Origin of the sequence: Brotonthovivens ammoniilytica (assembly GCF_025566885.1) — a bacterium.
In the GTDB taxonomy this organism is placed as follows: Bacteria; Bacillota; Clostridia; order Lachnospirales; family Lachnospiraceae; genus Brotonthovivens; species Brotonthovivens ammoniilytica.
In genome coordinates this window covers 519,043-576,713 of the sequence record NZ_JAOQJQ010000002.1, presented here as the reverse complement: position 1 = coordinate 576,713, position 57,671 = coordinate 519,043, and the positions used below count along the sequence as shown (strand labels likewise).

Here is a 57,671-nt window from a genome sequence, read left to right as displayed (position 1 = left end):
TTCCCTAAGAAAATCTCCGGCAAAAATATGGAGCTCATACGCAAAGACGGATAAGTCTGTATCACGGATCAAATGAATCTGCGGTAGTGGTTCCTGATTCAATCAAATTCCTCCTTTCATGTGAAGCAGCTCTTTGACCTGCTCATTTTCCGCAAACGGCTGGCTATCTGTCCCCGCCATTTAATCAATCCCTCCCATCTGCCGGTAGCTGCCCGCCGGCAATCTTGCCGACAATCTCCGGACCGGTTTCATAAATCTGCATGAGGCGTTTTGCTGTGCCGCAAGGCTGTGCAGCTCCGCTGGTCCAAAGACGCACTGTGGATGGGGCAACATTCATCAAAAGCGCAAAGCCCTTTTCGTTCATGTCCAGCTTTTTCATCAGCGATTTAACCATATCGGGGCCGTAGTCTGGACACCGGGAAGCCTCGGCAATCATCTGCAAAGCGGTATTTTCAATTTTTTTCATTTTCAAATCCTCCTGTTATTTGTTTTCCAGCCTTATGCCGGGGCAAAGCTGATCTGGTTGTGTTTCATCCTTTTGGCAAAGTCCGGCATCGAATAATTTACCCCGTCAATTTCTGCATGGGTGTCATCCAGACGATGACAAACAGCAAAGTGCCTGTCCCCGTTTCCATAGAACAGGCAGAGTAAACCATTGTCGGGAATGGAAAACAGCGCTTTTCCGGCGCTGTCTGTAAAGCAGATATGTTGAGATCCATTCATGTTGAAATCCTCCCTAAATTGAAACAGCCGCCTCTTTTGGGCGGCGTTGGTGCTGGCTGGTTTGCAGTTGTTCCCGAACCAGCAGCAATTTCTCATTGTAATCTTTTCCCATCCGGGGAGGGTTGACACTTACCCGGATATGACGGAAACGTTTATCCTCGTGAAGCATGGTCTTGATTTTCCGGGCATTGACAAATCCGGCAAGGTCGTGGTCCATATAAAGGGTAACACGCCGTATCTCCGGGTGGCGTTCCAGGAAAGAAGTCAGCGCCACATGGGAAGTACCGCCCAAAGACAAGCGATAACCATTCCATTTCCATCCCTCCAGCTCTTGAAGTGTCGCATGGGAAAGCGCATCAATAGGAGCTTCAAAGACTGCCACATGCCGGCTGCCCGGACTTTGCGGGGGATAACAAAAGTTATATCCTTTGTCGCTGCCATAGACATCCTTTTTGAGATTGCCGCTGATACTGCGCATACAGGCAAACTTCGCTTTCCCGGAATCATCTTTCCCAACAAACACACAAACCGGTTCTCCATGATACCGGGCTTCGTAAAAAATCCCGGCTTGTAAACACTGGCGAATGACTTCTGAGCTGATCCCCCGTTTCTGCAAATAGAAGACCGCAGCGGTCGCGCAACGTCTGGCCCAGGGGAGAGCGAATGTTTTCTTTTCCGGCTCTTTTGATACCTGTATTTCTGCCGTACTTCGGTAAGCCGGTTCCTGTGGGATTTCGCCACCTACCAGAGCATGAACCGCATCCACAAGACCATATCCCCGAATCTGGATCAGGTAGTCCAGCGCATTGATACTCCGTCCGCGGCTGTTCCAGTACCAGTACCTTTTCCCGGTCACATATACCAGACTGTCATGCTCCTTATGCCGGAAATTAGGTCCATCCTGTTTCAGCACGCCGGGTTCATGGAATTGCAGGTAAGTAAACAAGTCAGCTTCCCGCGCTGCCTGAATCTGTTCTTTGGTTACGCCGGGCATAGTACCGGCACAGTGTTTCTTTTCATTGTGCTTTGCCTCCTTCCTGTGATGAAATGAAAAAAGACACCCAAAGGTGCCTAACAGCCGTACAGGTCGTGATTGACCTCGGCACGGTAATAGCTGTCCATTGTAGCCGGGGCATTATACAGCGCCGCCAGCAGATACGCTTTGATGTTTCCGACCTTCGTTGTGTTCTTGTCGATACAGTCAAAGACATACTCTAAGTGGCCGGAATTGATCTTCAGGAACCGGCTCTTGACGATTTCCCTCGGAAAATCATCTCCGGCAATGCGAATGTAAGGGCGTTTCGACAAAATCACTTCAAGCATAAGTTCAAGGGCTTCATCCAAACGTTCCCTGCCATACCGTAAGACCAGTAAGTCATATTCAATATTTTCTTTGATGATTTCACGATAGGCTTCTATCAGCTCTATCCGATCCATCCCATCCGTGCGGTTTGCCGCTTCCGGCTCTGCCGGATAGATTGATGGATAAGTTATTGATTTATCTTTTTTTGATTTTTTTGTTTTTAATGGATTAGTATTTAATTGTGCCGGATTTTCCTGTTCAGGTTCCGCCTGTTTAGGTTTTGCCTGTTCTGGTTTTACCTGTCTTGGATTTTCCCGTTTAGGTGAAAGCCCTGTGTTTTCGGTACTTACAGGCTGCTCATGGATCGTATATTCAATGTCTCCCAACTGCCCGTTATCATAGCGGAGGCGCTGTCTGGTGAGATAACCATGCCGCTCCAGTTCCTTCAGGGCAGTAGTGATAGAATCCACACCATCCTTGCAGATATGGGCGAGTCCCTTTGTGGTATAATCCCAATCTTCCGGCAGCGACAACATAAGTGATAAAAGCCCCTTTGCCTTTAAGGACAACTCCGTATTGCGCAGATGGTGATTGCTCATTATCGTAAAGTCCTTTGTTTTCTCTACACGGAATACTGCCATTGTACCGCCTCCTTTCTTCGACTATTCCGTTACAAGGCATGATCCCTGCGGTCATAATGGAGATGACCGTCAGAGACCTTCGCATGGTTTTTCAGTTTCACTTCGCCCCGTTCCTGGCTCTCTAAAAATTTCTGATAGCCGGCATCTGTAAGGAACAAGCGCATCTTATCGCCTTTGTCGCCAACAGGGGAATCGTAAGACAATACATCAAAGACGATCATGTGCTTTACTTCTGGATCAAAGCGTTCAAGTGCCATGATGTCATGCCCCTTCAATTTTTCTGCCCCTGATTGTTGTCTGGCCTCGGCGATCTTTTCTCCAATCGTCCGGGCTGGATAGGGCAGACGGTAATTCTTCTGAATATCTTTTACCAAGTCCATGCACTCTGCATTTGACAGAACACGAAGTTTTGCCATAAGACCTTCTGCCGCCTCCCGCTGTTCGGAATTATTTGAATACCGCACGGTCATATAAAGTTCATTCAGGATCTTTGTCTGATAATCGCCCTCCACTTGAAAGAGCAGCTTTTTTTCCATTTCGTTTAATTCCATGTGGATCTCCTTTCTCTCGAAAATGAGTATGAAAAAAGGGCGTCCACCTATAAAAGTGAAACGCCCACGGCAACCAGCGGTCAGACATAAAGCCGGACCGCTGGCACTATTAAATTTTGTCGTTAATAAAACAGCCTCCTTTTTTCTTTATAGTTTTCGTCAATTTTCAACTTGGAAAAGGAATTGAATAAAAGACGACAAACGCTCAAACCCCTTGAAAATAAAGGCTTTTTCTGTTTGTCGTTATTATACCGTAACGGCATTCCCACGTATCACTGTTGATTGATATGGGGTTTACTCCCCACCTGATAGCGGAAAGAATTGGGGATACCGTCCAAATGGTAAATAACACATATGGACATCTATATCCAAATAAACATGGAGAAGTAGCAGAAAAGTTAAATCAGTTAATAGTATCAAAATAGTATCAAAAAAGGGTTCCCCATTTCGGGAACCCTTAATTTTACGTAATATTTAATTACTCGATAATTGTAGCAACACGGCCTGAACCTACTGTACGTCCGCCTTCACGAATAGCGAATGTAAGACCCTGCTCCATAGCGATTGGGTGGATCAGTTCGATTGTCATTTCTACGTTATCACCAGGCATACACATTTCTACACCATCTGGTAAGTTGCAGACACCTGTTACGTCTGTTGTTCTGAAGTAGAACTGTGGACGGTAGTTGTTGAAGAATGGAGTATGACGGCCACCTTCATCTTTTGTCAGAACGTAAACCTGAGCTGTGAATTTTGTATGGCATGTTACTGTACCTGGTTTAATAAGAACCTGACCTCTTTCGATGTCTTCTCTTTTAATACCACGAAGTAATGCACCGATGTTATCACCAGCCTGGCCTTCGTCTAACAGTTTACGGAACATTTCGATACCTGTAACTGTTGTTTTCTGGATATCTTCTTTAATACCAACGATTTCAACTTCGTCATTGATATGGATAACACCACGCTCTACTCTACCTGTAGCAACTGTACCACGTCCTGTAATTGTGAATACGTCCTCTACTGGCATAAGGAATGGCTGATCTGTAGCACGCTGAGGATCTGGAATATAGGAATCTACTGTAGCCATTAATTCCATAATCTTGTCTCCCCATTCTCCGTTTGGATCTTCCAGAGCTTTTAAAGCAGATCCTTTGATGATTGGGCAGTCTGTGAAATCATACTCTTCCAGAACTTCTGTGATTTCCATTTCTACTAATTCAAGTAATTCTTCGTCATCTACCATATCACATTTGTTCATGAATACAACAATGTAAGGTACACCTACCTGACGGGAAAGTAAGATATGCTCTTTTGTCTGAGCCATAACACCATCTGTAGCAGCTACTACAAGGATAGCGCCGTCCATCTGAGCAGCACCTGTGATCATGTTTTTAACATAGTCAGCATGTCCTGGGCAGTCAACGTGTGCATAGTGACGATTTTCTGTTTCATACTCAACGTGAGCTGTAGAAATTGTGATACCACGTTCTCTTTCTTCTGGAGCTTTATCGATATTTTCGAAATCTACTACTGCGTTACCTTCAACTCTAGCTGCTAATACTTTTGTGATAGCTGCTGTTAAAGTTGTTTTACCATGATCTACGTGTCCGATTGTACCAATATTACAATGCGGTTTCGTTCTTGTAAATTTTTCTTTAGCCATTTGAATTTCCTCCTTCAACATAGGCCTTTAAGGCACATATTATTCAATCTTTTTTCGATTTTTTCTTCTTTACTCGGCTATTTCGATTATATTAAAGATACGCCGAATTTTCAAGATTTATTTGCTTTTTGCTGAAATAATTTTTTCCTGTACAGACTTCGGTACCGGCTCATATTTCTCAAAGAACATTGAATAGTTACCACGTCCCTGTGTTTTTGAACGCAGGTCTGTAGAATAACCAAACATTTCAGCAAGCGGAACATAACCTCTGACAATTTTACCACCGCCAAGATCGTCCATACCTTCAATACGGCCGCGGCGTGAGTTAATATCACCGATTACATCGCCCATATATTCTTCAGGCATAGTAACTTCCACTTTCATGATCGGCTCAAGCAGTACTGGATCTGCTTTCTTCATAGCTTCTTTAAAAGCCATAGAACCGGCAATGTGGAATGCCATTTCAGATGAATCGACTTCGTGGTAAGAACCATCGTATACATTTGCTTTTACACCAAGAACTGGGAATCCTGCAAGGATACCTGCTTTTGCTGCTTCTTCAATACCTTCGCCAACGGCAGGGATATATTCTTTTGGAATAGAACCGCCCACAACAGAAGATTCAAATTTGAAGGTTTCTTCTGCATTTGCATCCATTGGCTCAAATTTAACTTTACAGTGACCGTACTGTCCACGACCACCAGACTGTTTTGCATATTTGTATTCCTGATCAACAGGTTTTGTAAAGGTTTCTTTATATGCAACCTGCGGAGCACCAACGTTAGCTTCTACTTTGAATTCACGAAGCAGACGGTCAACGATGATTTCCAGATGGAGCTCACCCATACCTGCGATAATGGTCTGGCCTGTTTCATGATTAGTATGCGCACGGAAAGTAGGATCTTCTTCTGCAAGTTTTGCAAGAGCTTCACCCATCTTACCCTGTCCTGCTTTTGTTTTTGGCTCAATTGCCAGCTCAATAACCGGTTCTGGGAATTCCATGGATTCCAGGATTACCGGGTGCTGCTCATCACAGATGGTATCACCTGTTGCAGTCATTTTGAAACCTACAGCAGCTGCAATATCACCGGAGTAAACTTTATCAAGCTCTGCTCTCTTGTTTGCATGCATCTGTAAAATACGTCCAACACGTTCTTTCTTTCCCTTTGTAGAATTCAGTACATAAGAACCGGAGTTCATTGTTCCTGAATATACACGGAAGAATGCAAGCTTTCCAACGAATGGATCAGCCATGATCTTAAATGCCAGTGCTGAAAATGGTTCGTCATCAGAAGAATGTCTCTCCACTTCATTTCCATCCATATCAGTACCTTTGATAGACGGGATATCAATTGGAGAAGGCATAAACTCAATAATAGCATCCAATAATTTCTGAACACCTTTATTTCTGTATGCAGTACCACAGCATACAGGAACTGCTGTACATTCACAGGTAGCTTTTCTTAAAGCTGCCTTTAATGCATCTGTATCTGGTTCTTCGCCTTCTAAATATTCCATCATCAGATCATCATCAAGCTCACAGATTTTTTCTACAAGCTCTGTACGATACAGCTCTGCATCATCTTTCATATCTTCCGGAATATCCTCGATAGAAATATCATCGCCTTTATCATCATTGTAAATATAAGCTTTCATTTCGAAAAGATCAACAATTCCTTTGAAATCCTCTTCTTTACCGATTGGAAGCTGAATGCAGATTGCATTTTTACCTAATCTTGTTTTAATCTGATCTACTGCACCGTAGAAATTTGCACCAAGAATATCCATTTTGTTAATAAATGCCATTCTCGGAACATTATAGGTATCAGCCTGACGCCATACATTTTCGGACTGTGGTTCAACACCGCCCTTAGCACAGAATACACCAACAGCACCATCTAATACACGAAGGGAACGTTCTACTTCTACTGTGAAGTCAACGTGTCCTGGGGTATCAATGATATTGATACGGTGTTCTAATGCACCTGGTTTTGGCTTGCAGTTTTCCTGCAGTGTCCAGTGACAGGTTGTGGCAGCTGATGTGATGGTAATACCTCTTTCCTGTTCCTGCTCCATCCAGTCCATAGTTGCAGTACCTTCATGAGTATCACCAATTTTATAGTTAACACCAGTATAATAAAGGATACGCTCTGTTGTGGTAGTTTTACCAGCATCAATATGAGCCATAATACCAATATTTCTGGTTCTCTCCAATGGGTATTCTCTTTCAGCCAAGGTAACTTCCTCCTATTAGAATCTGTAATGAGCGAAAGCTTTGTTTGCTTCTGCCATTTTGTGCATATCTTCTTTACGCTTTACAGATGCGCCTGTGTTATTTGCTGCATCCATAATTTCATTTGCCAATCTTTCTTCCATTGTTTTTTCTCCTCTTTTTCTGGAGAACATTGTTAACCAACGGAGTCCTAAAGCCTGACGTCTGTCCGGTCTTACTTCGATTGGAACCTGGTATGTTGCACCACCGATACGTCTTGCCTTTACCTCAAGTACTGGCATTACGTTGTTCATTGCTTCTTCGAATACTTCGATAGCTGGTTTGTCAGTTTTCGCTGCAACACGTTCAAAAGCTCCGTATACAATTTTCTGAGCAATACCTTTCTTACCGTCTAACATAATGTTATTGATAAGCTTTGTTACCACTTTATTGTTGTATAACGGATCTGCTAATACATCTCTTTTCTGATTATGTCCTTTACGTGGCACGTTACTTCCCTCCTTAATCATCCTATTTTTATTTTTCGATTAATTCAACGGTACTCACATGTGTCTCTCTAATGTGTTCGTGCAGGAACATCGATTTATCTCAACAAGTGAATCAATGAATTCCAACACTAACCATACATAGCTCTGTTTGTGATACTATTGGTTTTAAAAACAGATATTATTTACCTGCTTTCGGTCTCTTAGCGCCGTATTTGGAACGAGCCTGACGTCTATTAGCAACGCCTGCTGTATCCAGTGTACCTCTGATGATGTGGTATCTTGTACCTGGTAAATCTTTTACCCTGCCGCCACGGATCAGAACAACACTATGCTCCTGTAAGTTATGGCCTTCACCTGGAATGTAGCTTGTTACTTCGATTCCGTTTGAAAGACGAACTCTGGCAATTTTTCTAAGAGCTGAGTTAGGTTTTTTAGGAGTTGCAGTTTTTACTGCTGTGCAGACACCACGTTTCTGTGGAGCAGACTGATCAGTAGGTCTTTTCTGTAAAGAGTTATAACCTTTCTGAAGAGCTGGTGCTGTAGATTTTTTTACAGCTGTCTGACGTCCTTTTCTTACTAACTGATTAAATGTTGGCATTCTTTTCACCTCCTGCTTTATTTGTAAAAAATGTGCATTCTCATGCACACTAATCCAGTATATTCGAGTGTATCCCGGATGTCAAGCATGTTTTTCTAGATTTTTTCCAGGTTTTACAGAATTTATACAATGAGTGTATTACTTCTATAATAAATACTATAAATTCTAAAGAGACCCCTTTCCGAAATTTTCTTCTTCCACAACCGCTCTTACTAATTAAGCTTATCTCCCCTTAATATCATATTGCACAAATTGTATTCCAGATTTATGGGCAATCCGGCTGCTGTTCTATATAAAAAGTGAAATACCCTGACAGTGTATCGGCATCTGTTTAAGATACGTAACTGTCAGGGTATTTTATCTCACATCACTAATTATTTTCCAGTATAATTTCGTCTAACATTCCGCTTTCCTGCATTTCCGGAATCTCACTGAAATCCTCAAATTCTTCTTCAAACATAATATCATCTGTTTCACTGATATCTGAATCCAGTGTGATAGACCGATATCTCTTAAGCCCTGTTCCGGCCGGAATCAATTTACCGATAATTACATTTTCTTTTAATCCAATCAGAGGATCAACTTTGCCTTTAATTGCTGCATCTGTCAGTACTTTTGTTGTTTCCTGGAAGGAAGCGGCAGACATAAAGGAGTTGGTTGCCAGTGATGCTTTTGTAATACCAAGCAGAACCTGTTTTCCTTCAGAAGGCTCTTTTCCTTCTTCTAGAAGTTTCTCGTTTGCGTCTTCATAATCAAGAACATCCACCAATGTTCCCGGAAGGAATTCAGAATCACCGTTATTTTCAATGCGGATTTTCTTAAGCATCTGACGTACGATTACTTCAACGTGCTTATCATTGATTTCTACACCCTGAAGACGGTATACACGCTGTACCTCCTGAATCATATAATCCTGTACAGCACGAATGCCTTTAATCTTCAGAATATCATGAGGATTTACGCTACCTTCTGTCAGCTCATCGCCTGCTTCCAGAACAGCTCCATCCACAATTTTGATTCTGGAGCCATACGGGATCAGATATGCCTTTGTTTCCCCGGTTTCCTGATTTGTAACAATGATTTCGCGTTTCTTCTTGGTATCCTTAATAGCTGCCACGCCTGCAAACTCAGTAATAATCGCAAGACCTTTCGGTTTTCTTGCCTCAAATAACTCTTCCACACGGGGAAGACCCTGTGTAATATCGTCGCCGGCAACACCACCGGTATGGAATGTACGCATGGTCAGCTGTGTACCAGGCTCACCGATAGACTGAGCGGCAATAATACCAACTGCCTCTCCAACCTGTACGGCCTGGCCCGTAGCCATATTGGCTCCATAACATTTTGCACAGATACCAATGTGTGAACGGCAGGTAAGAATCGTACGGATTTTCACTTTATCCAGCGGTTCTCCGTTTTCATCTACACCTTTACTCATAACAAGGGCCGCACGTTTTGGTGTAATCATATGGTTTGCTTTTACTAATATATTGCCTTCAGCATCACAGATATCTTCACATGCCACACGGCCTGTAATTCTTTCCTGAAGACTTTCAATCTCTTCTTTTCCATCCATGAATGCTTTCACATACATACCAGGAATCTCTCTGTCTGTACCTTCACAGCAATCTGTTTCACGAATTACAAGTTCCTGTGAAACGTCTACCAGACGTCTTGTCAGATAACCGGAATCGGCTGTACGAAGAGCTGTATCAGACAGACCTTTACGTGCACCATGAGCAGACATAAAGTATTCCAAAACGTCAAGACCCTCACGGAAGTTTGACTTAATTGGCAGCTCAATGGTTCTACCTGTTGTATCAGCCATCAGACCACGCATACCGGCCAGCTGTTTGATCTGTTTGTCAGAACCACGGGCTCCGGAATCAGCCATCATAAAGATATTATTGTATTTGTCCAGTCCTGAAAGCAGCTCATGTGTCAGCTCATCATCGGTTTCTTTCCAGGTCTCAATAACTTCTTTATAACGCTCTTCTTCTGTAATCAGGCCTCGTTTGTAATTCTTTGTAATCAGATCCACAGTATCCTGTGCAGATTTAATCAGTTCCGGCTTTTTCTCCGGCACAGTCATATCAGAAATAGATACTGTCATAGCTGCTCTGGTTGAATATTTATAACCCATTGCCTTAATATCATCCAGTACTTCGGCAGTCTTTGTTGCACCATGAATATTGATAACTTTTTCAAGAATCTGTTTTAAGCCTTTTTTGCCCACGTGGAAATCAACTTCCAAAACTAGTTCATTTCCGGGAACTGTTCTGTCTACAAATCCCAGATCCTGAGGCAGAATTTCATTAAAGATAAACCTGCCCAGTGTGGATTCTACAGTATCTGTCATTACAGTTCCATCCGGCATTGTCTTTGTAACACGCACATGGATTCTGGAGTGCAGAGTCAGCGCTTTGTTTTCATAAGCCAGGATTGCTTCATTTACATTCTTAAAGTAATTGCCTTCTCCTACAGAGCCTGGTCTTTCCTGTGTCAGATAGTAGATACCAAGTACCATATCCTGAGAAGGAACAGCTACCGGACCACCGTCTGAAGGTTTTAACAAGTTGTTTGGTGAAAGCAGCATAAACCGGCATTCTGCCTGTGCTTCCACTGATAACGGAAGATGGACAGCCATCTGATCACCGTCGAAATCGGCATTATAAGCAGTACATACTAACGGATGCAGCTTGATCGCTTTACCTTCTACCAGAATCGGTTCAAATGCCTGAATACCCAGTCTGTGCAGTGTGGGGGCGCGGTTTAACATAACCGGATGCTCTTTAATTACGCCTTCCAGCACATCCCATACTTCCGGCTGAAGTCTTTCTACCATTTTTTTCGCACTTTTAATATTGTGTGCGGTTCCATTTGCCACCAGTTCTTTCATAACAAATGGTTTAAATAATTCTATGGCCATCTCTTTTGGGAGACCGCACTGATAAATCTTTAATTCCGGACCTACCACGATAACGGAACGTCCTGAATAATCAACTCGTTTTCCAAGCAGGTTCTGACGGAAACGTCCTGACTTACCTTTCAGCATATCAGAAAGGGATTTTAATGCACGATTTCCAGGACCTGTAACAGGTCTTCCCCGGCGTCCATTATCAATGAGCGCATCTACTGCTTCCTGGAGCATACGCTTCTCATTACGAACAATAATATCCGGCGCCCCCAGTTCCAGAAGTCTTCTCAAACGATTATTTCTGTTAATAATTCTCCGGTACAGGTCATTGAGATCTGAGGTTGCAAAACGTCCGCCGTCCAGCTGAACCATAGGACGAAGATCCGGAGGAATAACCGGAATTACAGTCATAATCATCCATTCCGGTTTATTCTGTGATTCCCGGAATGCTTCTACAACTTCCAGACGTTTAATAATTCTTGCACGTTTCTGTCCTGTTGCTCCTTTTAAGCCTGCTTTTAATTCTGCCGCATCTTTTTCCAGATCAATGGCCCGCAGCAGCTCCATGATTGCTTCGGCTCCCATTCCCACACGGAAATCGCTGCCGAATTTTTCTCTTGCTTCCTGATACTCAGCTTCTGACAACACCTGTTTATACTGTAAATCAGAGTTTCCTTTATCCAATACGATATAAGAAGCAAAATACAGAACTTTTTCCAGGGTACGGGGAGACAGATCAAGAATTAAGCCCATACGGCTTGGGATCCCCTTAAAGTACCAGATATGGGATACAGGAGCTGCCAGCTCAATATGTCCCATACGTTCTCTACGTACGTTTGATTTTGTAATTTCAACACCGCATCGATCGCAGACTACGCCTTTATAACGGATTTTTTTATACTTTCCACAATGGCATTCCCAGTCTTTGCTGGGCCCGAAAATACGCTCGCAGAATAATCCGTCTTTTTCTGGTTTCAAGGTTCTATAGTTAATGGTTTCCGGTTTTTTAACTTCGCCCCGGGACCAGTCTCTGATTTTTTCCGGTGAAGCCAGACCAATACGAATCGCGTCAAATGCAATCGGCTGGTAGCTTTCTTTATTCATTGTTTCTGGCATTTAGAACACTCCCTCCTTCTATTCTTCTTCGTCAAGAACTTCTTCCTGGAAATCTTCTGCAAGATCGCTCTCTTCTTCCTCATCTACACTGACAAGTTCTTCGTTTTCATTAAACTCCTGCTTACTAAAGCCCATAGCCCCGAAAGACTCATTCTCTTCATAATTAAAGCTGCGGTCTCCTGCTATAATTGCATTAATATCGGTATTGCCATATTCGCTTGTCTCCAGAAGTTTTACCTCTTCCCCTGCTTCGTCCTGTACAATCACATCCAGACCCAGAGACTGAAGCTCTTTTAAAAGTACTTTAAAGGATTCAGGGATTCCCGGTTCCGGAATATTGTCACCTTTAATAATCGCCTCATACGTTTTTACACGGCCTACAACGTCATCAGATTTTACTGTCAGGATTTCCTGAAGTGTATAGGATGCGCCATATGCTTCCAGAGCCCATACTTCCATTTCTCCGAAACGCTGTCCGCCGAACTGTGCTTTACCGCCCAGAGGCTGCTGTGTAACCAGAGAGTACGGACCTGTAGAACGTGCATGAATCTTATCATCTACCAGGTGGTGCAGTTTCAGATAGTGCATGTGGCCAATGGTTACCGGACTGTCAAAAAATTCACCGGTACGGCCGTCCCGCAGTCTTACCTTTCCATCTCTAGAAAGCGGAACACCTTTCCATAACTCTCTGTGATCTCTGTTTTCATATAAGTAATCCAGAACTTCCGGCAGAAGCTCTGCTCCATGTTTTGCTTTGAACTCATCCCAGCTAAGGTTTACATAATCATTAGCCAGATCCAGAGTATCCATAATATCTATTTCATTAGCGCCATCAAATACCGGTGTAGCAATATTGAATCCCAGCGCTTTTGCTGCCAGACTTAAGTGAATTTCAAGCACCTGACCGATATTCATACGGGAAGGTACACCCAAAGGATTCAGTACAATATCCAGAGGACGTCCGTTTGGAAGGAACGGCATATCTTCTACCGGAAGTACACGGGAAACGACACCCTTGTTACCGTGACGTCCGGCCATTTTATCACCAACAGAGATTTTTCTCTTCTGGGCAATATAAATGCGGACAGCCTGATTTACTCCCGGTGATAACTCATCGCCATTTTCTCTTGTAAATACTTTTGCATCTACAACAATACCATATTCACCGTGAGGTACTTTTAAGGAAGTATCCCTTACCTCTCTTGCCTTTTCTCCAAAGATTGCCCGCAGCAGTCTCTCCTCAGCCGTCAGTTCTGTTTCTCCTTTGGGAGTAACTTTACCTACCAGAATATCACCGGCACGAACCTCGGCTCCGATACGGATAATACCTCTCTCGTCCAGATCTTTTAATGCATCATCACCGACACCCGGAACATCTCTTGTAATTTCTTCGGGCCCCAGCTTTGTATCACGGGCTTCTGCTTCATATTCCTCAATATGCACAGAAGTATAAACGTCATCCTGAACAAGTCTCTCACTTAACAATACAGCATCTTCATAGTTATAGCCTTCCCATGTCATAAATCCGATGAGAGGATTTTTACCAAGAGCCAGTTCGCCATTGGATGTAGACGGACCATCTGCGATGACCTGACCGGCCTCCACATGCTCGCCCTTGAATACAATCGGTCTTTGATTGTAGCAGTTAGACTGATTGCTTCTGGAGAATTTAGTCAGCTTAATAACTTCTCTTGTTCCATCATCGTCATATTTAATTGTAATCTCGTTTGAAATAGAACGTTCAATGGTTCCTGCCCGCTTTGCCACAACGCAGACACCAGAGTCAACAGCTGTTTTCGGTTCCATACCGGTTCCAACTACAGGAGCTTCTGTTGTTAAAAGCGGAACCGCCTGACGCTGCATGTTGGCGCCCATCAGCGCACGGTTAGCATCATCATTTTCCAGGAACGGAATCAGGGCAGTAGCCACAGAAAATACCATTTTCGGAGATACATCCATATAGTCAAACAATGTTCTGTCGTATTCCTGAGTCTCTTCTCTGTAACGGCCTGAAACGGACTTACGTACAAAATATCCATCCTCATCCAACTTTTCATTGGCCTGTGCCACATGGAAATTGTCCTCTTCATCCGCAGTCATATACACTACTTCGTCTGTAACACGCGGATTCTTTGGATCTGACTTGTCAATCACGCGATATGGCGCTTCCACAAATCCATATTCGTTAATTCTTGCATAAGAAGCCAGTGAATTGATCAGACCGATGTTCGGACCTTCCGGAGTTTCTACCGGACACATTCTTCCATAATGTGAATAATGGATATCACGCACCTCGAATCCCGCACGGTCTCTAGAAAGACCTCCCGGTCCCAGTGCAGACAGACGTCTCTTATGTGTCAGTTCGCCCAGAGGGTTATTCTGATCCATAAACTGAGACAGCTGGGAAGAACCAAAAAATTCCTTCACTGCGGCTGTAACAGGTTTAATATTGATGAGATTCTGCGCTGTAATATTTTCCAGATCCTGTGTTGTCATTCTCTCACGAACGACTCTCTCCAGTCTGGATAAACCAATACGATACTGATTCTGAAGCAGCTCACCAACAGCACGGATACGTCTGTTGCCCAGATGATCAATATCGTCATCATTGCCCAGACCATATTCCAGATGCATATTATAATTGATAGATGCCAGAATATCTTCCTTTGTAATATGTTTTGGAATCAAATCTGCAATATTTTTGCGCACTGCTTCTTTGATATCTTCTAAATTATCATTTTCATTTAAAATCTGCTCAAGCACCGGATAATAAACCAATTCTGTAACGCCCAGTTCTTTTGGATCTGCGTCCACATAATCGGCAATATTTACCATCATGCTGGAGAGCACTTTTACATTTCTTTCCTCTGCCTGAATCCACACAAAAGGAACAGCTGCATTCTGGATACGGTCAGCAAGGTTTCTGTCTACTTTTGCTCCTGCTTCTGCCAGAATTTCACCTGTTGTCGGATCAACCACATCTTCAGCCAGAACCTGTCCACTGATACGGTTTTTCAGCAGTAATTTTTTGTTAAATTTATATCTTCCGACTTTCGCCAGATCATAACGTCTCGGGTCAAAGAACATAGCCATAATCAGGCTTTCTGCGCTCTCTACAGAGAGAGGCTCACCCGGACGGATTTTCTTGTAGAGTTCCAGCAGACCTTCCTGATAATTTGTCGCAACATCTTTCCCAAAACTTGCAATAATTTTAGGTTCTTCACCAAATAAATCTATAATTTCCTGATTTGTACCAATACCAAGAGCACGGATTAAAACAGTAATTGGTACCTTTCTTGTACGGTCAACACGTACATAAAAAACGTCATTGGAATCTGTCTCATATTCCAGCCATGCTCCACGGTTTGGAATAACGGTACAGGAATATAATTCTTTACCTACTTTATCGTGTGCAATTCCATAGTAAATGCCAGGAGAACGCACCAGCTGGCTGACAATTACACGCTCAGCTCCGTTAATTACGAATGTTCCGGTTTCTGTCATCAGTGGTAAATCACCCATGAAAATTTCATGTTCGTTAATTTCATCCGCTTCTTTGTTGTAGAGTCTGACTCTGACTTTTAAAGGAGCTGCATATGTCGCATCTCTTTCTTTACATTCTGGAATTGTGTACTTAACATCATCTTCACATAATGTGAAATCAGTAAATTCCAGACTTAAGTGACCGCTGTAGTCAGCAATCGGGGAGATATCATCAAACACCTCACGAAGCCCTTCTTCAAGAAACCATTTGTAGGAATCTTTCTGAACTTCAATCAGGTTTGGCATTTCCAATACCTCTTTCTGTCTCGAATAACTCATACGTAAGCTTTTTCCAGTTTTTACCGGACGTATCCTGTTTTTCTCCATTGACGCTTCACCTCTCGTTTTTATTTGAATTTTAACAATTAAGCAATATAGGGTGTGATAATAACATAGGGCAACAACATCTTGTGCTATCATCCCGTGCAGAACACACATAAACCGAGCCCTTTCACTCCCTGAGCAAAATCGTAACTGCCTACTTAAAAAAGGGCGCAAGAAAGCCCATGACACCACAATAGTGCATTTACCATAATACCATACCCAAATATCAAAGTCAAGGAATTTTTTCCAATTCTTACCGATATGTGCTCACACTCGAAAATCCTGCCCGGATTTCCTCGTGCACGGGCTTCGCTTTTTCTCCTTTATTAACATTGGGCCTGGATAACCTCAAAAACACTTCGTATTTTCTCGGTTACTGGCTTTCGCCAGTTTCACTGAGACGTGCTCACACTCGAAAATCCTGCTCGGATTTCCTCGTGCACGGGCTTCGCCCTATATCGAAATAAAGAAACACCCCCGAGATTAGAAAGAACTTTCCATCTCGGGGGTGTTTCTTTATTTCGCTGCACGTCTCATTTAATACGTGACTATTTTAAGGTTACTTTTGCGCCTTCTGCTTCTAATTTAGCTTTGATATCATCAGCTTCTGCTTTTTCTGCTGCTTCTTTTACTACTTTAGGAGCTCCGTCTACTACTTCTTTAGCTTCTTTTAATCCTAAGCCTGTTACTTCACGAACAACTTTGATAACTTTAACTTTGTTTGGACCTACTTCTGTAAGTTCTACATCAAACTCAGTTTTTTCTTCAGCTGCTGCTGCGTCTCCGCCTGCTGCTGCTACTACAACACCTGCTGCTGCAGATACACCAAATTCTTCTTCACATGCTTTTACTAAATCGTTTAATTCTAATACTGTTAACTCTTTGATAGCTTCAATAAATTCTTCAGTTGTTAATTTTGCCATTATAATTTACCTCCAATTTAAGATTATTTTTGTATTATTTTTATTTACGCCGCGAATCTTATGCTTCTGCAGGAGCTTCGCCGCCCTGCTCTGCGATCTGATTGATAACGCGAGCAAAGTTTGTAATAGGAGACTGAATGCTTCCAAGGAATTTGGAAAGCAGTTCTTCTCTGGATGGAATTGCAGAAATAGATTTCATTCCTTCTGCATCATAGAAATCTCCTTCCACAACACCAGCTTTGATTTCAAGTGCTGCTGCTGTTTTAGCAAATTTCGCCAGGATTCTTGCAGGAGCTGTTGCATCTGTTTTAGAAATAGCGATTGCGCTTGGTCCTTCAAGTACCGGAGCAAGGCTTTCGCAGTCAGTTCCTTTGAATGCAAGGTTCATTAAAGTATTTTTATATACTTTATAAGTAATTCCAGCTTCTCTTAACTCTTTACGTAACTGTGTATCTTCAGCAACTGTCAGTCCACGGTAGTCTACAACTACTACTGACTGAGCGCCTTCAATGTGTTCAGCAATTTCCTGTACGATAGGTTGTTTCAGTTCTACTTTTGCCACGAATCGTGCACCTCCTTTTAATATTTTTTCCTCAGACAAAAGGGGTATCTTCGATTTATGTTATATCGAAAAAAACCTCTCTGTTGGAAGACAGAGAGGTTTATAGTCTTTACACATATGCAGCACATACACTGCATGTTTGTAAATTCCCTGGGCAGGTACATACTGTTTATGCCTTTTGGCACCTGCTGTCTTCGGCAATTGCTTTGCTATTATAGCATTGTATTATATTGATGTCAATATCAATTCCGTCCCAATTCTCTGACACGGTTTACCAGCTAAAAATTAAACCAGCTTTGCTACGTTTAATTTTACACCAGGTCCCATTGTAGAAGCTAATGTTACGCTTCTTAAATACTGACCTTTCAAAGAACTTGGTCTTGCTTTGATAATGGCATCCATAAGGGTCTGGAAGTTGTCCGCTAATTGTTCTTCTGTGAAGGAAGCTTTTCCAATTGGCACATGGATAATGTTTGTTTTGTCCAGTCTGTACTCAATTTTACCAGCTTTGATATCATTGATAGCTTTTGTAACATCCATTGTTACTGTACCAGCTTTTGGGTTTGGCATTAAACCTTTTGGTCCAAGTACACGTCCCAAACGACCAACAACACCCATCATATCTGGTGTAGCAACTACAACATCAAAATCTAACCAGCCTTCATTCTGGATTTTTGGCAGTAACTCTTCACCGCCTACATAATCAGCGCCTGCAGCCTGAGCTTCGTCAAGTTTTACACCTTTTGCGAAAACTAAAACTTTTACAGTTTTTCCTGTTCCGTGAGGAAGTACAACCGCACCACGGATCTGCTGCTCTGCATGACGTCCGTCACATCCTGTTCTTATGTGAGCTTCAATGGTCTCGTCAAATTTTGCTGTAGCATTGGATTTTACAATGCCGATAGCATCAGCTGTATCATACTGAACTGTTCTGTCGATCTTTTTAGCAGCTTCGACGTATTTTTTTCCTCTTTTCATTAATTAATACCTCCTGTGGTAATATCGGGAGAGGTCCCTCCCACTACTACGTTACATATAATTCGGTAGATCTTTTATTCTGCGATAGTTACTCTTCTACTGTTACACCCATGCTTCTTGCAGTACCAGCGATCATGCTCATAGCTGCTTCAAGAGAAGCTGCATTTAAATCCGGCATTTTCAGCTCTGCAATTTCTTTTACTTTTTCTTTGGAAATTGTTGCCACCTTTGTTTTATTAGGTGTAGCTGAACCAGATTTGATATTGCATGCTTTTTTAATCAGTACTGGAGCTGGTGGTGTTTTTGTAACGAAGCTGAAGCTTCTGTCTGAATATACTGTAATAACTACAGGGATAATTAAGTCTCCCTGGTCAGCTGTTTTTGCATTGAACTGTTTTGTAAATTCTACAATGTTAACGCCGTGCTGTCCAAGTGCAGGTCCAACTGGAGGAGCTGGTGTAGCCTTTCCAGCAGGAATCTGCAATTTTATATATCCTTCTACTTTTTTTGCCATTTTAGATTGCCTCCTTTATAGTTTTTTCACTTCTGCGAAACCTATTTCAACCGGGGTTTCGCGCCCGAACAGATCTACATTAATTGTAAGAATCTGTTTGCTGTGGTTCATGGTCTGGATTACTCCAACGGTGTCCTTCCAAACACCGGCAATCACAAGAACACTGTCACCTTCTGTGAAGTCAACCACAACTTCTTCTGTTTTGATTCCCAATGGTCTCATTTCAGCTTCAGTGAGCGGTACCGGCTTGGATCCCGGACCTACAAATCCGGTAACTCCTCTGGTATTTCTGACTACGTACCAGGTATCATCATTCATAATCATGTTGATCAGTACATAACCCGGAAACATTTTTTTCTGAACCTGCTTTTTAGCACCATTCTTCAATTCAACCACATCCTGCATAGGAACTCTTACCTCAAGAATTTCGTTTTCAAGATGTCTGTTTTCAATTGTCTTTTCAATGTTCGCCTTAACCTTATTCTCGTAACCCGAGTAGGTATGAACTACATACCAGTTTGCCTCTGCCATACAATCACCTCCACTTTCCTTATAAGTTAATCAGGAAATCCACACCGTGCTGAATACCGAAATCCAGAACGGCAATTATAATACCCAGGATAATGCAGACAATAATAACCGCTATAGTCTGTTTGCCAAGTGATTTTTTATCCGGCCAAACTACTTTACCAAATTCAGCCTTCAGACCGCCAAACCAGCTTGTCTTTGGAGTTTTTTCTTGATTTTTTTCTCCCATTTTCTCACTTCCTTTGCGTATTCCGGATTATTTGGTTTCTTTGTGTAATGTATGTTTTCTGCAAAACTTACAATACTTGTTAACTTCCATTCTGTCCGGATGAGCTTTCTTATCCTTGGTCAGGTTGTAATTACGCTGTTTGCACTCTGTACAAGCTAATGTGATTTTAACGCGCACAACTTCCACCTCCGTTTAATTCTTTGTTTTTAGGCATAAAAAAAAGACCTACTTCCATCGCTAGTCTAATATAGCACACCAGTCAAGGTGCGTCAACACTTTTTTATTGCCATACGTCTAAGCATATATCATTTTCACAGTTTAAAAATATTCACTATACTATCACTATATAATGGTAGAAATCAAGTTTTTTTTAGTATATACTTTCTTAATGAATAAAATTGTGATTCTGCAGGGGACATATGTGCCCTGAAATACCACTTATAGACTTATTATTAAGAAAGGGCTAAGATATTATGACACAAAAAACGGAACTGGAAAAACAAAGGGCCGGAGAAGAATTTTTTAACGGTGATCCTGAGCTTGGTGCCGTAAAGAGCCGTGCCAGAGCATTATGTGACCGCTATAATCAGACTACTGAGGAAGAAAAGGGGCTAAGACTAAAGCTTTTAAAGGATATTTTTGGCAGCTGCAGTGATGACATCTTTATTAAACCTCCCTTTCACTGTGACTATGGATACAATATTCATGCAGGCAAAAACTTCTTTGCTAATTTTGATGTAGTAATACTAGATGCTGCAAAAGTAACTATTGGAGATAATTGTCTAATTGGACCTCAGACAGGACTGTATACCGCAGTTCATCCTATGGAATCCAAAAGGCGTGCCGCCAATTATATGCATGGAGAGCCAATCACCATTGGCGATAATGTATGGTTTGGAGGACACTGCACAGTTCTTCCCGGAGTAACCATTGGTAATAACGCCGTAATCGGCGCCGGTTCTGTGGTGACAAAGGATGTGCCTGACAATGCCGTCGTGGCCGGAAATCCCGCCCGCATTTTAAAATACACCACCTGATTTTGTCCAAAGCAGTTTCTTCTATATAAAAATAGCAAAAGTAAAAACAGATGCAAAAAATAATACAGCGGAACATGAATTCCAAACCAAAGTTCATGTTCCGCTGTTTTTATTTTCTGCCTTCTGTCACCCTTGCAAAATCATATTTCACAATTGTTTTCTGACCAGTCTTTATAAAAATTGGAGATATACATATCGGTCAGCGGCTTCGTATATGAAAACGTATCTGCAATCACATGATAAGGAACGGTAATTGCATCTGCACCAGCCAGAGCATAATCAATCATCTCCTGTGGCTTTTCAATAGATGCTGCCAAAACCTTTGTCTCATAACCGGATGCCTGAATTACTTCACACATTTCTGCCAGAGAATCAGTCCCACGAAATCCGATAATATCATTCTGTCCGGTATATGGAGCAACATAATCGGCCCCGGCCACCGCACACAAATATGCCTCTGCCGCTGTCAGCACAGCTGTTACACATACCCTGATTCCCTCTGCTGTCAGAATTTTTACGGCTGCCAATCCCCGCTGAGTACATGGAATCTTAACAACCATATGAGGTCCCGCCTCATGAATCTGGCGCGCCTCCTCAACCATCTCTTCTGTCCCTGCCGCTATTACCTGGGCAAAAATCTCAATATCGGGAAATTCTCCTGCAAGTTTTTTCAACGTCTCCGTCAATGACTTCCCCGCTTTGGAAGCAATTGTGGGATTTGTAGTAATTCCTTCCAAAATTCCCATCTCATCCATTTTTTTCAGCTCGTTTAAATCAGCTGTGTCCGCATAAAGTTTCATAAAATACCCCCTTGTATTTTATCAAATATTTATTGGTTACAACTTTATTATATAGCGCTTAATATTTATTGTCCACGACTTTCATATACAGATTTTATTTTTCATAAATTCTGTCTTTTTACAAAAATACCGCCAAAAATTCTCCACAGCAGTTGTATCAATTCTGTTTTACGGCATCCTGGCGGAGGTCCTCTATAGTAACCTTGGACTGGTGAGGAATTGTCTTCCAGCTGACCTTTTTAAATACCGCAATATACTTTGTATACCGTCCGATAATATCAAAGGTAGGCCATGTAAGACAAAACAATATTTTTTTCCTAAGCGGAATCCGAATCATTCGTTTATGCTCAATAATAAACAGGTAAACTGCAGTCAGAATATTTTCCAGATAATCTGCAATTCTGAAAAACAACCTCCTAAATAAGGTCAGCAAAAAGCCTGCCCAAAGAGCGCTCCAGCCCGAATCCACCTGCAGAATCGGATTTACAAATGTACGCACGATTTTCCCAAGCCAGGTACCTGTTGTGACAAGAGGCAGGCTGTCAATTCCCTGAATATAACAGGCACATCCGTAAATGAAGAAAGAAATTAACAGCCATCTTACGATATTTATTATTTCAAAGGGCGTCAGCTGCATTAATGTATCAAAGGATGCAAAACGATGCCTAATAGATTCAAGTATTGCCAGAAGTACTTCCTTCACCGTCCATTTTTCCGGTTTCCGCTTCGTTTCACGCTTCCACTTTGTCTTTACTAGAAGCTTTCCAAAAAAAATGTTTAAAAAAAGATAAGGTCCGGTCTCAACAAAAGCTTCCAGATGTCCTCTTGACCAGCGCAGTCTCTGCCTGAGGGCAATTTTTAACGAAACCGGCTGCTCATCATAAAATACCGCCGCATCATTATATGTAATCTGATACCCCTGGGCAACTGCATCGGCTGTCAGTGCACGGTCTTCTGTGAGCGAGGTATATTTCCATCCGTCCCGCACAATTTCGCTGGTAAACAAAAACCCTGTCCCCTGTATATTCGTGGCCAGTCTGAGAACCGATCTGGGCCGGTGATTATTACGAATGGAACGCAGCCAGTGGAGCGCATAAGTGGATGCAATCCAGTTTTCACTGAAATTCTTCGTATTTCTATAAGAAGTAATCAAATCACAGCCTGCGTCAAAGGAATCATTCATTCTGGAAATGTAATCCTCCTTCAGCAAATTGTCCGAATCAAAAATAAAATATCCCTCAAATGACATTCTTCCATAGTCTTCCTCAATCCGGTCTAAGAGAAACTGCAGGGCATACCCCTTTGTTTTGTGCTCTTCATCGAAACGTTCATAACAAACTGCCCCGCATTTACGAGCGATTTCTGCCGTCTTATCCGTACAGTTGTCCGCCACAACAAATATTGTTACCAAACTCATATCATAATCCTGCTTATGAATGCTGTCTAATAAATTGGCAATTACCGACTCCTCATTTCTGGCCGGTATCAAAATAGCATATTTATGGTTCCGCTTGGCAGGCTTAAACTTTCTTGTAACAAAAATCCCCATATATTTATAAAACTTTTTATAAAACAGCATGATTGTAAAAACCGTTCCAATCATAGCATAAATTGATTTATAGGTTGGATATGAGTTTCCAACAAAAGTAATAAACTGTTCAAACATTGAAATCATAATATTATTTTTCTTCCGTTCTATAAATTGATCTGTCCAAATAATCCAGACAGTTTTTGAAGCTACCAAAAAACAATATATCAAAATCTTCCCTAATTCAATATTTTGTTTCAACAATTAAGATTCTAATATCATTCTTAAGAAAATATTAAGAATTAATTCCTTTATCTTCCTGCACACTCTTAGTTCCTGGATGCTTCTGTTCATACAGTTGTATATGAATAGTAAAATATGGTGTATACTGTAATTATAGATTTATCTGATAAGGAGGTCATAAAATGCTGGAGCAAATTGATTTAACAAAAAAAATGTCCAAAAAGGAATTTAAAGCCCGTATGGAACAGCTGGAACCAGAACTTTCCCGGCTGCAGAGAACATGCAGGGAACAGAAACTGCCGGTTATAATTGTCTTTGAAGGTTTTGGTGCAGCCGGAAAGGGCTACCAGATCGGTAAACTAATTCACGCCCTTGACCCCCGGGGATTTACTGTCTATTCTGTCGGCAGCGAAACTAAAGAAGAGCGTATGCACCCGTTTTTATGGCGCTTTTGGACCAAAACCCCTGCCCGTGGACACATCGCAATTTTTGACCGCAGCTGGTACCGAAAGGTTCTAATTGACCGTTTTGAAAAAGTCACGCCTGACCCCGGTCTTTCTGAAGCCTACAAGCAGATCAATACATTTGAACGGCAGCTGACAGATGACAACACGGTAATCATCAAACTGTTTTTGTGCATTGATAAAAAGGAACAAAAGAAACGCTTTGACAAACTCCTGAGTTCAAAATCAAGCGCCTGGCGTGTTTCCCATGGGGACTTAAAAAGAAATGAAAAATTTGATGAATATAAAAACATGAATGACCAGATGCTAGAGCACACAGATACAGATTACGCCCCCTGGACACTGATAGAGTCTATGGACCGTGAATATGCCACCATTAAAATCTACACTGCCGTTATCTCTGCTATAAGGAGGGCACTTGCCGGACATTCGGAAACCATGCCTTCGGCAAAAACCACACAAAACAGACAGACAGTTAGTTTTCAGGATAATATTCTGCGCACTTCTAGTCTGAAGAAAGCAGATTTATCTCTTGACATCTCCAGGGATGAATACAGAAAAAAACTGGAACATCTCCAGAAAAAAATCGCCGCTCTTCACGGGGAATATTACCGCCGCAGAATACCGGTAGTAATCGGATTTGAAGGATGGGATGCCGGTGGAAAAGGGGGCGCTATTAAGCGGCTCACCGAAAAAATGGACCCAAGAGGTTATCAGGTATTCCCCACAGCATCGCCCAACGATATTGAAAAAGTCCATCATTATCTCTGGCGCTTCTGGGAGCATCTTCCAAAGGATGGGCACATTGCTATCTTTGACCGAACATGGTACGGCCGTGTTATGGTGGAACGTATTGAGGGGTTTTGTACCACAGCAGAATGGCAGAGAGCCTATCAGGAAATCAATGATATGGAACACCAGCTTTATCAGCACGGCGCCCTGGTCTTAAAATTCTGGATGCAGATTGATAAAGAGGAACAGGAACGCCGATTTAGGGAACGCATGGACAATCCGGATAAGCAGTGGAAAATAACAGATGAAGACTGGCGCAATCGTGAAAAATGGGACGAATATGAAAAGGCCGTGGATGAAATGCTTGTCCGCACCTCCACCACTTACGCCCCCTGGATCATTGTAGAAGGAAATTCAAAATATTATGCCCGAATCAAAGTACTTCAGACTGTAGCTGACGCTATGGAAAACCATTTAAAGAAGAAATAATTTTCCCCAAATATAATTTAATTAATAAAAAATTCTTATGTACAAAAAATGCTCCCTTCCGGCAGGCGGTTGAAATTATCAAAGTCCACCGCCGGAGATGAGCATTTTTTAGTCCTGAATAAAATAATTTTTACCTATTTATATAGGATTATATGGAAAATAATATTTTCCCCTTTTTCGCCTATTTAAATATTCTGCTGGAGACAGGATTTTAAATCGTCCTCTGCATTACTGATGGGTTTTAGATCAAATGTGTCTGATAAATACTGCAAAACATTAGGGCTTAAGAACGCAGGCAGGGCAGGCCCAAGATAAATCCCTTTAATCCCCAGAGATAAAAGGGCCAGAAGATCTGCGACGGCTTTCTGTTCATACCAGGATACAATCAAAGACAACGGCAGACTGTTTACATCCGTGTCAAAAGCATCCGCCAATGCAGTTGCGATCCGTATTGCAGAATAAACGTCATTACACTGCCCTACATCCAGCAGTCTTGGCAGTCCTGCTACTTCTCCAAAATCCAATTTGTTGAAACGATATTTTCCACATGCAAGTGTCAGTATCATACAGTCTTTTGGAACCATCTTGGCAAAATCCGTATAGTAATTACGCCCAGGTCTTGCTCCGTCACATCCGCCAATCAAAAAGAAATGTCTCAGCTGCCCGCTTTTTACTGCCTCTACTATTTTATCGGCATAGCTCAATGTGGCATGATGTCCAAAACCTACTAAAATTTCCTTTGGTTCCTGATCTTTAGGATACCCTCCAAGTTCAAGGGCCTGCTGAATGATTTCACTAAAATCCTTCTCTCCGTTTTCCTTTTTCCCAATGTGCTTTACACCTTCCCAGCCCACAACATTGGTGCTGTAGATCCTATCTTTGTAGCTGTCTCTAGGACGCATAAGACAATTTGTAGTCATCAGAATACACCCGGGCAGATTGTCAAATTGTTTCTGCTGATCCTGCCAGGCTCCTCCAAAGTTCCCAGCCAGATGAGGATACTTTTTCAGTCCGTCATATCCGTGGCACGGCAGCATTTCCCCATGTGTGTAAATATTAATTCCTTTTCCCTTGGTCTGCTCTAAAAGCATCTCAAGATCCTTTAAGTCATGTCCGGAAACAATAATAAAAGGTCCCTTTTTCATCTGAACATTTACTTTATGGGGCGATGGATTTCCATATATGGTCGTATTAGCTTCATCCAGTACTTTCATAACCTCTACTGCCATTTCACCGGTACGCATGGTCATCCGAATCAGTTCTTCCACTGACAGGCTGTCATCCGTTACGGCTTCCAGCGCCAGAATATAAAAATCATCTACCTGATCACTGTAATATCCAAGTTCTCTGGCCTGATGGCCATATGCGCTGATTCCTTTTAACCCATAGACAATTGTCTGTCTTAATGAGCGGATATCCGGATCTAAAGTTTTATCATACATAATCCCAGCCAAAGGTGCATCTTTTAACATTTCCGTCTTGCTTTCCGGCAGATTATAGGATACCTGTGCTGTATCATTCTTAATCTCACCTACAAGATTTCTCAGATTTTCTTTTATCTCCTGAGACTCCCTTAATAATGCCACATGTACGTCAGCATCAAAATTTACATTGGTGAGTGTAGTAAATAATACATTTTCAATAAAACTTACTACTGTTTTATCCATATGCTGTCCCTTTTCAATCAGCACCTTTCCATAACAGCTGATCCCTTTGATCTGAAAAATCAGCAAATCCTGAAGATTTGCTATTTCCGGCGTTTTTCCGCAGACTCCCATTTTCGTACAGCCTTTTCCATTGGCAGTCTGCTCACACTGGTAGCAGAACATCTCATAACCCAGATCCATATTATTGCCCATGTTGTCACCCTTCCTTTTTACAATATTTTCATACATAGTATTGACATACTGTCAGGAAGTATGCGCATGATGCCCTTCTATATATTGACGTTTAGAATCATCCCCCAAAAAATAAACAGCGGCCAGGCCTCTCACAAATTACATAAGTGTGAAACCTGACTGCTGTACATTTTATTCTGCCCTCAAAGGCTTGTGTATTTTAATTTTTATTTTCCCGTTTTATTTTTCTTTTATTCTTCAATGGCCTTATATCCGTCCGGAACCTTAATGTTCATCTTTTCACAGATCGTCTTATCATATTTCTTTACAAACTCCGGAGCATATTCTATTGGCATTTCTGAAATATCCCCTTCACCGGTAAGAATTTTCACTGCCATCTGTCCTGTGGTATATCCAAGATCATAATAACTGATAGACAGCGTGGCTACGCCGCATCCTCTACATGCCCCCTCTTCTCCGGCAATCACCGGTACCCCGGCAGACAGACAGATGTTTGAAATAATACCTGTATTAGATGCTACTGTGTTATCGGTAGGAACATAAATAACTTCTGATTCGCTTGCTGCATTGGTTGCAACTGTAGACAGGTCATTGGAATCAGAAAATGCATATGCCTTACATGTGATTCCCAGCTTCTCCAGAAAACCTGTAATTGTATCAACCTGATATTTGGAATTTGCTTCTGCGGAGCAATATAAAATTCCTACCTTTTTGGCATCCGGGAACAATTCATGCAGCATATTTGCCTGCTCATCCAAAGGTGCAAGATCTGAAGTTCCGGAAATATTTCCTCCTACAGTTCCATTAAAGTCTTCTATCTCAAGAGCTACCCCGTATTCAGTAATTGAAGTTCCAAGAATAGGAATTTCCGCTGTTCCGGCTGCTGCCGCCTGCAAAGCCGGCGTACCATTAGCCATGATTAAGTCATAATTGTTGGACACAAAACTGTTTACGATTGTTGAACAGGTATTAGAATCATTCTGGGCATTTTGAATATCTATCTCCACATCATCCCCAAATTTTTCTTTCAGTGCATCCTCAAAACCTTTTGTGGCCATATCCAAAGCATCATGCTGCACCAGCTGGCACACGCCTACTGTATATTTTGCCTTTCCCTCTTTGGCTGCTGATGCATTTTTATCTCCTGCCCCTTTGTCCTGACATGCGGTTAATCCAACTGCCATACAGGCCGCCAGAACTATTGCAAATATTTTTCTTTTCATCTTTTTCCCTCTTTATACTTTTCTGCGTTGAATCGTTACGCTTTTATGCGTTAAATAGTAGCACTTTAAATCAAAAAAGTCAATAGCTTAAAAAAGAATGTGCAAAGCACATTCTCCGCCTGCGGCGGGCCGCTTTTGCGACATGACTCCATTCCGCCGCAGTGCGATCATCAGCGGAGCGTTTTTTTGCTCTATAGGAATCGGTACTTTTCAGCTTTATCACAACACAGTATTTCCTATAGAGCAAGAAAAAAGATATGCCCACATTTAAGACATATCTTTTTTCATTGTCTTTCTTATTTCTCGGAAGTATATATGGCCTTTTCTCCGCTTTCTTTTGTTCTGATTCTCAGAGCACTTCTTATTTCATAAGTAAATATTTTTCCATCGCCATACTCTCCGGTATACGCAGCCCTTTGGATGGCCGCTATTACTTTTTCCTCCCACGTCTCATTAGATACTACCACTTCAAACTTTACTTTTGGTATCATCTGTATATCCACTTCCGTTCCCCGCACAACTTCTGTATACCCTCTCTGCTGTCCATATCCCATTACTTGAGATACCGTCATACCGTTAACGTGAATGGCGTTCAGCGCATCAATCACCTCTTCCATTCTGTCGTTTCTAACAATCGCCTCTATTTTTATTATCATAATCAGCGTCCTCCTTCTAATCCCAGCCATTAAATGACGGATAAGCACTTTCTCCATGCTGGGACTGATCCAGACCAATACGTTCCTCTTTCTCGTCCACACGGATTTTCGTAAAGGCTCTTACAAGTCCGTAACAAATCAAAGTTCCCACAACTGCTACTGCAATGGTAATTAATATTCCCGCAATCTGGACTAAAAACAGCTTTACATCTCCAAATACAAGGCCATCCCAGCGGGCAGCGCCGTTAATAGACTTCTGCGTAAACAATCCCGTTGCAATTCCTCCCCATATCCCGCCAATTCCATGACAGCCAAATGCATCCAGGGCATCGTCTATTTTCAGTTTCTTTTTAATCAAAGATACGGTGAAATAACAGATGGGGCTTACTAATATACCAATAATCAATGCTGCCCAGACAGGAACAAAACCTGCCCCGGGAGTAATCCCTACCAGGCCCACTACCAGACCGGTAGACGCTCCAACCAAAGTTGGTTTCCCGGTTTTTATAATATCTATTGCCATCCAGGATAGTAATGCTGCTGCTGCAGATACCGCAGAAGTCATAAAAGCATGAGCCGCCAGACCATTTGCTCCAAGAGCACTGCCTGCATTAAAGCCGAACCATCCAAACCATAAAAGGGATGCTCCAAGTACTACAAAGGGAATGTTGTGTACATGGTAATAGGTGTGTTCATAACCTTTTCGTCTGCCAAGCAGAATTGCAAGTACCAAAGCCGAAACTCCGGAACTTATATGTACTACATTTCCTCCTGCAAAATCTACAGAACCGATTTTTTCCAGAAATCCCCCCTGTCCCCACACCATATGAGCCATAGGGTAATATACGATTACAGACCAGAAAGCGATAAACAAAAATAACGCTTTAAATTTCATTCGCCCAACTAAAGCACCTGTAATCAGCGCCGGTGTTATCATAGCAAACATCATCTGAAATAAAATAAATACCAGATGCGGAATATTTTCAGCGTAAGGACCGGCTTCCATTCCGATTCCCTTTAACCCAAGCCATTCAAAGCTGCCTATAAGCCCGGCATGATCACTTCCAAAAGAAAGTGAATAGCCAAACAATATCCACATCACAACAGAAAGTCCCATAATTGCAACACAAGCCATCATTGTGTTACATACATTTTTTCTTCTCACAAGACCTCCGTAAAAAAAGGCCAGTCCCGGTGTCATCAAAAACACAAATGCCGATGCTATCAGCACAAAAGCAGTATCTCCTGTATTCATAAAATATCCTCCCTTATTTTTTGTTATTTAAAAAGAATCCTGCCACGGCAGGATTCTCCGCCTGCGGCGGGTCGCTTTTGCGACATGACTCCACTCCGCCGCAGTGCGATCCACAGCGGAGCGTTTTTTGCTCTATAGGAATCGGTACTTTTCAGCTTTATCACAACACAGTATTTTCGATAGAGTAAAACAGAATCCTGCCACGGCAGGATTCTCCGCCTGCGGCGGGTTGCGTAAACAACATGGTATTTCCTATAGACCAAAAAAAGGTGCCTGAAAGACAGTTATCCTGTCTCTCAAACACCTTTGTTCTGAACTTAATTTAGCAGAATCCCGAAGAAATTTCAAGTAGTTTTTTAGAAATTTATATATGATCTAAAATGAAATTTTAAATTCCACTCCCTTATTCCCCAGTGGAATTTACTCTCGCACAGTTGATATTTACTCTTTCATATATTAGTGATACGGTTATGTCTCCTTCTGACAGCAGTAGGAGGAGATTTTATGAGCAAATTTATTCCCGGTAACCAGAAACATCTTACCCTTGAAGACCGTATCTACCTTGAAAACGCTTTGAACACAGGCTGTTCTTTTAAGGACATCGCAAAATTCCTCTGCAAAGATCCGACTACTATTTCAAAGGAAGTCAAAGCACACCGTCTTTCTGATTGGTATCATAAGGGCACTTTTTATAATGCCAAGAACTTCTGTATCCACCGGTATCACTGCAGAAAAACTAATGTCTGCGGCAAGATCATTCTTTGTGGCATTAAATGTGCTTCCTGCCCCACCTGTAACCAGACATGCCCCGATTTTGAAAAAGAACGCTGTAACAGACTTGACAAAGCCCCTTATGTCTGCAATGGCTGTGATAAGAAGATTAGCCACTGTACTATTGCCCACAAGTACACCTATAATGCCCGCTTTGCAGACAGAAAATACCGTGAAAAACTCAGCGATTCCCGTGCCGGGTTCAACATGACAAAACGTGAACTTCATCAAAAGGATATGATTATCACTCCCTTGATTCAACAGGGGCAGTCACCCTATCAAATCGCCACGAATCATCCGGAACTGGATATGTCTGTCCGCACCATATACACCTATCTTGACAACGGATTATTCACAGCCAGAAACATTGACCTAAAACGTAAGGCGAAGTTCAAGCCGCGCAAATGTCATAAAACACAGATCACTGACCGGTCTGTTTTTGAGAGGCGGACTTATGTAGATTTTCAATCAGTAAACCCTGATGTTCATGTGGAAATGGACACCGTCCATTCTTCGCAGGAATCTAAAAAGACACTACTAACTTTCTTTTTCCCAAAAGAAAAACTCTTTCTGGCATTCCTAATGAACCGCTGTACAAAGGGCTCTGTACGCCTTGTTTTCGACCATCTGGAAAAACGTCTGGGAACCTATGAATTCCTCTCTCTGTTTGAATACCTGCTTACAGACAGAGGTTCTGAATTCGGCGCCCCAGAGGCACTTGAAACAGGTGTGGAAGGAATTCAGCGTACCAGCATTTATTATTGTGACCCTATGAGAAGCGGACAGAAAGGCGGTGTGGAAAATGCCCACACCATGCTCCGCATGGTACTTCCCAAAGGGACAAGCTTTGAATATCTGACCCAATGGGATGTGAATCTGATCGTGAATCACATCAATTCAACTCCACGGAAAAGCCTCGATGGCAGAACACCATATGATGCTGCCTTGGAATCATTCGGTAAAAATACCCTGAAAGCACTTCAGCTTAAGCGCATTTCACCCCATGAGGTTCATTTAACGCCTAAGCTGATTCGCTATAACCACTAACTAACTTACAAAAATCTGCTGTCGGACTGGAACTTAACTTTTCACGTTTTATGAATATGGCCGGTGGAATTTAGTCCTGCACACAGAATTCCAGTGGCCCATTTGCCATGCCCTAAAATCGGATTTTTTATAAGAAGTCAGCTTAATTATAGCAGATATCTGGAATCTTTACTTTAAAAACCTCATATTTCAAGCTAAATTTAAAAGGGCAGTGGAATTTAGTTCTGCACTGGAATTTACTTTTTCAATTCAGCAATTTATATATGACCAACTTCTCTGCTGCTTCCTATCAGATCTCCATATTCTAGTTCCAAAACCGGTTTATCTAGCTTGCGGATATCTGCTTTTGTACTAATCAGCTGATTCAAAATCCCTGCAAAATACAGATCTCCCTGCAAAATCATTCCAAATATCTTCCCTTCCTTGTGAATAACTTTTTGATAACTTCCGTTTTCCTTCTCTTTTATTTCTACAGTATAGGAATCATCAGGAGCCTTGGGCAGCCCATAAGCCATGGTTGGAATATTAAAAGTATGAATGGTAGCTTTCCCTTTAAAAAAATCTGTCATGGGAAATTTTGTTCCGGTCATATGATACGCAGCAGTCATGGCTTCTTTGGCAGCCGATGGCCATACCATATTTTTTCCGGTAATATCCCCAGCTCCATATACACTTCTGTCGCTTGTCTGAGAATACTCATTAATCAACAGCCCATATTGGTCCCTCTTTAAATCCGTCTGTTCTAACAGCTCAGTATTGGCTCGTGTCCCTGCCGCGATAATCAACAGATCACAGGGCAGCGTTTTTCCATCTGTTAATATTAATTCCCGGATCCGGCCGTCATCATCTTTTAACGCCTCTTTTATCCCTGTGTTATATATCTGATGTACTCCTCTTTTATCAAATTCTTTTTCATATATATCTGCAGCTCGCTGATCCAGCTGAACAGCCATCATATGGGAGTTTACATCCAGCATAGTAATCCGCTTCTTTAAATGCAGCAATCCATACGCCGCATCAACCCCTACAAGCCCGGCTCCAAGAATCACAATATTACGTGCAGTACAGGCCTTCTTTAATACAATCTCACAATCTCCCAGTGTATGAAATGCACAGACATTTTCTGCATTGTCAAGTCCTTTCACAGGCGGAAGATACCCACGGGATCCTGTGGCAATCAGCAGTTTATCATAAGAAACACCTTCTCCATCTTCCAAAAACACTTTCTTTTCTGTACAATTAATTTTTACTGCCCGCTTCCCCTTCTTCCAGCAAATTCTGTTATCTTTCAGAAAAGTTTTATTTATAAAGGAAATCTGCTCTTTTGTCTTATCTCCGGACATATAATAATGCATAATACATTTTGAATAAATCTCAGTCTCTTCAGAAATCAACAGAATTTCTGCTTCTTTATCCAGCTTTCGCAGCATATCTGCTCCGCTAATTCCCGCCGCGGATGCCCCCAGCACAACATATCGCTTCATGACCTTCCCCCTGTTTTTCTATTTTATATATTTTTGTTTTCACAAGAATGTCAACCGTCGCAGTCAAAGGGTCCATGCCCCGGATAGAAAAATCAATTAATTGATTGAAGTGAATCCCCTTTCCCCTGGCAACAGGCATTCCCTTGGCCCAGTGCCCAGATACTCCCATAATACCTATGCACTGTGGATGGATTCCCTGCCTGGTTTTTAAATATCCTTCCACCATATAGCCGGCAGCAGATTCCAGTTTTACATGATCCCCTGTTTTAAGTCCTAATTTTTTTGCTGTATCTTCATTTATATTTACAAAATATGAGTACGGATTACTTACTGAAACTTCATCTATCCATGCCAGTTCCTGATTATTAGAATTACTGTGAAAAGTATCTGCCCAGGAAAATGTGTAAAATGGATATTGCGTTTCATCGGCAAGATGTGCATCACAGGGTGTCCATTCCGGCATTGGCTGATATACATCCCAGTCCCAATAGTCTTCCAGCTCCAATTCAACTGCAATTTCATGAGTCTTTTCTTTTGCATTCAGCATAAACTCCCAATACACCATAGTTTTTACATCTTTTTTAAATGGTCTCCAGTATACTTCCTCCACTTTTTTAGGCCAGGATATAAAACCATGCTCTGTAAACCATTCCCAATTATACTGCTCTCCAAAGTGAGAACGGCAGGCACGGTCACAGAGATCTTCCCACTGGATTTTCTCATCCGGTTTTAGTGCAAGCGCACCCTCCAGCTTAAGCTCTGCATTATAATACCCGTTCAATTTCGGTGTAAGTCCCATCCGGTGAGCCAGTTCTACCACTACTTCTGCCATATCCCTCCGTTCATACATAGGCTCCACCACATGGTGGCTTGTATGAAAACACCAGGGCTGACCCACTCCTGTTGGAATATTATGATAACTGTGCTGAATCCCCATCCAGTCATCACGTTCCAGATAACAGGCGTCCGGCAGAAGAATATCGGCGAAAGCCTCATTAAATTCATTAGAATAAATATCACAGTCCACAACAAAAGGAATATCTTTATAAAATGCTTCTCTGATCTTAGGCGACGGCCCATTCATCAAAGCATTTGTGGCATAATTTATAAGTACTTCATGCCTAGTCCGAAGGTTTGCTTTCTCCAGAACCTCCATACGATCTGCAGCATTCACCCATAGCATTTCCATTGCTGTCGGAAACATTTCTTCCAGATCATGTTTAGGCTTTTGGGGATCTCTAAAAGGCCAGAAGCCTCCTTCCGGAAACAGCCATTTTCCTGCTGTTTGTGTAAAACCGTCCTTTCCCGCCTTACACGCAAGATACGGCCGGTGGGTATCAGGATGTCCCCAACATTCTACCCCGGCAGATACTACACCCCCCGGTACATTTGCCGCCCCCATAACCTGATTCAAAAGATCCATAGCAAACAGTGTATGAAATCCATTTTTATGAGTTCCTGCGGATCGTATATTATATGTTGCTACCGGACGAAACGGCAGTTCTTTCCCATCTATCGTAATTGTTTTTCCTATTTGGGCTGCCATTGCAAACTCTTTTGCGATCCGTCTTATAGTTTCCGGAGGAACAGACGTCCTCTCTGATACGTTTTCGGGAGTATATGCCAAAAAACGCTCCCTCATCAGCACCCAGGATGGTACACATTTTCTTCCCTCCACACAAAATGTTCCCTCCAGAGCATAATCTTTTATATCATAATCATCATATGGCTTAGCAGTTTTACTTACAGGATCCCATATATATGGTTTCCCGGTCTGCTGATTTCTCACATATTTACCAGTATGAATGTCAATCAGATAGGAAGCATTGGTTCTGCCCTTTAAATATTCAACATCATAGATTTCCAGCTCATTCACAATTACATTTAACATGGCCATACAAATAAGGCCGTCTGTTCCCGGAATAATGGGAATCCACTCATCCGCTTTTGCAGCAGCGGAATTACACATGGGATCAAAAACAACCATTTTCATTCCCCGTCTTCTCGCCTGAGCACAATTATGAGTGGCCCACTGCTGAAAACCGCCATTTGCGGCATTCGTTCCAAATACAATCATATATTCGCAATAATCAAAATCCGGAAAAATACAAAAAGCCCCGTACTGTGTACTGTTCAGGTAATGCCCCATATTTCCGCACATAGATCCCGCCGCATTAATATGTATGGGGCCCCCTTTTTCATTTGACAAAATTGCCATCATGGGCACAAAAAAATATGGAATAATCTGATTTCCGGCGACAATGCCATGCTGAATAATTATTTTAGAAGGATCGTCATCATACGCCGTCTTCGTTTTTTCGGCAATGGTCTCTAACGCTTCCTCCCAGCTGATCTTCTCCCATTTGGGATCCTCTCCGATACCTTTTTGCGGATTAGTTCTTTTCAACGGATAATTCAGCCGGTTCGGATCATATAAGACCTGCAGCCCCGCCATACCTCTAGGACAAACTCCCCCTTGAGAGCCCACACTAGAATCTGCCACTCCCTCCAGTTTCATGCAGACGCCATCTACAACATGAGCCCGCAGCCCGCATTCACTCTGGCATCTGTGACACTGTGTATAAACCCATTTATCCTTCTTTACCTTTTGATTCATAGCAGCCTCCCTACTCCATATAATACACAGATGGTTTTGCCTGTGTTTCCGGACAAAGTGTATAAACTTCATTTTCCCTGATTAATTTGGATACTTCACTATCCGGGTCATCTAGATCTCCAAACACACGGGCTTTTGTATAACAGGTATTTACGCACGCCGGTGTTGCCTCCCTGTCCCGCCCCGGTATCAGCCCCGCTTTTAACCCCCCGTCAATTCTTTCCATACAAAACGTGCATTTAACAACGGTACCTTCTTTATATGGATTCAATTGCTCTCCTAATTGCTCCCTTTCAGATTTTCCCTGCTCATAATAAGAAGTATTTGTTGTTTTAACATAATTTCTCTGGTGGTAGGGACATGCCATAATGCAGTACTGACATCCGGTACATTTATCAGCGTCCACTGCCACAATTCCATCCTCTCTCTGATAAGTAGCACCAGCCGGACATGCCTGAGCACATACAGGATCCCCACAATGATTGCAGAGTGTTGGTATCATAAGCTTTTTTACATTCGGATACTTCCCCTTCTCCGTTATAATTACATGATTAAAAAACATGCCAGGCAGCAGAAAATGCTCCTGCTTACATGCAAGTACACAGGCGTTGCATCCATAACACTTTTTTAAATCAATGACCATTCCCCATCTCACAATACAGCCCTCCATTTCTCTTTCTTTTCCTGAATTGTAAAGCATCTGAATCTCATACGACAAACATGACTTTTTGGTTTCTGACAGAAGTTTTTCTTCTTACCGGACCTCAAATCCCCATACGAAAGGACTTTACATTTCAGAAAAGCTCAGAATCTATTTTTTAGAACCAGGGTTCTAAATATCCGTTTTTACAAACGTCAAAAACGGCTGTTATGATAAGTACATCATAAAAACACAAGGCAGTGATTCACAGCACATCTGCCAAAGAAAGGAGTCGCAGGAAAATGAACTGATCTGCTGTGGGCACAAATAAACTTGTAATAGAAGGGAGAAGGAAAATGACTATTGGTATTATCGGAATCATCATCGCACTGGCTTTATTTATGCTGCTGGTATACAAAGGAATATCCTCATTTATTGTTGCACCTGTCTGCGCTATCATTGTTGCCGTAACAAACTCTATGGGAGCTGTGGATACATTTTATACCTTTGCCCAGGGACTAGGAGAAATGATTATTCAGCTTTTTGCTATTATTTTTCTTGGGGTTGTTCTTGGCAAAGTCTATACAGAAACCAAGGCTGCTGCATCTATTGCTAAAACGCTGACCACCAAATTTATCGTAAAACATCAGGGAAACGCTCAGGTACGTATTGCAATTCTTATTATGTTGATTATCGCCGGGGCAATGACTTTAGGCGGAATTGACGGATTTGTCCTTACCTTCACAACATTTCCAATTGCTTTTATCATTGCAGAAATGGTAGACATTCCGCGAAAATACATTCCCGCTATGCTCATGTTAAACTGTGCATTTATGGCCTGTCCCGGAGCGCCGCAGATTGACAATATCGCCATGGTCGGCGCGCTGACTAAAGAAGGGTATGATGTAAGCTCTACATCAGGCCTGGTTCCGGGTCTTATTGCAGTGGCGGTTGTAATCATACTAGGATATCTGACTTTAACTACCATGATTATTAAATCCAAAAAGAATGGGGAACATTTTGACCCGGGCGATATCAAAAAAATAGATATTTTCTCTGAGAATATTAAGCTCCCAAATTTCTGGATTGCACTAATTCCTCTTATACTGGTATTTTTACTTTATTCAGTAGCAAAGCTGGACGTTGCTATTGCTCTGGCCGCCGGAAATATCGCAGCTTTAATTCTTATGGGACGTTATATTGATAGGAAAGACGGCTCCTTACTCAAAGGTCTTATCAAAACCATTAATGACGGAGCAGGCCAGTACCCTCACGCCCTTGCAACAGTATCTACACCATCCGGACTTGCGACTGTTGTCACTTCAACAGCTGCCTTCGGTGCAATTGTAGGCGCTCTGTCCACACTCAGCCTGCACCCGGTCCTTCTTGGACTTCTTACGATCTGCGTTATCGTTGCCCTGACCAGTGCTCCCCCTGTAGCACTGTATGTGGGTCTCCCAATTGTAGTAGGGATTCTGGCATCTAAAGGTATTGACTTTAATGTTCATGGCCTTGGGCGTGTTGCCGCCCTGTCAGCTACCACCTTTGAATCCCTTCCGGTTAACGGTATGTGCGTGCTGACCATCGGGCTTGCCCGTACAAGTTATAAAGAATCTTACCTGCCGATGTTCCTGAATACCGTTGTTTATACATTCGCAGCCTCACTCCTGTGCGCTCTGATCTATATAATTGCTCCGGGACTAAATTAATACACACTGCCCCTTATAAAGAATAAAAACCCGTCGCTTTAAACTATCCTGTCAGAAAATTTTCCGACAAAAGAATTGTTCAAAGCAACGGGTTTTTATTTGAAGTACAACATAATCAGAGGTTAATTTTCTGATTAACAAACTGATTGACAAATAAAGGAATCGCAGGATTCAAATTATTTTTATTCCAGGCAAGATTGATCCCGACGCCTGAAATTTCCTCCGGCAGCTCTAAAATTTTGTAAAATTTATCATTGACCTGGTAAGTAAGCGGATCTAAAAAAATGCAGCCATTTCCAAGACGCACATTTAAAAGAGCAGTATCTATATTAGCCGCCTCCCTGGTGTTCCACTGTTCAATTCCATAAGAATGAAAGATTCTCTCTTTCCCCTTCATATGAGCCTGACAATCCCGATCCTTTACCGTCCAGAACACCTCGTCCCTAAAATCGGAAAAATGCGGAGACGATTTTTGGGCCAGCCTGTGATTTTTTCCATATAACAGAAACTGATGTGTATTACATACTCGTTCATATAAAAACTCAGAATTGTTAATCTCATCAAAATCATGCAGAAAAATAACATCAAAAAAATTGGATCTGATAAAAGAGTCCAGCGAACCGTTAGGCGCACATCCAAAATCAAGGATAATATCCGGATATGTTTCCCGAAACTGCATTACAATTTGATTCAAAAAAGACTCAATCTGCATATTGCAGTAAAATCCAATACAGAGACTGCCCTCTTTTCCTTCATTTAACCTCAAGGCATTTTTATGTCCCTGGCGAAATAATTGATCCATCTCCAAAAATGTCTGATACATGGCCGCCCCGGCAGGTGTCAAACGCAGATAATTATTTCCCCGTACAAATAGTAAAACTGAAAGTTCCTCTTCTAGCAGACTGATCTGCCTGCTGACTGTTGATTGCGATGCATAAAGCTTTTGTGCCCCATTGGATATATTCAGGCAATCTGCCACACATAAAAAACATTCAATTTGTTTCGAGTTCATACGGCCCTCCTGCTTGTATCATTTTCCTGTCAGCCAGCATGCAGCAGGCTTTACATATTTAATATTATACATTCAATTTCTTTACAATTATAGTCAAATTTTCCTTTTTCACATTTATCTGGATGCATTTTACGCATTCAGCTTCCGGTTTTTTCGACTGTACCTTCTTTTGCCCTAATGATATAGTAATTCTATCATAAGGTTATGCTTCTAAATTCTATTCATACAGAAAGCCGGTGATTTTTTGGATTATAATCATTATATTCATCTTAGACAGCTGCAGTATTTTATTGACGCGGCCGAATGCCTGAGCTTCACAAAAGCTGCTGAAAAAAATCACATTGCCCAGACGGCTATGAGCCAGAATATTATAAATATAGAACGCCAGCTGGGGCTGAAACTGTTTAAACGAACCAGGCATTATGTAGCCTTGACCGAAAGCGGAAAATCCTTTTATGCAGATGCCAGACATCTTCTGACTAATTTCTCTCAGGCTGTAGCCAACGCCTGGCAGATCGAAAATGGATGTACCGGCATTTTAACAATCGGTTTTCAGGGACTGCACGAAAAAAAAATCCTGCCAGAGCTCATCCGTAAATTCCGGGAACAGCATCCAGATATTCAGATTACTCTGATACAGGATTCCATTCAAAACCTCAGCCAAAAGCTTGAGACAAATAAATTAGATCTTATTTTTACAATCAGCTTTGAACCATTTCATACAGAAACAATTACTGAAAAAATTGTTTCCAGCGAACCAATCTGCGCCGTTCTTCCCCAGGACCACTATCTGTCCGGGAAAAGAAAGGTAAAACGAAATGTATTCTCCAATGATCCGGTGATTTTTGTCAATCCCAAAATCAGCGAATATACCTTTAAGGCAATGATACGTGATTGTCAGAAAACCGGGTTTATCCCCAACATAACAACATATACTTCAGACGTTGAATCTGCTCTGATGCTTGTTAGTGCCGGAATGGGAATTACCTTTTTTCCAAAGTGCTGCTGCGAAATAAATCCGGGACTCACCTTTATAGATCTGGATAAGGATTCCCGGGTAGAGATCGTCGCTCGTTTTAAAAAAGATACCTCAAATCCGGCAGTTTTCTTATTTGAACAGATTTTAAATCATAATGTTTCCCATTGAATTAAATTTTTGTTGTATAAAAAATTCTGACTGAAAGAACCGCAGTCTGCCATGCATTAAACTCACTGTATTCAAGCTTATGCAGATGCTATAGTAGCAGCATAAAATATAAATCAGAAAGGGGTTTTTCAATGAAAATCATGCTGGCCAACGTTGCCATTGCTAAAGAAAATGATGATTTTGCTGTTAATCATCTTTCAAAAATCTGGAAGGAAAATTTTAATTTAGTAAGACGTCCTGACACAGAAATTTTTTCAAAATTTAGTGACTGGGGGATTATTGGCATGGAAGGCTTTTTTTATCCGGCAATTGATCTCTTAAATTCCCAGGCAGTACTGCAATCCTGTCTCTCAGCGGAAAAGGAAGGGTTTGACGGTATCCTGATTACTTGTTTTGGCGATCCTATGCTTGATCAGATCAGAAGTCTTGTAAATATTCCCGTTATCAGTATTGGTGAAGCTTCCCTGTACATGGCAGCAATTATGGCTAAAAAATTTGGTCTTGTGGTTATTTCAGAAGCAAATATTCATGAAACCTGGCACAAAGTAAATATATTAGGTCTGAAAGATTTCTGTGCCGGTATTCAAGCTACACCGGAGCCTCCTCAAAAACAGCCAGAAGGACTTATTCATGCATCTGAAACTATAGATAGTTTTATTACAGCTGGAAAACCTCTAATTAATCAGGGCGCTGAAATTTTGATTCCCTGCTGCGGCCTGATGTCCCCTGCACTGCGGATTGCCCCCGGCTGTGAGAACTCCCAGCCTCATGGTCTGACACAAATTGATCAGGTTCCCATTATGGATGTTTTATCCGTTTCCCTTCAGTTATTAGAATCCATGATTATCTTAAAAAAATCCGGTTCCCCCTGGATCAGCCGCAGAGGTATTTACAGAACCCCTCCGCAAAGTGCACTAGAATCCGGAAAAATGGTTCTTAATGATAACAGACAAAAATTCTGGACATTACGGCTAACTTAATATGATTCTATTTCAGGGTAATCAAGCCGCTTCCGCACTGCTCACAGAAAAAAATAAGATGAAGCAGCTCTTTCCAGACTGCTCCATCTTATTTTTTACTATAATACCTATCCTTATTTAACTATTCTATTTATCTGCCGGTGCCGGACGATATGGTTTTACCGGTTTTACTTCATATGGATTTTCAGCTTCGCCCGCTTCTACTTTTTTGAACCACTCGATAGGCTCTGTACGGAACTTTGCCCATGTCTCACAGTTCTGAGGCTGCTGCATATAATCAAATGTATAACGCCAGTCATTGGTACGGCTGATATATTTTTCATCCTGCTGACCGGAATTCTGATCTCCCAGATCTCCTGCTGCAATACGAAGTAAAGAACCATACTGCTCGCTGACTGTATGTAATTTCAGATCTTCTACAAGCAGTTTCTTTAACGGACGTTTTGCAAGATTGGACATGATTGTACGGTTTTCATAAGACATTGTTTTCCACATACGGGCAATTTCCCATGCACGATCCATAACTTTGTCTTTTGGTACTACTTCACTTACCATTCCCCAGTCAAGCATCTGCTGAGCTGTCCACTGACGTGTTGTCATCATGTAATAATTGCCGCGTTTTGTTCCAAAATAATGCTGCGCCATAAGTCCCATTGCATCACCAGGTACTAATCCGCCGTGGGCATGAGGTACTTCCATCCATGTATCCTCAGAAGCAATTGTTACATCACTAAGCATTGCAGAATCCCAATGGAAACCGGATCCTGGAATTGCACCAATTGTAGGAACATCAAGGTCAAAAATCATATTTTTGATCAGGTTTGTGTCATCAAAATACTGATGCTGGAAACGCTCTGTAGGCAGTTCAGAATATGTCTCCCAGCCGTTAGGATCAGACTCTGTCATCCAGCTGTCACCGATATGTGTAAAAATGATAATTTCATTTTTAAAGTCCAGAGAAAGCATTCTTACCAGCTGTCCAATTGCACGGTGAGACATTCCGCTGTGATGCATCGGGCCGTCATTTGTTTTCCATGTTACCTGAAGGATTCCATCTTCACGGTAAAGATCTGCAAAGTCTTTAAACCATGCGCCATACTCTTCAAGTTCCGGTAATTTGGCATAAGGTGCCATAGGTTTGTTTTTTTCGTTTGCCATAATATTTTTCCTCCTGAAATTTCATTATGTAGTTCTTCTCTATCTGGTTTTGAGTATATCATCCACCTGACTGCAAATGGAAATTCTCAAAATTTGAACGGTTATGTCAAAAAGTTATTACCGTTTACCCCATACTTTTCGCTGCGAAATAAGTTGTTCCGTATTTTTCTCCGGCTTCTGTCTTCGCTGCTTCTAGTTGCTCTACACTGATTTCTTCCAGTGCTTTTACAACAGCCTCATGATCCAGAGGCTCTAATCCCAGCATCTTGCGGGCTTCAGCTGAAGTTGCCACTTCGTTTCCATAAGCTTCTACCGCTTTCACAGCCCGTTTTACAAGCATCAGATTTGTTGCCAGAATTTTTTTGCCATCTTTATCTCTTCCGTATACCACGTTATCTTCCATACCCACACGAATATGACCATCATTCGCCAGGGCAGAAAACATAACCGGCAGATGTCCTTTTCCGATTCCGAAGGCAGACCAAGTAATTTCCTCAGGAAGATTTCCTTCAGACTGCAGTCGCTGGATGTAAGAAAGCATTTCCTGTACATCTCTTGGAGTAGCCGCCATACCTCCTACAACCCCCAGACAGAGCTGAAAATGAAGAGGTGCTTTTACAATTCCTTTTTTCCAGTAAACGCCAACTGCCCGGATCATCCCCAGATCAAACACTTCAAATTCCGGTTTAATATTCTTTTCCTGGTACAGGTTTCCAAGATTTGTTAAAAAAGTAGGAGAGTTACTGAAAATTCCTCCTGGGATTCCCCAGTTAAAAGAACCGGCATCAAAAGTTCCCATTTCAATTCCCGGTACGTTTCCATGGTGAAGCATTCTTACTGCATTCCCATAAGGAGAGTCATCAGAAACACGGTTATCTCCTGACGAAGTACAGTTTACAATTACATCACAGTCCGGATAATTGGTCCGTATTAATTTAATTGTCTCGTAAAATTTTACAGGATCCATAACGCCTGCCCCGGCATCATCACGCATGTGAAGATGTACGATAGCTGCTCCTTCCTTCCAGCATTCATAAGCTGCTTTGGCGATTTCCTCCGGTGTTTCCGGAACATCATATCCATGAGGGGTAATCGCGCCGGTGAGAGCCGCTGTAATAATAGTTTTTGCCATAATAAGATCTCCTTTCGGGAATTAATTTTTATTTTTAGATTTGACATTCATAAAATCTGTGTTATACTTTCCACACATTCACTACAGGAGGGAACGACATGGAATTATTTGATGAATACAAAATGAAAAACGGATGTATACTGGTTAATCTAAACGGCTGCTCTGGAGAAGAAGACTTCTACCTGATGAATCAGATTATTGAAGAGCTTCTAAAGCCCGAAGACTCCGGTTACAGCGTGGATTCTATGTGTGTGGGCGGCTATCTGAAAAAGGACGGGATCCTGATTCGTACCAGCAGTGAAAGCCCTTACGACGGCTGCAGTTTTTATTATGACCCTGCTCCATTATCAGAGGCAGAAATCCAGAAAGTAAAAGACTGGATTTTAATGGTCACAAAGGAACTTCTTAACCGAAAAAATTAACGGCCGCATCCTGTGTTAAGCAGACTATAACAAATCGTCCATAAGAATGGAAATTCTCATTTTCCTGACGGTTATACAAAAAAATCATAACCATTCAAATCTGTTTTTTACACAAATCAGCCGCATATGGCTCCCATATCTGCTACAATTGCTTCACCATTGATCATACCGGACAGATCGGAGCCTAAAAACAGTGCAATGGCTGCTATCTCATCTACTGTCCCCAGCCGTCTCTGAGGAATCGTCTTGATTACGCTGTCTTTAAATGTCTCATTTTCAAACACAGCTTTGTTAATTTCTGTTTCTACATATCCCGGGCAGATGGCATTTACCTGAATCCCATAACGGCTCCATTCCATTGCCATAGTTTTGGTCAGATTAATAACGGCTGCTTTGGACGCCCCATACAAAGATAATCCATTAGAACCCTTTAATCCTCCTACGGAAGCAATCTGAATAATTTTTCCGCCGTTTTTTTGTTCCGCCATCTTCTGGGCTGCCATCTGGGAAGAGAAATACACGCTTTTAAAATTTGTATTCATTACCAGATCATAATCCTCTTCTGTTACATCCAGAATCTTTTTTGTTATGGCAGTACCTGCACAGTTAATCCAGACTGCCACCGGTCCCAGCTTTTGCTGGGCCTGATCTCTCAGCCAGACAATCTCATTTAATTTCTGCACATCCGCGCGGATTCCTTCTGCAATTCCTCCCAGATTTCTGATTTCCTGAGCAACCCTGCTGCATTCCTCCTGACTTCTGCCGGAAATCACCACACTGGCATGACAGCGGGCATAGGCCATGGCAATCGCCTTTCCGATGCCTTTGGTACTTCCTGTAACTACAACTGTTTTTCCTACAAAATCATAATCCGGCACTTTTACCGGCCACTGCTTTTTATCCATTTTCTTCCTCCATTTCTATAGCATAAAAAAGAATCCTGCGGCGGGTTGTACAAGCAGCATGATTTCACTCTGCCGCAGTGCGATCCACAGCGGAGCGTTTTTTTGCTCTATAGGAATCGGTACTCTTCAGCTTTATCACAACACGGTATATTCTATAGAGCAAAAATGCTCCGCATGAACGAAATCAATGCAGAGCACCTTTTAACTTCAAAGTTATCTAACTACTACCTTCCTGCCTCCGGACAAGAAGTATCCCTCGCCTTGCTCGGTCACTTAAAATTTGTGATGCAGCTTTAATATTTCAATCAGCATCTTATCCCGGTATTTTGCAATTTCGGGATTGGTGTGTCCAATCTCATCCGGGAAGTTCCGAATCATTTCATCAACAGACGCCTGAGCAATCTCGCCATATTCTTTATTTGGCATATGCTTCCAGTCCGCCATATCAGCCAGCCATACATCTCCGCCGTCTCCAAGCATTTCCATCATTGCTTTTAAACCGCCTGGATTTCCCAGCTGCATAATCATGTTATGTCCAAAAATTGCCCAGCGGATTCCGGGGCCATATACCAGGGCTTTATCTGCATCTTCCGCATTACAGATTCCCCGCATTACCAGATCAATCATTTCCCGGTAAACGGCAAGCTGCAGCCGGTTTGCAATATATCCCGGGCACTCTTTGTTCAATACCACAGCTTCCTTCCCAATTGACTGATAAAACTCTTTTGCCAGTAAAACATTGGCAGAATCCGTTTTTTCACTGTATGTAATTTCTACCAGCGGAATAAGATGCGGCGGGTTATATGGATGTCCTCCGATACAGCGCTCTGGATGAACTGCATTTGCAGTTACGTCAGAGATCAAAAGTCCTGATGAACTGCTGGCATAAATAGCATCCACCGGTGCAGCCGCCTCTATTTCAGCAAGAATGCTTTGTTTTACAGGCAGACGCTCCGGTCCGTTTTCCTGTATAAATTTTGCATCTTTTACTGCCTCGGCAATACTTGTGGTATAGGAAATACGGCTTTTAATTGTCTCAATTTCCTCTTCCTTCACAGCCTGAAATTCCAGTAATGACTTTAAGTTTCGGTCAATATTTTCCACGCATTTCTGAATACATTCTTCATTAATATCATACTGGTAAACCTTCAATCCCCTCATGGCAAACAGCAGTGTCCAGCTAGAGCCGATCACACCGCCGCCGATGGAGGCTACCTGTTTTATATCATCTATTTTCATTCTCCACACCTCACATTTATGCTCTGATTATAGTTATGTACCAATTAAAGTAATTCAAATATTCCGGCTGCACCCATTCCACCGCCAATACACATTGTAACCAGACCATATTTACCGTTGTTATCCTGAAGATAATCCAGCGCTTTACAGGTAAGAAATGCTCCTGTTGCTCCCATTGGATGACCAAGAGCCATAGCTCCCCCGTATGGATTCACTTTATCCGGATTCATATGCAGTTCTTTGATACAAGGAATCGCCTGAGCTGCAAATGCCTCATTCAGCTCAATAACATCCATATCATCAATGGTAAGCCCCGCACGCTCCATTGCTTTTGGCACTGCGTAAATTGGTCCCAGTCCCATCATAGTTGCATCACAGCCTGCCACAGCAAAAGCTTTCAGCTTTGCGATTGGTTTAATACCAAGTTCTTTTGCCTTCTCTGCTTCCATCAATACTACAAACGCTGCTGCATCTGAAGTCTGAGAAGAAGTTGCCGCTGTAACCGTTCCTGTTTCCTGGATGAAGCAGGGTTTTAAAGATGCCAGAGATTCCATAGAAGTATTTGGACGGATTCCTTCGTCTTCTGTAACAACTTTTTCATTTCCTTCCAGATCAATAACTTTAACCGGAATAATAGAAGGCGCCAGTTTTCCCTCTTTCTGCGCTTTCGCAGCTTTCTGGTGGGATTCCACTGCCATCTGATCCATCTCTTCTCTTGTAAGTCCCCGGTCTTTTACAATATTTTCAGCTGTAATTCCCATGGCCATATAAGCTCCCGGTGCATGTTCATTTAACCAAGTATCCTGATGTTCTTCCGGATAAGGTTCAAATGTGCCCGACATATCTTCCACGCCTCCGGCAACAATAACATCTCCCTGGCCGGCAGCAATAGCGTTAGCCGCTGTGGCAATTGCCTGAAGTCCTGAAGAGCAGAAACGGTTAATGGTATGTCCGGCCACACATTCCGGAAGTTCTGCCCTTGCCACAACACTTTTGGCAATATTCATAGATGTTTTATAGTGCTGAACCGCACATCCCATAATAACATCCTCAATATCAGCCCGGTTAAGCTGTGGAATTTTATCCAGCACACCCTTTAAAACCTGTGCGGAATATTCAATTGGATGAGTTCCCGCAAATGATCCTTTTCTTGCGCGGCATACGGCGGAACGTCCATATGCAGCAATCACTACTTCTCTGTTCACTATTTATATCCTCCTGTTCATTCAATTTCATAAAACATTCTTTTCTGGTTTTAGGATACCATAATTGTTTTTTTGACTGAAATTCCCCTTTTTGCTGTGCTTATACAAAAAAAACATAACCATTTCCGACATCTTCCAAAAAGCACACAGCCAGACTGCTGCACAAAATGCATTCGTCTGGCTGTGGCCTGTAAAATCAAATTTACTAAAAGGAGTTTTTAAATGGTTTTTATACTATTAACTTTATGTTAATTGTTGACTTATGATTCATAGCTGCAATGATAACGCTCTTCAAATGCCTTTATTAATTCAGGCTTAAAGTTAGGATGGGAAATCTCAATCAAAGCTTTCGCTCTTTGCTTTAAGGTTTTTCCCTTTAAATGGGCAATTCCATATTCTGTAACAACATAATCCACATCACACCTGTTTGTGGTAACTGCTGCCCCTTCGTCCAATACAGGAACAATTTTAGATATCTTTCCTTTTACAGAAGAGGGCATAGCAATAATGGCCTTACCGTGTTTCGCCATAGCTGCGCCCCGGACAAAATCCACCTGACCGCCTACAGCACTGATCTGCATCAGTCCAATAGATTCCGAGCACACCTGGCCGTTAAAGTCAATCTGTACAGCAGAATTGATACTTACAATGTGATCCAGCATAGAAATCCGCACCGGATCATTGGTGTAATCCACCGGCTGCATATTGATTTCAGGATTATGATCTACAAAATCATACATCTCTCTGGTTCCCATAATAAATGCAGTTGTAGCCACACCCGGATCAATCAATTTCTTTCTGTTGTTAATGACACCTGCCTTCATCAAGTTCATAACACCGTCACACATCAATTCTGTATGTATCCCCAAATCCTTTTTATCTGCCAGAGATGCGCATACTGCATCCGGAATAGAGCCGATCCCCAGCTGCAGTGTATCTCCGTCTTCTACCAGAGATGCACAGTTCTTTCCGATGCCAATTTCCACTTCTGTCAAAGGCCCTGGTTTCAGCTCCGGAATTGGCTCATTGTGCAGTACAAAACAGTCAATATCTGACACATTCAGACGTGCTCCGTCACTGATGGTAAATGGCCACTGATCATTTACCTGCGCAATCACCAGCTTCGCATTTTTCACTGCGGCCCTGGTATAATCACAGGACAGACCAAGACTTACCTCTCCGTTTTCATTTGGAGGTGTAATCGTAAGCATTACTGTATCAACGGTAATTGTTCCGTCCTCAAGCATCCCCGGAACCTCATGGAAGTAAGCCGGCGTATAGTCCGCACGTCCATCCATAACTGCCTGGCGGCTGAGACCGCTGACAAAGAAAGAATTATGTCTTAAATGGCCTTCCATTCCTTCTTCATTGCAGTAACGGTGCTTTCCGCTAGATCCCATGTGGCAGATCTCTACATTTGTAAACCATTCTTTATGATCGCACATATATTCTACCAGATATGTAGGCTCACTCATGGAATGGGCTAAAAACATGCGGCTGTTGGCGGGAACTTTTTTTAATGCATCTTCAGCAGACATAATTCTGCTTTCATATACCTCTTTCCAACTCATAGTTCTCTCCTCACTTGCTGTGTTTACTGTTTCCAATATTCTATCTATTAGCCAATAGCTGTAAGACCGCCATCAACGTAGAGAATCTGTCCTGTCACAAAACCAGATGCTTCTGATGCAAGGAACACTGCCGGGCCTGCACAGTCTGCCGGAACCTGCATTCTCTGAAGCGGTACGCTTGCTGCAATACCTGCTTTTGCTGCTTCTGGAACGATGCTTTCCATCATAGGTGTCATTGTAACTGTAGGTCCAATACCGTTTACAGTAACTTCCGGTCCAAACTCAGCAGCACACTGTCTGATTACCATATCAAGAGCGCCTTTTGTAGCACAGTATCCTGCATTTCCTTTCATCGGGAATGTAGCCATGCAGCTTCTTACAGAAGTGATATCAATGATTTTTCCGTAGCCGTTTGCTTTCATTCGTTTGCCGAAATGTTTATTGCACATCATAACGCCTTTTACGTTTACGTTAAACATGTCATCCCATACATCCATTGGGAATTCTTCTGCATCAAATTTTTTGTTAAATCCCTGAGAGCATACAAGAATATCTACTTTTCCAAAATCAGCAAATGACTTTTCTGCCATAGCTTCTACCTGTGCTTCATCTGTAGCATCACAAATATAATATGTAACGTCTGCTCCGCATGCTTCTTTGATTTCAGATACAGCACGCTGTAAAGACTCTTCTTTTCTGCTGGCAATGGCTACTTTTGCTCCTGCTTCTGCCAGTCCCTGGGCAATCGCCTGTCCGATACCACCTGCTCCGCCCACAACTACTGCACTCTTACCTTCCAGGTTAAATAAATTACTCATTATTTTATTTCTCCTTTTCTTTAAATTCTTGTTTTTTAATCTATGGCCAGTATAGCATCGGGGTTTTTTAAAGGGAAATTCTTAAAATTTGCACGGTTATGTAAAAAAGTTATAACAAAAAAGACGCCCTTTGATACAGGCGTCAATGTTTTCATTATTTACTATCTTTGTTTTCCAAGCTCCCAGAATGCCACAGCACTGGCCGCGGCTACATTCAGGGAATCAATTCCCTGTGCCATTGGGATTTTTACCGTATAATCACAATCTGCTATGGTTTTTAACGCAAGCCCCTCTCCTTCCGTTCCAAAAACTACTGCCAGCCTGTCTTCCCCAAGTAATTGCGGATCGTCAATCCTAACCGAATCCTCACTTAATGCCATTGCCGCAGTGCAAAATCCCAGCTCCCGAAGCAGAGAAATCCCCTCCTCCGGCCAGGATGTATTAGAGGTAAAAAAAGTCCACGGAATCTGAAAAACGGTTCCCATACTGACTCTTGCCGCTCTGCGGTACAGAGGATCACTGCAGGCAGATGTCAGTATAACTGCATCTATATGTAAAGCTGCCGCCGAACGGAAAATCGCCCCAATATTAGTAGGGTTTACGATATCTTCCAACACCGCAATCCGGTGAGCATGAGCACAAATCTTTTTCACATCCGGCAGACAACGGCGGCGCCTTTAGATCTGTAATTTCTATTATTTCCGCCATGCAGAAGCCTCCTTTACATTCACACGCATATATATATCTTTACCAGATCCTCACAATCTGATCATAAAGCAGAATTTCCTTATCATTCACCGCCCGGTCATCATGCAGATGACCAAAAAACCATTTTTTATACTGCACTCTGCAGCGAATTTCTTCCAGATAACTGCTCAATTCATCACATGCATAAGCACCATCGCCAAGGAACTCTTTGGTACTGTCGCTGCAGTCATGAGTCACAATATAATCCACCTTCCAGTTCCACTTTTCTAAATTCCGAATGCCCTCCTGCATTTCCTGTTCCGACGGCATTTCCTGCTTCCACCATGATATCCTGTTAATACGAAATTGTTTTTCCGGATCTCTTTTCCAGTTTCGAATCTTCACTGCATCTGCTGACGGATCTAAAATTCCATCTCTAATATCATGACTTCCTGCTCCCCCAAATGTAAAAATGCGGCATCCGTCTATAGAAAACACCTGTCCTCTCATCAGGTGGAATACAGATGAACGAATCTGATGTACACAGCCGCCATTCCAGGTCACTAAAGGGTATCTGTACAATCTATCAAAATTCTCATGATTCCCATCTACAAATAGAACCGTAAATGGTTTATCCTCCAGCCAGTTAAGCCAGTATTTTTCGTAAGAGGACTCCTCTAACGGCTCCCAGACTCCGCCAAAATCACCGCATACAATGATATAATCTCTCTTTGTCATTTCCTTCTGCTCAGGAAATGCTTCTGTTGTAAATTTGTGAAATTTTCCGTGACAGTCTCCGGTTATATAAATCATACTCCCTCACCCCTGCTGTAAAAAGTGCCTGAAACCCAATTCCTGTATACGTTTCTGAAAAAGGCTTACATGGGCGTTCTTACTTCTATTAAATTTCCATCCGGATCGTAAAACCTTACCATTTTCTGTCCCCAAGGATACTCTGTCAGCGGAGTTACATAATGAACCGGAACGTCATATGTTTCCAGCTTTTCTATAAAGCTTTCTATATCTATTTCTTCAAAATACAATTCTGATGCATGATTTTGAAAAACTATTTCTTTCTCAATAAACGCTTCCCATATTTTTTTATCCTGGAGAACCAGACCTTCTGTCAAAACAGCATTTTCCGTCTGATCTAAAATCACATTCAGGCCAAATAAATCTTTGTAAAACTTCTTTGCACGCTCTATATCTTCCGTTACAATTAAAACATTTTTCAGTCTCATAAAACTGTTCTGCCTTTCCTTTTATCAAATACCTCGCAGCTGTTTTTTATTTGTCCACTTCAAGCAGCCAATCTATCAAATTTTTAACCTTGATTCCATTGTAATTTCCCACCGTGAGTAAATCCGCCGTGAGTACGATTTTTTCATAATTATCCTTGATATTCTCAAGGGGGCACATCTCCCGTTCAAAGGTTTCTTTTGCAGTCATATCTGCCGTTACCTGAAAATATTCGTATGCGCCCTGTTTCTCCGCCACAAAATCTACTTCCATATTACCCTGCTTGCCCATTGCCACTTTGTATCCGCGGCGCAGCAATTCAAAATAAACGATATTCTCCAGTGAAAAACCAAGGTCATAATTTTTACGTGGCAGTATATGATTTCGCAATCCCAAATCCACGATATAGAGTTTCTTGTTTGCTTTCAAAAGCTGTTTCCCAACAATGTCAAAGCGCTCTACCGGGTAAAAAATAAAGGATTCTGTAAGTGCCTCCACATAGTCGCTCACTGTATTGGGTGAGATTTTTCTTCCACTTGAAATTAGGTAATCTGTAATACTCCGAATGGATACAAGACTGCCGACAACGCTGGACAGATACTTGGCGATAGTCTTTAACAGGACAATATCCGTCACTTTCCGTTTATCAGGATTGCTCTCTCTGCGTGACTGTCTGTCCTCAATATCCTTTACAATGACCGTATTATAAATCCCCTCTAAATAGGTTTCCACCTTGTGATCTGTGCGCTCCATAGAGGCAACATAGGGCAGCCCTCCGTTTTGCATATATTCTGCAAAGCCCTGCTGCTTTTCCAATTTGGTAATCTCAAGAAATTCCCTAAAAGACAGCGGCAGCATTTTGATTTCCACATATCTTCCGGTCAGCAGTGTTGCTAGATCTCCGGACAGCATATAGGCGTTTGATCCTGTCATATACACATCCACATCTGGTTTGACATAAATGCTGTCTACCGCCTTTTCAAAAAACGGCACCTTCTGAATCTCATCCAAAAAGATATAGGTAGTCTTCCCAGGAATCAACCGTTCTTTCAAATAATCATACAGCTTTTTGTAACTCAGCAGCTCCTCATACTCCAATTCCTCAAAATTAACAGATATGATTTGCTCCTTAGATACACCGTTTTTCAACAGCCACTCCTGATACTGTGCAAGTAATGTTGACTTCCCGCACCGGCGGATTCCGGTAACAACCTTAATCACCTGTTCTTCCTTCCACTGTATCAAAGATTCAAGATATTCCTTTCTCTCTACCAACACAATCACCTCCGTTCTATTATTCCCATTATAGTGTATTCGATGCATTTTTTCAATATTGTGTTCCAATTTCGGAATATAATATATTTATATTTGTATTTTATTCCAAATCCAGTTACCAAAGAACTAAAAAAACAAAACCTTTTGTTTCTGGAAATATTTGCAACATTGGCCGTATATATAATAAAGAACTGACAGATCATACATTACATTTACTGTCAGTTCTTTTTATAATTCGTTTTTAAATACCAACTTAATGACATTGCCTTGACAAAGAGCACATCATATCAATAGCAGATGGTTTTTTATAAAAATGTTATTGCATTAACCAAAGTTCAATTCTGTTCTTCCAATAATATCATCCTGAAGCTGTTTACTTAATTCTACAAAGTATGCGCTGTATCCGGCCACACGAACAAGAAGATCTTTGTATTCTGACGGATTCTTCTGAGCATCCAGTAAAGTTTCTTTGCTTGCTACTGTAAACTGGCTGTGCATACCTTTTCTCTGTACATAAGTATCCATCAGTGAAATCAGATTATTCAGTCCGCTGTCCCCTTCTAAAGCTGCCGGAGAGAACTTCCAGTTCAGCAGTGTTCCGTTTCCGGCTTTGCCGTGGTCAATTTTGGTAACGGATTTGCAGATTGCACTTGGACCTTTAATATCATGAGGGCAGCATAAGGTGTGCTGTGCACCCATACAGTCAGATACCGGTTCAAAGGATTTACGTCCTTCTACGGATGCCCACTGGGCTCCGCCCAGAGCTACGTTTACAGCTACAGAATAGAATCCCGCCTGAAAATGTCCGCCGTGAGCTGTAGGATGACCGTTTACCGCATCGCAGTATGTATCAAAAGCGAAGCATGCCAGATCGTCTGCGTAATCATCATCGTTTCCGTAATGATGTACATAATCGGAGTTTACCAAAGCATAAAGTTTCTCATAGCCTTCCCAGTTTGCTTTCGCTGCATCCAAAAGCTCTTTTCCTGTCACTTTCTGTTCTTCAAAGACAAGCTGTTTAATAGTGGAAAGAGCGTCTGCAACAGATCCTACTCCTACTCCCTGAGGACCGGAGAAGTTATAAATGGCGCCTCCCGCTGTTACGTCCACACCTTTTTCAACAGGCCCCTCCATCAGATTGGAAAGATATGGCAGAGGTTTGATGTCCTGATGGATCAGGTCGATTTTACTGAGCATGCCAACCATTGTATCTACCCAGTATTTCATTTGTTTTACATACGCTTCTTTGACTTCTTCAAAAGATGTAAAAGTTTCCAGTGAACCGTAATCCGGGGCATACTGCTCTCCTGTTTCCATATCCCGTCCGCCGTTAAGCGCCAGCTCCAGAACTTTATTAATGTTAAAGTATGCAGCGTCATGCCAGCCATACTCTTTTCCGGTAACATCCGGCTCTACACATCCAACTACCTGATAGTTTCTCGCATCTTCCAAAGAGCGTCCATTGGCAACCATAGAAGGGATCGTTACATCATCGTTAAATATTTTCGGTTCTCCAAGTCCCAGACGAATGAGGTTTGCTGTTTTCACTTTCAGTTTTTCCGGAGTCCCTGCATGAAGCCGTACTGCTGTCCACGGGGTAGGTATACGGGTATGCGCCACTGCATCCAGCACCATAAATGTCAGATCATTGGTTCCGTCTTTTCCGTTTTCCAGTACGCCGCCTACAGTAAGAGCCGGCCCGCCGATGCCGCCATTTGCGAATACATCAATGGCAATATGATTACGAACTTTATTTTTCTCCCAGATTTTAATATGGAAGTTTTCTATCAGTTCCTGGCAGAATTCTCTTGTAGCCGCACCTGTTTCAATATCGTGCTGATAGAACGGATACATATACTGGTCAAAACGTCCATAAGAAATGGAGTGTCCGTTGGATTCCAGCAATACCATATCGTTTGCAAATTCAACGGCCTGGATTGCTTCATAGAAGGTACGGGGCGGCTCTGTTGCGATCCAGTCACAGTTTTCGGCGATTTTCAGCAGCTCCGCTTTTCTTGTTTCATCCTGTGTCCGGGCTGCTTTGTCTTTTGCAGCCTCTGCATGACGTTTTATAAAGTCTGTAGCAGCCTGGTTCATAATTAACGCTGCTTTATAGAAAGTTTCTTTTTTGATATCTTCCGGATCGGAAAGATCCAGAGCAGCCATCTTTTCTTCAATTTCTTCTTTGATAGCCCGCCATCCCATCTTTAACAATCTGTCATAATTAATGCCAAGATGTCCTGCGCCGCAGGTAAGATAGGAATCACAGAAGAATATGCCATGATTCATATGAGATCCGTCAATCTCCGCTTTGGTAAGATTTGGCGTGAGGCGATCCTCTGCACAGTTTCCAACCCAGAATTCCTCACAGTCCTTTAACTGTTTATAGCAATCCTCTGTGAAATGAAAGTAATCATGGGTTCTGTTTTCGCTGTAGTCCAAAAGTCCGTTTTCCATCTCATCAATAAGCCAGTTCAGGCCGAATTCAGGAAAGACCGGAGCTCCTTTTTTCGGACACAGCATAGATCCTGCAATCAGTTCATGATCGTAAATCTGAACGGGGGCTTCTCTGAAAAACGCAGCCATGGCCTCTGCATTTTTAATAATCTGCGGATATCCCGGCATATCTTTCATTACTCTTGTCATAATTACACAGCGATCCGCATATACCTCTCCGTTAGTTGTTCGTTCTGTGTCATCAAGAATCAGATTAATCCTTTCAAATGGTGACGGATCTTTTACAAACCCTGACGCACCAACACCCCATACTTTGTCATAAGGTTCAATTGCGCTTGCAATATCGCTTACTCTTGCCATAGTAATTCCCTCCTTTTAATACATGTTTTTCATATATGATTCAGACTTTGCATTCAGTCTGTAACCGCTCTTAGTACTATTAATTATCCCTCTGTGAAACATTTTGTTTATACTGTCTGCCGATTTCATCTGCCAGCAGCACAGCCCCTATAATTATTTCTTCATCTATCTGAATAGGCAGATTGTGTGTACAGGGATCTTCCCGGGCTATCCGGGCTACTATCTGCAGCTGTTTTTGCGTTATGTTTTTCAGACCAAGCTCTTCCAGTGTCACAGGCAGTCCCAGTTTCCCAAACAGGTTAAGTACCTGATGGATAGTTTCATCCTTTTCTCCTGCCAGAACAAGCTGACAGATCAGAGCAAATGCTACCTTTTCCCCATGCATATACCTGTGTGTTTCTTCAAGTTCGGCCAAACCGTTATTAATCGGATGAGCAGCACAGATTCCGCCGCTTTCAAATCCAATCCCGCTCAATAGAGTGTTGGCCTCTATTACATGTTCCAAAGATCTGGTAATACATTTATTTTTTGCTGAAAGATACGCCTTGTATCCTTCTGCCATAATTGTTTTAAAACACTGTTCGCCAATAGCCTTGGCAGCCAGGGTGATTTTTCCTCCGCAAAAATTATCTGCATTTTTACTGAAACATTCTTTCATCTCAAACCAGGTAGCCAGTGCGTCTCCCATTCCCGCTGCCAGCAGATGCGCCGGCGCTCTGGCAATGACACCTACATCTGCCAGAACCAGATCCGGATTAGTGCGAAGCCATAATAACTGATCCAGTCCGCCGTCTTCCCGATAGACAATAGAAAGGGCGCTGCATGGTGCATCAGAAGATGCGGTAGTGGGGACAACTGCAAGCCGCAGTTTCATAAAATGAGAAACCGCTTTTGCCGTATCAATTACCTTTCCCCCTCCCAGCCCTGCTATCACATCAATTTTTTCTTTCCGGCATACATCGCACAAACGTCTGATTTCTTTCATTGTGCATTCCCCGGAAAAAATCTCCACCGTAACAGAAAAATCCTTTTCACATACCATCTGTGTGATTTGTTTTTCCATCCTTTTGCGGTTTCCTTCTGATGTAAGAAGTAAAAGTCTGTTCCCCAGTCCGTTCAGATACTCCGGTAATTTCTGTATAATGTCTGTTCCCTGTATGTACTTTGAAGGCGACAGAAATATTTTATTTTTCATTTTTTAATAGATTCCCCTCTTTTTTATGGCTTCATATTATCAGCCGCAATCCATTTATACACTGCCGGATTTGACCAAAATCTTTTTTGTGTCTGTGCAAATCTGACAGTTCCTTTTCAGGGCTTTCGAATTCCCAGAAAACAGAAAAATCCTATAACAGTAACCAGCAGAATCATGAAAACAGTACTGAGATAAGAACCGCTGGAGTCATAAAAAGATCCGGCTATAGTGCTTCCAAAGGAAGCGATAATCAAATTGGTATTAATAACAGAAAAATTCACAGGATAATGTGCTGCTCCATAAAATGAACGGATGATTGCAGAGTTAGTGGGAGTAACACATCCATAGGCAAATCCTCCTGTAACAAATCCTGCACAAATCAGAGAAAAGGAGCCGCTCTTTATAGCTGCCATAAGTATCAGGCCTGCTGCGATAAAAATCGCCATATCAAGAAGCATGGTAACCCGGTATCCTTTTT

Annotated in this window: 49 protein-coding genes, 1 pseudogene and 1 other annotated feature (2 of these 51 only partly in view); of the genes and pseudogenes, 7 read left to right on the top strand and 43 right to left on the bottom strand. The window is 42.0% G+C overall.

Annotated elements, in window-relative coordinates; translation table 11 throughout:
* From OCV88_RS07160 to rpmG, 19 genes are all read right to left on the bottom strand, one after another.
* Nucleotides 1-102 carry the 5' portion of a hypothetical protein gene (locus OCV88_RS07160; protein WP_158424847.1) on the bottom strand. The gene continues 801 nt to the left of window position 1, outside the view, so only the first 102 of its 903 coding nucleotides appear in the window; it begins with the start codon at nucleotides 100-102; its stop codon lies beyond the left edge, outside the window.
* A gap of 82 nt (nucleotides 103-184) precedes the next feature.
* Entirely contained in the window at nucleotides 185-466 is a 282-nt protein-coding gene (locus tag OCV88_RS07155) for a helix-turn-helix domain-containing protein (RefSeq protein ID WP_005361060.1), read from the bottom strand.
* Between the two features lie 32 nt (nucleotides 467-498).
* Nucleotides 499-723 carry a hypothetical protein gene (locus OCV88_RS07150; RefSeq protein WP_005361058.1) on the bottom strand — a complete coding sequence of 75 codons (225 nt, stop codon included), beginning with the start codon at nucleotides 721-723 and terminating at the stop codon, nucleotides 499-501.
* Nucleotides 724-736: 13 nt separating this feature from the next.
* Nucleotides 737-1,717: a toprim domain-containing protein gene (locus OCV88_RS07145; protein WP_067536870.1), complete on the bottom strand. Its 981-nt coding sequence runs from the start codon at nucleotides 1,715-1,717 to the stop codon at nucleotides 737-739.
* A 77-nt stretch (nucleotides 1,718-1,794) separates the two neighbouring features.
* Entirely contained in the window at nucleotides 1,795-2,667 is an 873-nt protein-coding gene (locus tag OCV88_RS07140; protein WP_005361053.1) for a DUF6017 domain-containing protein, read from the bottom strand.
* 29 nt (nucleotides 2,668-2,696) lie between these two features.
* Nucleotides 2,697-3,218, bottom strand: coding sequence for a DUF5720 family protein (locus OCV88_RS07135; RefSeq protein WP_005361050.1), 522 nt, complete (start codon nucleotides 3,216-3,218; stop codon nucleotides 2,697-2,699).
* 478 nt (nucleotides 3,219-3,696) lie between these two features.
* Nucleotides 3,697-4,884 (bottom strand): elongation factor Tu, encoded by a 1,188-nt coding sequence (tuf, locus tag OCV88_RS07125; RefSeq protein WP_158424846.1) that lies wholly within the window; start codon nucleotides 4,882-4,884, stop codon nucleotides 3,697-3,699.
* Nucleotides 4,885-5,001: 117 nt separating this feature from the next.
* Nucleotides 5,002-7,119 (bottom strand): elongation factor G, encoded by a 2,118-nt coding sequence (fusA, locus tag OCV88_RS07120; protein ID WP_158424845.1) that lies wholly within the window; start codon nucleotides 7,117-7,119, stop codon nucleotides 5,002-5,004.
* A gap of 15 nt (nucleotides 7,120-7,134) precedes the next feature.
* Nucleotides 7,135-7,605 carry a 30S ribosomal protein S7 gene (gene rpsG / locus OCV88_RS07115; protein WP_262590900.1) on the bottom strand — a complete coding sequence of 157 codons (471 nt, stop codon included), beginning with the start codon at nucleotides 7,603-7,605 and terminating at the stop codon, nucleotides 7,135-7,137.
* Nucleotides 7,606-7,783: 178 nt separating this feature from the next.
* A complete protein-coding gene (rpsL, locus tag OCV88_RS07110; RefSeq protein ID WP_158424843.1) occupies nucleotides 7,784-8,203 on the bottom strand; it encodes a 30S ribosomal protein S12 in 420 nt (139 codons plus the stop codon).
* A gap of 370 nt (nucleotides 8,204-8,573) precedes the next feature.
* The gene (rpoC, locus tag OCV88_RS07105; protein WP_158424842.1) at nucleotides 8,574-12,236 is read right to left on the bottom strand and encodes a DNA-directed RNA polymerase subunit beta'; all 3,663 of its coding nucleotides are present in this window, start codon (nucleotides 12,234-12,236) and stop codon (nucleotides 8,574-8,576) included.
* Between the two features lie 18 nt (nucleotides 12,237-12,254).
* A complete protein-coding gene (rpoB, locus tag OCV88_RS07100; protein WP_158424841.1) occupies nucleotides 12,255-16,106 on the bottom strand; it encodes a DNA-directed RNA polymerase subunit beta in 3,852 nt (1,283 codons plus the stop codon).
* A 545-nt stretch (nucleotides 16,107-16,651) separates the two neighbouring features.
* Complete coding sequence (gene rplL / locus OCV88_RS07095; protein ID WP_158424840.1) at nucleotides 16,652-17,026, bottom strand: 50S ribosomal protein L7/L12; 375 nt, start codon at nucleotides 17,024-17,026, stop codon at nucleotides 16,652-16,654.
* Between the two features lie 58 nt (nucleotides 17,027-17,084).
* On the bottom strand, nucleotides 17,085-17,588 hold the full coding sequence (gene rplJ / locus OCV88_RS07090; RefSeq protein ID WP_158424839.1) for a 50S ribosomal protein L10: 504 nt from the start codon (nucleotides 17,586-17,588) through the stop codon (nucleotides 17,085-17,087).
* Between the two features lie 60 nt (nucleotides 17,589-17,648).
* Nucleotides 17,649-17,804 (bottom strand) — a sequence feature (ribosomal protein L10 leader region).
* Nucleotides 17,805-17,873: 69 nt separating this feature from the next.
* A complete protein-coding gene (gene rplA, locus OCV88_RS07085) occupies nucleotides 17,874-18,566 on the bottom strand; it encodes a 50S ribosomal protein L1 (RefSeq protein ID WP_158424838.1) in 693 nt (230 codons plus the stop codon).
* A gap of 88 nt (nucleotides 18,567-18,654) precedes the next feature.
* A complete protein-coding gene (gene rplK, locus OCV88_RS07080) occupies nucleotides 18,655-19,080 on the bottom strand; it encodes a 50S ribosomal protein L11 (RefSeq protein ID WP_158424837.1) in 426 nt (141 codons plus the stop codon).
* A gap of 15 nt (nucleotides 19,081-19,095) precedes the next feature.
* The gene (nusG, locus tag OCV88_RS07075; protein WP_158424836.1) at nucleotides 19,096-19,611 is read right to left on the bottom strand and encodes a transcription termination/antitermination protein NusG; all 516 of its coding nucleotides are present in this window, start codon (nucleotides 19,609-19,611) and stop codon (nucleotides 19,096-19,098) included.
* Between the two features lie 19 nt (nucleotides 19,612-19,630).
* Nucleotides 19,631-19,837 (bottom strand): preprotein translocase subunit SecE, encoded by a 207-nt coding sequence (secE, locus tag OCV88_RS07070; protein WP_158424835.1) that lies wholly within the window; start codon nucleotides 19,835-19,837, stop codon nucleotides 19,631-19,633.
* A 27-nt stretch (nucleotides 19,838-19,864) separates the two neighbouring features.
* On the bottom strand, nucleotides 19,865-20,014 hold the full coding sequence (gene rpmG, locus OCV88_RS07065) for a 50S ribosomal protein L33 (protein WP_158424834.1): 150 nt from the start codon (nucleotides 20,012-20,014) through the stop codon (nucleotides 19,865-19,867).
* 296 nt (nucleotides 20,015-20,310) lie between these two features.
* On the opposite strand from rpmG, the gene OCV88_RS07060 reads away from it, so the two are divergent.
* Nucleotides 20,311-20,874, top strand: a complete 564-nt coding sequence (locus OCV88_RS07060; protein ID WP_158424833.1) for a sugar O-acetyltransferase — start codon at nucleotides 20,311-20,313, stop codon at nucleotides 20,872-20,874.
* Nucleotides 20,875-21,014: 140 nt separating this feature from the next.
* On the opposite strand, the gene OCV88_RS07055 is transcribed toward OCV88_RS07060, so the two are convergent.
* Nucleotides 21,015-21,674 carry a transaldolase family protein gene (locus OCV88_RS07055; RefSeq protein ID WP_158424832.1) on the bottom strand — a complete coding sequence of 220 codons (660 nt, stop codon included), beginning with the start codon at nucleotides 21,672-21,674 and terminating at the stop codon, nucleotides 21,015-21,017.
* Nucleotides 21,675-21,831: 157 nt separating this feature from the next.
* Entirely contained in the window at nucleotides 21,832-23,349 is a 1,518-nt protein-coding gene (locus tag OCV88_RS07050) for a glycosyltransferase family 2 protein (protein WP_158424831.1), read from the bottom strand.
* Nucleotides 23,350-23,627: 278 nt separating this feature from the next.
* Here OCV88_RS07050 and OCV88_RS07045 point away from each other — a divergent pair, with 278 nt between their 5' ends.
* A complete protein-coding gene (locus OCV88_RS07045; RefSeq protein WP_158424830.1) occupies nucleotides 23,628-25,130 on the top strand; it encodes a phosphate--AMP phosphotransferase in 1,503 nt (500 codons plus the stop codon).
* 185 nt (nucleotides 25,131-25,315) lie between these two features.
* Here the strand turns inward: OCV88_RS07045 and hcp are convergent, their stop codons facing one another.
* From hcp to OCV88_RS07025, 4 genes are all read right to left on the bottom strand, one after another.
* On the bottom strand, nucleotides 25,316-26,989 hold the full coding sequence (gene hcp, locus OCV88_RS07040) for a hydroxylamine reductase (RefSeq protein WP_158424829.1): 1,674 nt from the start codon (nucleotides 26,987-26,989) through the stop codon (nucleotides 25,316-25,318).
* Between the two features lie 230 nt (nucleotides 26,990-27,219).
* Nucleotides 27,220-28,212, bottom strand: coding sequence for an ABC transporter substrate-binding protein (locus OCV88_RS07035; RefSeq protein ID WP_158424828.1), 993 nt, complete (start codon nucleotides 28,210-28,212; stop codon nucleotides 27,220-27,222).
* 296 nt (nucleotides 28,213-28,508) lie between these two features.
* Nucleotides 28,509-28,868, bottom strand: coding sequence for a P-II family nitrogen regulator (locus tag OCV88_RS07030; RefSeq protein WP_158424827.1), 360 nt, complete (start codon nucleotides 28,866-28,868; stop codon nucleotides 28,509-28,511).
* A gap of 16 nt (nucleotides 28,869-28,884) precedes the next feature.
* Nucleotides 28,885-30,123, bottom strand: coding sequence for an ammonium transporter (locus OCV88_RS07025; protein WP_158424826.1), 1,239 nt, complete (start codon nucleotides 30,121-30,123; stop codon nucleotides 28,885-28,887).
* A 504-nt stretch (nucleotides 30,124-30,627) separates the two neighbouring features.
* On the opposite strand from OCV88_RS07025, the gene OCV88_RS07020 reads away from it, so the two are divergent.
* The gene (locus OCV88_RS07020) at nucleotides 30,628-31,941 is read left to right on the top strand and encodes an IS30 family transposase (RefSeq protein WP_158424825.1); all 1,314 of its coding nucleotides are present in this window, start codon (nucleotides 30,628-30,630) and stop codon (nucleotides 31,939-31,941) included.
* A 257-nt stretch (nucleotides 31,942-32,198) separates the two neighbouring features.
* Here OCV88_RS07020 and OCV88_RS07015 read toward each other — a convergent pair whose 3' ends face one another.
* Genes OCV88_RS07015 through OCV88_RS07005 form a run of 3 tightly spaced genes read right to left on the bottom strand, consistent with a single transcriptional unit; the run spans nucleotide 32,199 to nucleotide 36,697 of the window.
* Complete coding sequence (locus OCV88_RS07015; RefSeq protein ID WP_158424824.1) at nucleotides 32,199-33,425, bottom strand: NAD(P)/FAD-dependent oxidoreductase; 1,227 nt, start codon at nucleotides 33,423-33,425, stop codon at nucleotides 32,199-32,201.
* Nucleotides 33,382-36,042 carry a molybdopterin-dependent oxidoreductase gene (locus OCV88_RS07010; protein ID WP_262590896.1) on the bottom strand — a complete coding sequence of 887 codons (2,661 nt, stop codon included), beginning with the start codon at nucleotides 36,040-36,042 and terminating at the stop codon, nucleotides 33,382-33,384. The genes OCV88_RS07015 and OCV88_RS07010 overlap by 44 nt, the downstream gene beginning before the upstream one ends.
* A gap of 10 nt (nucleotides 36,043-36,052) precedes the next feature.
* Complete coding sequence (locus OCV88_RS07005) at nucleotides 36,053-36,697, bottom strand: 4Fe-4S dicluster domain-containing protein (RefSeq protein ID WP_262590894.1); 645 nt, start codon at nucleotides 36,695-36,697, stop codon at nucleotides 36,053-36,055.
* Between the two features lie 341 nt (nucleotides 36,698-37,038).
* On the opposite strand from OCV88_RS07005, the gene OCV88_RS07000 reads away from it, so the two are divergent.
* A complete protein-coding gene (locus OCV88_RS07000; protein ID WP_158424822.1) occupies nucleotides 37,039-38,391 on the top strand; it encodes a GntT/GntP/DsdX family permease in 1,353 nt (450 codons plus the stop codon).
* 115 nt (nucleotides 38,392-38,506) lie between these two features.
* Here the strand turns inward: OCV88_RS07000 and OCV88_RS06995 are convergent, their stop codons facing one another.
* Nucleotides 38,507-39,403, bottom strand: a complete 897-nt coding sequence (locus OCV88_RS06995) for a LysR family transcriptional regulator (RefSeq protein WP_158424821.1) — start codon at nucleotides 39,401-39,403, stop codon at nucleotides 38,507-38,509.
* Nucleotides 39,404-39,647: 244 nt separating this feature from the next.
* On the opposite strand from OCV88_RS06995, the gene OCV88_RS06990 reads away from it, so the two are divergent.
* Together OCV88_RS06990 and OCV88_RS06985 are read left to right on the top strand one after the other, a co-directional pair.
* Entirely contained in the window at nucleotides 39,648-40,550 is a 903-nt protein-coding gene (locus tag OCV88_RS06990) for a LysR family transcriptional regulator (RefSeq protein WP_158424820.1), read from the top strand.
* 131 nt (nucleotides 40,551-40,681) lie between these two features.
* A complete protein-coding gene (locus tag OCV88_RS06985) occupies nucleotides 40,682-41,530 on the top strand; it encodes an aspartate/glutamate racemase family protein (protein ID WP_158424819.1) in 849 nt (282 codons plus the stop codon).
* Nucleotides 41,531-41,656: 126 nt separating this feature from the next.
* Here OCV88_RS06985 and OCV88_RS06980 read toward each other — a convergent pair whose 3' ends face one another.
* Both OCV88_RS06980 and OCV88_RS06975 read right to left on the bottom strand, forming a co-directional pair.
* Nucleotides 41,657-42,688 carry an enoyl-CoA hydratase/isomerase family protein gene (locus OCV88_RS06980; RefSeq protein ID WP_158424818.1) on the bottom strand — a complete coding sequence of 344 codons (1,032 nt, stop codon included), beginning with the start codon at nucleotides 42,686-42,688 and terminating at the stop codon, nucleotides 41,657-41,659.
* 124 nt (nucleotides 42,689-42,812) lie between these two features.
* A complete protein-coding gene (locus tag OCV88_RS06975) occupies nucleotides 42,813-43,820 on the bottom strand; it encodes a beta-keto acid cleavage family enzyme (RefSeq protein WP_158424817.1) in 1,008 nt (335 codons plus the stop codon).
* Between the two features lie 98 nt (nucleotides 43,821-43,918).
* Between OCV88_RS06975 and OCV88_RS06970 the strand changes: the two genes are divergently transcribed.
* Complete coding sequence (locus tag OCV88_RS06970; protein ID WP_158424816.1) at nucleotides 43,919-44,242, top strand: histidine kinase; 324 nt, start codon at nucleotides 43,919-43,921, stop codon at nucleotides 44,240-44,242.
* A gap of 116 nt (nucleotides 44,243-44,358) precedes the next feature.
* On the opposite strand, the gene OCV88_RS06965 is transcribed toward OCV88_RS06970, so the two are convergent.
* The 12 genes and pseudogenes from OCV88_RS06965 to OCV88_RS06910 form a co-directional block, all read right to left on the bottom strand.
* The gene (locus tag OCV88_RS06965) at nucleotides 44,359-45,147 is read right to left on the bottom strand and encodes an SDR family NAD(P)-dependent oxidoreductase (RefSeq protein ID WP_158424815.1); all 789 of its coding nucleotides are present in this window, start codon (nucleotides 45,145-45,147) and stop codon (nucleotides 44,359-44,361) included.
* Nucleotides 45,148-45,420: 273 nt separating this feature from the next.
* Nucleotides 45,421-46,386 (bottom strand): 3-hydroxyacyl-CoA dehydrogenase family protein, encoded by a 966-nt coding sequence (locus OCV88_RS06960; RefSeq protein WP_158424814.1) that lies wholly within the window; start codon nucleotides 46,384-46,386, stop codon nucleotides 45,421-45,423.
* Nucleotides 46,387-46,430: 44 nt separating this feature from the next.
* Nucleotides 46,431-47,591 carry a thiolase family protein gene (locus OCV88_RS06955; protein WP_158424813.1) on the bottom strand — a complete coding sequence of 387 codons (1,161 nt, stop codon included), beginning with the start codon at nucleotides 47,589-47,591 and terminating at the stop codon, nucleotides 46,431-46,433.
* A gap of 260 nt (nucleotides 47,592-47,851) precedes the next feature.
* Nucleotides 47,852-49,162: an acetyl-CoA hydrolase/transferase family protein gene (locus OCV88_RS06950; RefSeq protein ID WP_158424812.1), complete on the bottom strand. Its 1,311-nt coding sequence runs from the start codon at nucleotides 49,160-49,162 to the stop codon at nucleotides 47,852-47,854.
* A gap of 47 nt (nucleotides 49,163-49,209) precedes the next feature.
* On the bottom strand, nucleotides 49,210-49,980 hold the full coding sequence (locus OCV88_RS06945) for an SDR family NAD(P)-dependent oxidoreductase (RefSeq protein WP_158424811.1): 771 nt from the start codon (nucleotides 49,978-49,980) through the stop codon (nucleotides 49,210-49,212).
* Nucleotides 49,981-50,141: 161 nt separating this feature from the next.
* Nucleotides 50,142-50,642 (bottom strand): annotated as a pseudogene (locus OCV88_RS06940) (TrmH family RNA methyltransferase); the annotation flags it as partial.
* 85 nt (nucleotides 50,643-50,727) lie between these two features.
* Nucleotides 50,728-51,480: a metallophosphoesterase family protein gene (locus tag OCV88_RS06935; protein ID WP_158424809.1), complete on the bottom strand. Its 753-nt coding sequence runs from the start codon at nucleotides 51,478-51,480 to the stop codon at nucleotides 50,728-50,730.
* 65 nt (nucleotides 51,481-51,545) lie between these two features.
* Nucleotides 51,546-51,908, bottom strand: coding sequence for a VOC family protein (locus tag OCV88_RS06930; protein ID WP_158424808.1), 363 nt, complete (start codon nucleotides 51,906-51,908; stop codon nucleotides 51,546-51,548).
* A gap of 46 nt (nucleotides 51,909-51,954) precedes the next feature.
* Nucleotides 51,955-53,184, bottom strand: a complete 1,230-nt coding sequence (locus OCV88_RS06925) for an ATP-binding protein (protein WP_334307976.1) — start codon at nucleotides 53,182-53,184, stop codon at nucleotides 51,955-51,957.
* A gap of 321 nt (nucleotides 53,185-53,505) precedes the next feature.
* Entirely contained in the window at nucleotides 53,506-55,998 is a 2,493-nt protein-coding gene (locus tag OCV88_RS06920) for a glycyl radical protein (RefSeq protein WP_158424806.1), read from the bottom strand.
* Between the two features lie 79 nt (nucleotides 55,999-56,077).
* Nucleotides 56,078-57,193 (bottom strand): glycerol dehydrogenase, encoded by a 1,116-nt coding sequence (locus OCV88_RS06915; RefSeq protein ID WP_158424805.1) that lies wholly within the window; start codon nucleotides 57,191-57,193, stop codon nucleotides 56,078-56,080.
* Nucleotides 57,194-57,309: 116 nt separating this feature from the next.
* Nucleotides 57,310-57,671, bottom strand: the 3' end of a protein-coding gene (locus OCV88_RS06910; RefSeq protein ID WP_158424804.1) for an MFS transporter. The gene runs 856 nt beyond the window's last position; 362 of the gene's 1,218 nt are visible here — the last part of the coding sequence; the start codon falls outside the window, past its right edge; it ends in the stop codon at nucleotides 57,310-57,312.

What these genes read in the sequence shown, in the direction of transcription:
- OCV88_RS07155 (WP_005361060.1), bottom strand. Translation starts at nt 466, where the DNA reads ATGAAAAAAATTGAAAATACCGCTTTGCAGATGATTGCCGAGGCTTCC.
- OCV88_RS07150 (WP_005361058.1), bottom strand. Translation starts at nt 723, where the DNA reads ATGAATGGATCTCAACATATCTGCTTTACAGACAGCGCCGGAAAAGCG.
- OCV88_RS07145 (WP_067536870.1), bottom strand. Translation starts at nt 1,717, where the DNA reads ATGCCCGGCGTAACCAAAGAACAGATTCAGGCAGCGCGGGAAGCTGAC.
- OCV88_RS07140 (WP_005361053.1), bottom strand. Translation starts at nt 2,667, where the DNA reads ATGGCAGTATTCCGTGTAGAGAAAACAAAGGACTTTACGATAATGAGC.
- OCV88_RS07135 (WP_005361050.1), bottom strand. Translation starts at nt 3,218, where the DNA reads ATGGAATTAAACGAAATGGAAAAAAAGCTGCTCTTTCAAGTGGAGGGC.
- tuf (WP_158424846.1), bottom strand. Translation starts at nt 4,884, where the DNA reads ATGGCTAAAGAAAAATTTACAAGAACGAAACCGCATTGTAATATTGGT.
- rpsL (WP_158424843.1), bottom strand. Translation starts at nt 8,203, where the DNA reads ATGCCAACATTTAATCAGTTAGTAAGAAAAGGACGTCAGACAGCTGTA.
- rpoC (WP_158424842.1), bottom strand. Translation starts at nt 12,236, where the DNA reads ATGCCAGAAACAATGAATAAAGAAAGCTACCAGCCGATTGCATTTGAC.
- rpoB (WP_158424841.1), bottom strand. Translation starts at nt 16,106, where the DNA reads ATGGAGAAAAACAGGATACGTCCGGTAAAAACTGGAAAAAGCTTACGT.
- rplL (WP_158424840.1), bottom strand. Translation starts at nt 17,026, where the DNA reads ATGGCAAAATTAACAACTGAAGAATTTATTGAAGCTATCAAAGAGTTA.
- rplA (WP_158424838.1), bottom strand. Translation starts at nt 18,566, where the DNA reads ATGAAAAGAGGAAAAAAATACGTCGAAGCTGCTAAAAAGATCGACAGA.
- rplK (WP_158424837.1), bottom strand. Translation starts at nt 19,080, where the DNA reads ATGGCAAAAAAAGTAGAAGGATATATAAAATTGCAGATTCCTGCTGGA.
- nusG (WP_158424836.1), bottom strand. Translation starts at nt 19,611, where the DNA reads ATGGCAGAGGCAAACTGGTATGTAGTTCATACCTACTCGGGTTACGAG.
- secE (WP_158424835.1), bottom strand. Translation starts at nt 19,837, where the DNA reads ATGGGAGAAAAAAATCAAGAAAAAACTCCAAAGACAAGCTGGTTTGGC.
- OCV88_RS07060 (WP_158424833.1), top strand. Translation starts at nt 20,311, where the DNA reads ATGACACAAAAAACGGAACTGGAAAAACAAAGGGCCGGAGAAGAATTT.
- OCV88_RS07055 (WP_158424832.1), bottom strand. Translation starts at nt 21,674, where the DNA reads ATGAAACTTTATGCGGACACAGCTGATTTAAACGAGCTGAAAAAAATG.
- OCV88_RS07050 (WP_158424831.1), bottom strand. Translation starts at nt 23,349, where the DNA reads ATGATTTCAATGTTTGAACAGTTTATTACTTTTGTTGGAAACTCATAT.
- OCV88_RS07045 (WP_158424830.1), top strand. Translation starts at nt 23,628, where the DNA reads ATGCTGGAGCAAATTGATTTAACAAAAAAAATGTCCAAAAAGGAATTT.
- hcp (WP_158424829.1), bottom strand. Translation starts at nt 26,989, where the DNA reads ATGGGCAATAATATGGATCTGGGTTATGAGATGTTCTGCTACCAGTGT.
- OCV88_RS07035 (WP_158424828.1), bottom strand. Translation starts at nt 28,212, where the DNA reads ATGAAAAGAAAAATATTTGCAATAGTTCTGGCGGCCTGTATGGCAGTT.
- OCV88_RS07030 (WP_158424827.1), bottom strand. Translation starts at nt 28,868, where the DNA reads ATGATAATAAAAATAGAGGCGATTGTTAGAAACGACAGAATGGAAGAG.
- OCV88_RS07025 (WP_158424826.1), bottom strand. Translation starts at nt 30,123, where the DNA reads ATGAATACAGGAGATACTGCTTTTGTGCTGATAGCATCGGCATTTGTG.
- OCV88_RS07020 (WP_158424825.1), top strand. Translation starts at nt 30,628, where the DNA reads ATGAGCAAATTTATTCCCGGTAACCAGAAACATCTTACCCTTGAAGAC.
- OCV88_RS07015 (WP_158424824.1), bottom strand. Translation starts at nt 33,425, where the DNA reads ATGAAGCGATATGTTGTGCTGGGGGCATCCGCGGCGGGAATTAGCGGA.
- OCV88_RS07010 (WP_262590896.1), bottom strand. Translation starts at nt 36,042, where the DNA reads ATGAATCAAAAGGTAAAGAAGGATAAATGGGTTTATACACAGTGTCAC.
- OCV88_RS07000 (WP_158424822.1), top strand. Translation starts at nt 37,039, where the DNA reads ATGACTATTGGTATTATCGGAATCATCATCGCACTGGCTTTATTTATG.
- OCV88_RS06995 (WP_158424821.1), bottom strand. Translation starts at nt 39,403, where the DNA reads ATGAACTCGAAACAAATTGAATGTTTTTTATGTGTGGCAGATTGCCTG.
- OCV88_RS06985 (WP_158424819.1), top strand. Translation starts at nt 40,682, where the DNA reads ATGAAAATCATGCTGGCCAACGTTGCCATTGCTAAAGAAAATGATGAT.
- OCV88_RS06980 (WP_158424818.1), bottom strand. Translation starts at nt 42,688, where the DNA reads ATGGCAAACGAAAAAAACAAACCTATGGCACCTTATGCCAAATTACCG.
- OCV88_RS06975 (WP_158424817.1), bottom strand. Translation starts at nt 43,820, where the DNA reads ATGGCAAAAACTATTATTACAGCGGCTCTCACCGGCGCGATTACCCCT.
- OCV88_RS06970 (WP_158424816.1), top strand. Translation starts at nt 43,919, where the DNA reads ATGGAATTATTTGATGAATACAAAATGAAAAACGGATGTATACTGGTT.
- OCV88_RS06965 (WP_158424815.1), bottom strand. Translation starts at nt 45,147, where the DNA reads ATGGATAAAAAGCAGTGGCCGGTAAAAGTGCCGGATTATGATTTTGTA.
- OCV88_RS06960 (WP_158424814.1), bottom strand. Translation starts at nt 46,386, where the DNA reads ATGAAAATAGATGATATAAAACAGGTAGCCTCCATCGGCGGCGGTGTG.
- OCV88_RS06950 (WP_158424812.1), bottom strand. Translation starts at nt 49,162, where the DNA reads ATGAGTTGGAAAGAGGTATATGAAAGCAGAATTATGTCTGCTGAAGAT.
- OCV88_RS06945 (WP_158424811.1), bottom strand. Translation starts at nt 49,980, where the DNA reads ATGAGTAATTTATTTAACCTGGAAGGTAAGAGTGCAGTAGTTGTGGGC.
- OCV88_RS06935 (WP_158424809.1), bottom strand. Translation starts at nt 51,480, where the DNA reads ATGATTTATATAACCGGAGACTGTCACGGAAAATTTCACAAATTTACA.
- OCV88_RS06930 (WP_158424808.1), bottom strand. Translation starts at nt 51,908, where the DNA reads ATGAGACTGAAAAATGTTTTAATTGTAACGGAAGATATAGAGCGTGCA.
- OCV88_RS06920 (WP_158424806.1), bottom strand. Translation starts at nt 55,998, where the DNA reads ATGGCAAGAGTAAGCGATATTGCAAGCGCAATTGAACCTTATGACAAA.
- OCV88_RS06915 (WP_158424805.1), bottom strand. Translation starts at nt 57,193, where the DNA reads ATGAAAAATAAAATATTTCTGTCGCCTTCAAAGTACATACAGGGAACA.